Annotated in this window: 47 protein-coding genes (2 of these 47 running past the window's edge); 20 read left to right on the top strand and 27 right to left on the bottom strand. The window is 66.3% G+C overall.

The window, feature by feature from the left end:
• The 4 genes in view from ABNQ38_RS16675 to ABNQ38_RS16660 are tightly spaced (at most 8 nt apart) and all read right to left on the bottom strand, a layout consistent with a single transcriptional unit that may run on beyond the window.
• Window positions 1–1,436, bottom strand: partial view of a tetratricopeptide repeat protein gene (locus tag ABNQ38_RS16675; protein WP_377809368.1) — the 5' portion only. It extends 628 nt beyond the left edge of the window; 1,436 of the gene's 2,064 nt are visible here — the first part of the coding sequence; its start codon is at window positions 1,434–1,436; the stop codon falls past the left edge of the window.
• On the bottom strand, window positions 1,421–1,789 hold the full coding sequence (locus ABNQ38_RS16670) for a YdbL family protein (protein WP_377809367.1): 369 nt from the start codon (window positions 1,787–1,789) through the stop codon (window positions 1,421–1,423). Before ABNQ38_RS16670 ends, ABNQ38_RS16675 begins: the two co-directional genes overlap by 16 nt.
• Window positions 1,789–2,037: a YnbE family lipoprotein gene (locus tag ABNQ38_RS16665; RefSeq protein WP_377809366.1), complete on the bottom strand. Its 249-nt coding sequence runs from the start codon at window positions 2,035–2,037 to the stop codon at window positions 1,789–1,791. Before ABNQ38_RS16665 ends, ABNQ38_RS16670 begins: the two co-directional genes overlap by 1 nt.
• A gap of 8 nt (window positions 2,038–2,045) precedes the next feature.
• Window positions 2,046–3,755 (bottom strand): YdbH domain-containing protein, encoded by a 1,710-nt coding sequence (locus ABNQ38_RS16660; protein ID WP_377809365.1) that lies wholly within the window; start codon window positions 3,753–3,755, stop codon window positions 2,046–2,048.
• A 196-nt stretch (window positions 3,756–3,951) separates the two neighbouring features.
• Here ABNQ38_RS16660 and ABNQ38_RS16655 point away from each other — a divergent pair, with 196 nt between their 5' ends.
• Window positions 3,952–4,521, top strand: a complete 570-nt coding sequence (locus ABNQ38_RS16655; RefSeq protein WP_377809364.1) for a peptidylprolyl isomerase — start codon at window positions 3,952–3,954, stop codon at window positions 4,519–4,521.
• An 87-nt stretch (window positions 4,522–4,608) separates the two neighbouring features.
• Here the strand turns inward: ABNQ38_RS16655 and ABNQ38_RS16650 are convergent, their stop codons facing one another.
• Window positions 4,609–7,293: a serine/threonine-protein kinase gene (locus ABNQ38_RS16650; RefSeq protein WP_377809363.1), complete on the bottom strand. Its 2,685-nt coding sequence runs from the start codon at window positions 7,291–7,293 to the stop codon at window positions 4,609–4,611.
• 346 nt (window positions 7,294–7,639) lie between these two features.
• Here ABNQ38_RS16650 and ABNQ38_RS16645 point away from each other — a divergent pair, with 346 nt between their 5' ends.
• Entirely contained in the window at window positions 7,640–8,536 is an 897-nt protein-coding gene (locus ABNQ38_RS16645; protein ID WP_377809362.1) for an aldose 1-epimerase, read from the top strand.
• A gap of 98 nt (window positions 8,537–8,634) precedes the next feature.
• Here the strand turns inward: ABNQ38_RS16645 and ABNQ38_RS16640 are convergent, their stop codons facing one another.
• On the bottom strand, window positions 8,635–9,492 hold the full coding sequence (locus tag ABNQ38_RS16640) for a lysozyme inhibitor LprI family protein (RefSeq protein WP_377809361.1): 858 nt from the start codon (window positions 9,490–9,492) through the stop codon (window positions 8,635–8,637).
• Between the two features lie 31 nt (window positions 9,493–9,523).
• Window positions 9,524–10,411, bottom strand: a complete 888-nt coding sequence (locus tag ABNQ38_RS16635; protein ID WP_377809360.1) for a hypothetical protein — start codon at window positions 10,409–10,411, stop codon at window positions 9,524–9,526.
• A 291-nt stretch (window positions 10,412–10,702) separates the two neighbouring features.
• Between ABNQ38_RS16635 and ABNQ38_RS16630 the strand changes: the two genes are divergently transcribed.
• From ABNQ38_RS16630 to ABNQ38_RS16620, 3 genes are all read left to right on the top strand, one after another.
• On the top strand, window positions 10,703–14,056 hold the full coding sequence (locus ABNQ38_RS16630) for a DUF2126 domain-containing protein (RefSeq protein WP_377809359.1): 3,354 nt from the start codon (window positions 10,703–10,705) through the stop codon (window positions 14,054–14,056).
• 292 nt (window positions 14,057–14,348) lie between these two features.
• Window positions 14,349–16,907, top strand: coding sequence for a circularly permuted type 2 ATP-grasp protein (locus ABNQ38_RS16625; RefSeq protein ID WP_377809358.1), 2,559 nt, complete (start codon window positions 14,349–14,351; stop codon window positions 16,905–16,907).
• 4 nt (window positions 16,908–16,911) lie between these two features.
• A complete protein-coding gene (locus ABNQ38_RS16620; RefSeq protein WP_377809357.1) occupies window positions 16,912–17,838 on the top strand; it encodes a transglutaminase N-terminal domain-containing protein in 927 nt (308 codons plus the stop codon).
• A gap of 10 nt (window positions 17,839–17,848) precedes the next feature.
• Here the strand turns inward: ABNQ38_RS16620 and ABNQ38_RS16615 are convergent, their stop codons facing one another.
• The 5 genes from ABNQ38_RS16615 to ABNQ38_RS16595 all read right to left on the bottom strand — a co-directional run bounded on the left by ABNQ38_RS16615 (window position 17,849) and on the right by ABNQ38_RS16595 (window position 25,582).
• Window positions 17,849–18,229, bottom strand: coding sequence for a response regulator (locus ABNQ38_RS16615; protein ID WP_377809356.1), 381 nt, complete (start codon window positions 18,227–18,229; stop codon window positions 17,849–17,851).
• Window positions 18,222–19,793: an ATP-binding protein gene (locus tag ABNQ38_RS16610; RefSeq protein ID WP_377809355.1), complete on the bottom strand. Its 1,572-nt coding sequence runs from the start codon at window positions 19,791–19,793 to the stop codon at window positions 18,222–18,224. Before ABNQ38_RS16610 ends, ABNQ38_RS16615 begins: the two co-directional genes overlap by 8 nt.
• Before the next feature lie 194 nt (window positions 19,794–19,987).
• Complete coding sequence (locus ABNQ38_RS16605) at window positions 19,988–21,595, bottom strand: peptide chain release factor 3 (protein WP_377809354.1); 1,608 nt, start codon at window positions 21,593–21,595, stop codon at window positions 19,988–19,990.
• A gap of 159 nt (window positions 21,596–21,754) precedes the next feature.
• Entirely contained in the window at window positions 21,755–22,795 is a 1,041-nt protein-coding gene (locus tag ABNQ38_RS16600; RefSeq protein WP_377809353.1) for an aspartate-semialdehyde dehydrogenase, read from the bottom strand.
• A gap of 288 nt (window positions 22,796–23,083) precedes the next feature.
• On the bottom strand, window positions 23,084–25,582 hold the full coding sequence (locus tag ABNQ38_RS16595) for a glycogen/starch/alpha-glucan phosphorylase (protein ID WP_377809352.1): 2,499 nt from the start codon (window positions 25,580–25,582) through the stop codon (window positions 23,084–23,086).
• A 179-nt stretch (window positions 25,583–25,761) separates the two neighbouring features.
• Between ABNQ38_RS16595 and ABNQ38_RS16590 the strand changes: the two genes are divergently transcribed.
• Window positions 25,762–26,286 carry a GNAT family N-acetyltransferase gene (locus ABNQ38_RS16590; protein ID WP_377809351.1) on the top strand — a complete coding sequence of 175 codons (525 nt, stop codon included), beginning with the start codon at window positions 25,762–25,764 and terminating at the stop codon, window positions 26,284–26,286.
• Window positions 26,287–26,764: 478 nt separating this feature from the next.
• The gene (locus tag ABNQ38_RS16585; protein ID WP_042695558.1) at window positions 26,765–27,238 is read left to right on the top strand and encodes a sigma-70 family RNA polymerase sigma factor; all 474 of its coding nucleotides are present in this window, start codon (window positions 26,765–26,767) and stop codon (window positions 27,236–27,238) included.
• Between the two features lie 191 nt (window positions 27,239–27,429).
• Here ABNQ38_RS16585 and ABNQ38_RS16580 read toward each other — a convergent pair whose 3' ends face one another.
• Window positions 27,430–28,296 (bottom strand): SDR family oxidoreductase, encoded by an 867-nt coding sequence (locus tag ABNQ38_RS16580; protein ID WP_377809350.1) that lies wholly within the window; start codon window positions 28,294–28,296, stop codon window positions 27,430–27,432.
• A 359-nt stretch (window positions 28,297–28,655) separates the two neighbouring features.
• Here ABNQ38_RS16580 and ABNQ38_RS16575 point away from each other — a divergent pair, with 359 nt between their 5' ends.
• Both ABNQ38_RS16575 and ABNQ38_RS16570 read left to right on the top strand, forming a co-directional pair.
• A complete protein-coding gene (locus tag ABNQ38_RS16575; protein ID WP_377809349.1) occupies window positions 28,656–28,865 on the top strand; it encodes an anti-sigma factor family protein in 210 nt (69 codons plus the stop codon).
• Window positions 28,866–28,972: 107 nt separating this feature from the next.
• A complete protein-coding gene (locus tag ABNQ38_RS16570; RefSeq protein ID WP_377809348.1) occupies window positions 28,973–30,472 on the top strand; it encodes a hypothetical protein in 1,500 nt (499 codons plus the stop codon).
• A gap of 45 nt (window positions 30,473–30,517) precedes the next feature.
• Here the strand turns inward: ABNQ38_RS16570 and ABNQ38_RS16565 are convergent, their stop codons facing one another.
• Complete coding sequence (locus ABNQ38_RS16565) at window positions 30,518–31,810, bottom strand: tetratricopeptide repeat protein (RefSeq protein WP_377810136.1); 1,293 nt, start codon at window positions 31,808–31,810, stop codon at window positions 30,518–30,520.
• A gap of 720 nt (window positions 31,811–32,530) precedes the next feature.
• Here ABNQ38_RS16565 and ABNQ38_RS16560 point away from each other — a divergent pair.
• Both ABNQ38_RS16560 and ABNQ38_RS16555 read left to right on the top strand, forming a co-directional pair.
• Window positions 32,531–33,142, top strand: coding sequence for a transglycosylase SLT domain-containing protein (locus tag ABNQ38_RS16560; RefSeq protein WP_246307317.1), 612 nt, complete (start codon window positions 32,531–32,533; stop codon window positions 33,140–33,142).
• Window positions 33,143–33,242: 100 nt separating this feature from the next.
• A complete protein-coding gene (locus ABNQ38_RS16555; protein ID WP_377809347.1) occupies window positions 33,243–34,085 on the top strand; it encodes a 23S rRNA (adenine(2030)-N(6))-methyltransferase RlmJ in 843 nt (280 codons plus the stop codon).
• 108 nt (window positions 34,086–34,193) lie between these two features.
• On the opposite strand, the gene ABNQ38_RS16550 is transcribed toward ABNQ38_RS16555, so the two are convergent.
• The 7 genes from ABNQ38_RS16550 to ABNQ38_RS16520 form a co-directional block, all read right to left on the bottom strand.
• Complete coding sequence (locus ABNQ38_RS16550) at window positions 34,194–34,856, bottom strand: phasin family protein (protein ID WP_377809346.1); 663 nt, start codon at window positions 34,854–34,856, stop codon at window positions 34,194–34,196.
• Between the two features lie 237 nt (window positions 34,857–35,093).
• Window positions 35,094–36,089: a branched-chain amino acid ABC transporter permease gene (locus ABNQ38_RS16545; protein ID WP_377809345.1), complete on the bottom strand. Its 996-nt coding sequence runs from the start codon at window positions 36,087–36,089 to the stop codon at window positions 35,094–35,096.
• A gap of 4 nt (window positions 36,090–36,093) precedes the next feature.
• A complete protein-coding gene (locus ABNQ38_RS16540; protein WP_109452701.1) occupies window positions 36,094–36,981 on the bottom strand; it encodes a branched-chain amino acid ABC transporter permease in 888 nt (295 codons plus the stop codon).
• A gap of 119 nt (window positions 36,982–37,100) precedes the next feature.
• Window positions 37,101–38,330: an ABC transporter substrate-binding protein gene (locus ABNQ38_RS16535; RefSeq protein WP_377809344.1), complete on the bottom strand. Its 1,230-nt coding sequence runs from the start codon at window positions 38,328–38,330 to the stop codon at window positions 37,101–37,103.
• A 224-nt stretch (window positions 38,331–38,554) separates the two neighbouring features.
• Window positions 38,555–39,847 carry a cation:proton antiporter gene (locus ABNQ38_RS16530; RefSeq protein WP_377809343.1) on the bottom strand — a complete coding sequence of 431 codons (1,293 nt, stop codon included), beginning with the start codon at window positions 39,845–39,847 and terminating at the stop codon, window positions 38,555–38,557.
• 243 nt (window positions 39,848–40,090) lie between these two features.
• Window positions 40,091–40,564 (bottom strand): MarR family winged helix-turn-helix transcriptional regulator, encoded by a 474-nt coding sequence (locus tag ABNQ38_RS16525; protein WP_045580172.1) that lies wholly within the window; start codon window positions 40,562–40,564, stop codon window positions 40,091–40,093.
• Window positions 40,565–40,821: 257 nt separating this feature from the next.
• Window positions 40,822–41,883, bottom strand: coding sequence for an enoyl-CoA hydratase/isomerase family protein (locus ABNQ38_RS16520; protein WP_377809342.1), 1,062 nt, complete (start codon window positions 41,881–41,883; stop codon window positions 40,822–40,824).
• A 307-nt stretch (window positions 41,884–42,190) separates the two neighbouring features.
• On the opposite strand from ABNQ38_RS16520, the gene ABNQ38_RS16515 reads away from it, so the two are divergent.
• The 5 genes from ABNQ38_RS16515 (at window position 42,191) to ABNQ38_RS16495 (ending at window position 46,711) form a co-directional block, all read left to right on the top strand.
• Entirely contained in the window at window positions 42,191–43,084 is an 894-nt protein-coding gene (locus ABNQ38_RS16515) for a diacylglycerol/lipid kinase family protein (RefSeq protein ID WP_377809341.1), read from the top strand.
• Window positions 43,085–43,103: 19 nt separating this feature from the next.
• Window positions 43,104–44,030, top strand: coding sequence for a metallophosphoesterase family protein (locus ABNQ38_RS16510; RefSeq protein ID WP_377809340.1), 927 nt, complete (start codon window positions 43,104–43,106; stop codon window positions 44,028–44,030).
• 116 nt (window positions 44,031–44,146) lie between these two features.
• Window positions 44,147–45,151, top strand: coding sequence for a porphobilinogen synthase (gene hemB, locus ABNQ38_RS16505; protein ID WP_244592812.1), 1,005 nt, complete (start codon window positions 44,147–44,149; stop codon window positions 45,149–45,151).
• A 114-nt stretch (window positions 45,152–45,265) separates the two neighbouring features.
• Window positions 45,266–45,799 carry a YbhB/YbcL family Raf kinase inhibitor-like protein gene (locus tag ABNQ38_RS16500; RefSeq protein ID WP_377810135.1) on the top strand — a complete coding sequence of 178 codons (534 nt, stop codon included), beginning with the start codon at window positions 45,266–45,268 and terminating at the stop codon, window positions 45,797–45,799.
• Window positions 45,800–45,850: 51 nt separating this feature from the next.
• A complete protein-coding gene (locus ABNQ38_RS16495; RefSeq protein ID WP_377809339.1) occupies window positions 45,851–46,711 on the top strand; it encodes a helix-turn-helix domain-containing protein in 861 nt (286 codons plus the stop codon).
• Here ABNQ38_RS16495 and ABNQ38_RS16490 read toward each other — a convergent pair.
• Complete coding sequence (locus ABNQ38_RS16490) at window positions 46,683–47,333, bottom strand: TetR/AcrR family transcriptional regulator (RefSeq protein WP_377809338.1); 651 nt, start codon at window positions 47,331–47,333, stop codon at window positions 46,683–46,685. The genes ABNQ38_RS16495 and ABNQ38_RS16490 overlap by 29 nt on opposite strands.
• A 95-nt stretch (window positions 47,334–47,428) precedes the next feature.
• On the opposite strand from ABNQ38_RS16490, the gene ABNQ38_RS16485 reads away from it, so the two are divergent.
• Window positions 47,429–48,412, top strand: a complete 984-nt coding sequence (locus ABNQ38_RS16485) for an aldo/keto reductase (RefSeq protein ID WP_377809337.1) — start codon at window positions 47,429–47,431, stop codon at window positions 48,410–48,412.
• A gap of 59 nt (window positions 48,413–48,471) precedes the next feature.
• On the opposite strand, the gene ABNQ38_RS16480 is transcribed toward ABNQ38_RS16485, so the two are convergent.
• From ABNQ38_RS16480 to dapA, 3 genes are read right to left on the bottom strand one after another with little or no spacing between them, the layout of a single operon-like run.
• The gene (locus ABNQ38_RS16480) at window positions 48,472–49,494 is read right to left on the bottom strand and encodes a methyltransferase (RefSeq protein WP_377809336.1); all 1,023 of its coding nucleotides are present in this window, start codon (window positions 49,492–49,494) and stop codon (window positions 48,472–48,474) included.
• 4 nt (window positions 49,495–49,498) lie between these two features.
• Window positions 49,499–49,972: an SsrA-binding protein SmpB gene (gene smpB / locus ABNQ38_RS16475; RefSeq protein WP_109050037.1), complete on the bottom strand. Its 474-nt coding sequence runs from the start codon at window positions 49,970–49,972 to the stop codon at window positions 49,499–49,501.
• Window positions 49,973–50,002: 30 nt separating this feature from the next.
• The gene (gene dapA, locus ABNQ38_RS16470) at window positions 50,003–50,878 is read right to left on the bottom strand and encodes a 4-hydroxy-tetrahydrodipicolinate synthase (protein ID WP_377809335.1); all 876 of its coding nucleotides are present in this window, start codon (window positions 50,876–50,878) and stop codon (window positions 50,003–50,005) included.
• Window positions 50,879–50,914: 36 nt separating this feature from the next.
• Here dapA and ABNQ38_RS16465 point away from each other — a divergent pair, with 36 nt between their 5' ends.
• Complete coding sequence (locus ABNQ38_RS16465) at window positions 50,915–52,900, top strand: lytic transglycosylase domain-containing protein (protein WP_377809334.1); 1,986 nt, start codon at window positions 50,915–50,917, stop codon at window positions 52,898–52,900.
• 69 nt (window positions 52,901–52,969) lie between these two features.
• Here the strand turns inward: ABNQ38_RS16465 and ABNQ38_RS16460 are convergent, their stop codons facing one another.
• Both ABNQ38_RS16460 and ABNQ38_RS16455 read right to left on the bottom strand, forming a co-directional pair.
• Window positions 52,970–53,158: a hypothetical protein gene (locus ABNQ38_RS16460; protein ID WP_014247578.1), complete on the bottom strand. Its 189-nt coding sequence runs from the start codon at window positions 53,156–53,158 to the stop codon at window positions 52,970–52,972.
• Between the two features lie 51 nt (window positions 53,159–53,209).
• Window positions 53,210–53,395, bottom strand: a complete 186-nt coding sequence (locus ABNQ38_RS16455; RefSeq protein WP_098739779.1) for an entericidin A/B family lipoprotein — start codon at window positions 53,393–53,395, stop codon at window positions 53,210–53,212.
• A 295-nt stretch (window positions 53,396–53,690) separates the two neighbouring features.
• On the opposite strand from ABNQ38_RS16455, the gene ABNQ38_RS16450 reads away from it, so the two are divergent.
• Window positions 53,691–55,049, top strand: a complete 1,359-nt coding sequence (locus ABNQ38_RS16450) for an MATE family efflux transporter (RefSeq protein ID WP_377809333.1) — start codon at window positions 53,691–53,693, stop codon at window positions 55,047–55,049.
• A 137-nt stretch (window positions 55,050–55,186) separates the two neighbouring features.
• Window positions 55,187–57,671: the 5' portion of a DNA gyrase subunit A gene (gene gyrA, locus ABNQ38_RS16445; RefSeq protein WP_377809332.1), read on the top strand. 317 nt of this gene lie beyond the right edge of the window; 2,485 of the gene's 2,802 nt are visible here — the first part of the coding sequence; the start codon lies at window positions 55,187–55,189; the stop codon falls past the right edge of the window.

The raw sequence follows: 57,671 nt of genomic DNA, 5'->3' as shown, positions 1-57,671 counted from the left end.
TCGGCGCGATCCGGTATCGGCCCGATGATGCGTTTCCGGTCATTCGGTTGGTAGCTGTCGGGCAGATGGACGATGCGCTCGCTGTAGAAACGCTGGTGATCGGCCGGCGCCACCACCGCGTCGGCGATGACGTAGTCGATAGCGCTGCTACCCAGCGTGCCCGGATAGCCGAGCCATTGCGCCTGAACCGGCGCCGGCCGGTATGCGGCGATGCCCGGACGGGCGCTTTGGGTGTGGCCTTTCAGATCGACCAGAATGTCGATGCCGGCCTCATGGATCAACCGGGCTGCGGCCTCGTCGGTCAGGGCCGACAGGTCGAGAAGGCGGTCGAATCCGGCGACCAGCCGCTTGCGCAACGGCTCGCCGTCATCGGGGCCGTAGGAGCAGCCGACAATCTCGAAGCGGTCGCGGTCGTGCCGTTCGATCAGTTCGGCGATCAGCACCGCGGTGGCGTGTTCGTGGAAATCGGCGGAGAGATAACCGATCCGCAGCTTGGCGCCGCGGTCGGTGCGCTTCGGGAAGCCGGGCCGGATGCCTCGCGTCTTCCAGCCGGCATAGCGCTCGGCACAGGCACGCTCCAGCGCCGGCCCCGCCCCTTCCCCCAGGACGATCCAGGGGTGAGCCTGCTGCGTCCGCCCCTCCCGTACCAGATCGACCAGCCGGGCGGACAATGCGCCCAGCCCAGCCCAGCGGCAGAGATGCCGGCGCTGCTGCACCAGCTGAGCCAGCACGCCACCGGCATCGGGCAGGCCGATGCGCAAAGCGCGGTCAAAGCCGACAAGGCTTGCTGCCGCATCCTCCGCCGGGCCGCCGCGCTGGCCGCGCTCCTTCAACGCAAGGGCAAGGTTGGCCTGCCCTTCCGCCAGATCGGGCAGCAGACACAAGCAGGCACGGAAACCGGCGGCGGCGCGGTCCAGATCGCCGCGGTCACGGTGCAGGGCGGCCAGGGCCAGCCGAGCCGGCACCAGCGCACGGTCAAGCTTCAACGCCCGGCGTAGCGCTGCTTCCGCCTCGTCCAACCGGCCAAGCTCGCGCAGGAGAACGCCCTGGTTGCACGGCGCCGGTGCAAAGCCGGGCATCAGCCGGGCGGCTTCGCCATAGGCCGCGGCAGCCTCCGCCGGACGGCCGAGCGCCTGCAGCGTCACGCCCCAATTGTAGTGGTTGCCGCCGAAATCGGGGAGCCAATCCAGCGCCTTGCGGTGATGCGCCTCCGCCTCCGCAAGGCGGCCCTGACGCCGTAGCGCCTCACCGAGGTTGGAGCGGGCGACCGCCTCCTCCGGCGTGCCGGCCTGCCCCAGCGTGTCGAGTGCCGCGAACAGGGCCGACAGCAACGCCGCGTCGCCCGCTTTGCCGGCGAGACGGCGGCGCAGGTCGGCGATGGCGCCCTTGCCACTCTCCTTAGAGGTCGGCGGCGGCGAGGTCACTTGCGCTGCCATTCGCCCGTGGCGGTCATCACGAATTGTCCGGCCGGGGTGCGCTCGATCAACTGCTGGCCGGCAACCGCCTGGACCTTGTCCAGCGCCGTGCCGTTGCCCTTGGCGATCTCCTGATAGCGGGCCAGGCGCTGGGCATTCACCTGCTGCGCCAAAGCCTGGGCGGAGGCGGGCGCGCCCGGAACCACGCCGACCATCCCGTCCGGACGCTCGCCCAGCTGCCCGGCGGCCTTGGCGGCGGCCAGCGCATCCTGGGCCAGCGCCAGTTGCGGCATCGCGACCGCCAGCAGTCCGGCAGCCAGGGTGGAGAGTGCGAGCCGGTCGAAATGCCGGCGGTTGATGGGGCTTCTCGTCATCACTTCTTCCCCTTCGTCGAAGAAGGCGCGGTGTCGGTGGGAAGACCGAACAGGGCGGGGTCGTTGCGGATCGCGTCGTCGACGTCGCGCTCCAGCTTGACCCGCACCTCCTGCTCGATCCGGACATTCAGGTTGATCTCGATGGGCTTGTCGGGCGCCTCGATCTTCACCGTCGGGGCGCAGGCGGCAACGGAGGCGGAGATCAGCAGGGCAGCCGTCAGGCCTGTGTGGGAAAGTCTGGTAACCATGGTGGCGATCAGTGGTCCTTCTGGTCGGAGCCGGTCATCCGCTCCCGCAATGTGTCGGGAATCCGGTAGACGTCGAGGTTCTGGCGCAGAATCCGGTCGAGCGCGCCGGACAGCTTAAGGTTAAGCGCAACCGGATAGCCATCGTAGAATGACGGGTTGGCCCCGCGCAGGGAGAAGCCGGCGTTGAGTTCGCCGCCGGCCTGCCCGTCGATGGTGATCCGCAGGGTTTCGTAATGGAAGTCGGTCAGGGCGCCCATCAGCATGGCGGTTGGGCTGCCGTCCTCCCCCTTCAGGCCGGATGGCGGCTGGGCGGGGTCGTAACGCAGCGTTCCGGGCCCCGCCGATTCGAGGACACCGCCGTTCAACGTGACCGTATCGCCGGCAAGGACCACGGGGAGGGTGCCAGCCAGCTTGCCGCTTGCCTCCAGCCCATCCACGGCAATCAACTCCAGCAGCTTTGCGGCATCGATGCCGTCGGCATGCAGGGTGACCGTCCCCTTCGGCTTGTCGGGTGACAGTTCGAACGGGTCGGCATGGAGCGTGCCGCCGGCCCAGCGCCACTCCGCCCGGTCGACATCGAGACGCCCGTCGCGGCCATAACCGAACAGCAGCGTCCCGTCGGTCAGCGGAATGCCGACATCCAGCAGGCCGATGGACAGCTTCTGCCCGACCGGGATCACCGGTGGCGACAGGCTGGACAGGGCGACCGTACCGCTGACACCGGCAACCGTCACCGGACCGGCGGCGCCGGCCAATCCCTTGACCACCGCTTGGCCGGCCGTGGTCAGGCCCTTTGGGGTCAGGGAGAGCGTCGCCTTGCCCGACAGCGTGCCGGATGCTTTCTCCAAGAAGGTGGCGCCCAACGGCGAGACCGCGGCGAGACCGGGTCCGTTCTCGGCGAGGCGGATCGGCTTCGCTACCGCCTCCAGCCGTCCGGTACCGGCGGTCTGGTCATAGGTGCCGGTCAGACCGACCGTAAGAAGACCGTTTGCGCCCTTGGCTGTGCCATCGATGGTCCACGGTCCCTCCCCCGCCTGAACCGCCTGCATTGTCACGGCCAGCGGTACGATGGGTGCCGGCTTGGCTGTGTTGGTCAACCGCGCGACGGCGGCATCCGCCCGCCGTCCGGTGCCGTCCTGCCCCAGCCGCAACACGACCTGCTCGGCCCGCAGACTGCTCGTCGGCATGTCGAGCCGCGGCGCTTGCAGCTCTGCCGCGACGGCCATGGAACCGCGCGCCCAGCGCAGAAGCTCACCCTTCTGGACGGCGCACAGCGTCGCTCCCTGCGGCAGGTCGAGACGCTGGCCGGAAACCGTCAGACCTTCCGCCTCGGCCGGCAGGCAACCGTCGGGGGTGACGGTCACGGCGCCGCCATCCGTCCCGACCACCAGCGCGCCGGACAGGATCAGCCGGCCCGACATCGGCAGATCCAGCGCCTTGGCCGCTGCTTCGAGCGGGCCGCTGTCGCCGGTGATTTCCAGCCGCAGCCCCTGCCATCCGTCGGCGATGCGCAGTCCTGTGACGGTCACCGCGGCACCGGTGAATCCGGTCCCGCGCAACGCTTCGGTCGCTGTGGCGCCGATCAGCGCCGGTCCGGCCAGGATCACCCCGCCCAGCCCGACGACGCCAAGCGTGACCGCCACCGCCGTTGTCCCCGCTATCGCCCGCCCCAGCCTCAATGCCCCCACCCCTTCCCGTTCGATCGTCAGAACCGGCATGCCACGTCCACGCCCGGATGAACACCCGGACGAGCGGCCGTCATCCGTGACCTTTGGCGGATCTTTCGGGTGGCAGACCGGCCGGCCCGCCTATCGATTGGCCGGCCGGTCGAACTTCCCGCGAGCGCGGCTTTGCATTCCGCCGCTTTTCCCCTATGGTCCGGGGCGCGGATTTCGGCTCATCGGAGTGTTTCGCATGAAGCGGTGGACCCGCGTATTGCTGGCGGCTCTGTTCGCCACAATCTTCACTGTCTCGTTCTTTACAGTTTCTCAAGGGGAGGCGAAGGCCTTGGATCCGGAAAACACCATTTACCTCGACCTGAAGGACGGTCGCGTGGTGATCGAACTGCGGCCCGACCTGGCGCCGAACCACGTCGCCCGCATCAAGGAACTGACCCGCCAGGGCTTCTACAACGGCGTCGTCTTCCACCGCGTCATCGACGGCTTCATGGCCCAGACCGGCGACCCGACCGGCACCGGCATGGGCGGCTCCGGCCAGAAGCTGAAGGCGGAGTTCTCCAGCACCCCGCACATCCGCGGCACCCTGTCGATGGCCCGCGCACAGGATCCGAACAGCGCCGACAGCCAGTTCTTCATCTGCTTCGCCCCGTCCCAGTTCCTGGACCGCCAGTACACCGTCTGGGGCCGCGTGGTCGAGGGCATGGAGTTCGTCGACATGATCAAGAAGGGCGATCAGGCCCGCAACGGTCAGGTCTCGAACCCGGACAAGATCATCAAGATGCAGGTCGCTGCCGACGTGAAGTAACGTCGCCGCATCAGCCGACCGAAAAAAAGGGACCGGTTCGCCGGTCCCTTTTTTCTTGTGCACCGATTCCGAACTCAGATGCCGGCTTCAGCCGCCGGACAGCGCGTTGGTCATGGCCCGCAGCAGGTCCTTCATCGATTGCGGCCGGTCCTGCCAGCGCATCGACAGCCCCGACAGAAGCACCTTCTCGAATCCGGGGACCAGCGCCACCCCCAGCTCCGAGGGCTTCGGCACCTTGTCGTTCATGAAGCGGGCGGTGGCGTCGGGCGGCGTACGGCCGGTCAGCGCCAGATAGATGGTGGCGCAAAGCGCATAGACGTCGGACCAGGGGCCTTGCCGCCCCTCATTGGAATATTGCTCCGGCGGGGCATAGCCCGGCTTGAGGATCACGGTCATGCCGGCCCCCGGACGGGCGGTCTGCCGCGCGGCACCGAAGTCCAGCAGCTTGCGGTCGCCGCCATTGGTCAGGAAGATGTTGTCCGGGCTGATATCGCGATGGATCAGCCCCTGGTCGTGGATGGCCTGCAGGGCCTTGGCGATCGGCATCACCACGGCCAGGGTCCGCTTCACGTCGATGCGTCCGCCGCTGTCGACCAGATACTTCTTCATGGTGCGGCCCTCCAGCAGTTCCATGACCAGATAGGCGGTGCCGTTCTCCTCGAAGAAATCCTGGACGCCGACGATCTCGCGCACGTCGCGCAGGCGGGCGAGCGTCCGCGCCTCCTCCAGGAATTTCTCCAGGCCGGCGGCGAAGGTTTCCGCATGCTCGTCCGAGAAGGGGGAAACGGCAGCGGTGTTGGGAATCCGGGCGATCAGGTTTGCCGGGTAATATTCCTTGATCGCCACCTTCACCTGCAACCGGTCGTCCCAGCCCAGATAGGTGGCGCCGAATCCCCCCTGCCCCAGCACCCTGCCGGCCCTGTAGCGGCCATGCAGCAGCGTGCCGGGCACAAGATGCACGCCCGGCCGGTTGTCTGACTTTTCGGGGAAACCACAGGCGGCACAGGTGCCAGCGCTGCCCTGGGCGCTTCTTTGAGCGCTCCCTTGGGTGGTATAGCAGCTTGGACACAGGCCGGGTTTCACTCCGGAAGCCGGCTTCGACGATGCCGTTCCGGCCGGCTGGCGGCTGACCGGGTGAAGGATGGTCTCGGCACCGCGCATGCCTTTCGGCGGAGGTCTCTGCGGCGAAGGACCCTGGGGCGAGAGCTGCGCCACATCCACGGTGGGCTGCACGGCTGCCGGGGAAACGGGGGCAGCGGAAACGAGGGCCGGGAAAACAGGCGGCAGAACGGGCGGAGGGGCTGATGCCGTCGCCAACTGGCGCAGCCGGTCCAGCAGTTCCAACAGACGCCGGACCTCGGCCTGGGCGACCTCGCTCTCCGGCTGGGCAAGCTCGGCCTGGAACTGCGGTTGGCGGACGATCTCAAGGATGTGCTGGCGCATCAGCGGCAGCGCTCCGTCCTCGCGGATCAGACCGGAGCAGGCGACCTCCGCCAGCCGGACGGTGCGGCGGCGCAGGACCGGCTCCACCTGCCGCAGGCGGACGGCGAGCTGGCCGGTCTTCACATAATCGTCCACCGCCCGTTCGGCTTTTGCGGCAATCCGCTCGCAGGTGTCGGCCGGCAGCGGAGCGGAGCGGAGCGCCGCCAGTGCGCGGACGAAATCCCGCTCCAGCAGAGCCGTGTCGGGCGTCTGCACCAGCATGTTCTCGATCAGCAGCTCGTTGCAGACGGCGGCCTCCAGCGAGGCGAGGATCTCGTCGGCATGCCGTTCGGCGGCGGGGGCCGCAGCGACGCGGGTCAGGTAATGGATGCGGCAGATCAGGTCCGATTGCCCTTCGCCAAGCCCGACGATCGACCGGCGATAGGCGCTGGCTCCTCCCTGCTCCAGCCGGCGCGAATAGCGCACGGTCAATGCATCGGCCATCGCCGCACCGCCGATTAGCCCGTCGCGGGTCAACAGATGGCCGACCAGCGTCTTCAACATCTCCGCCTCCTGGTCGAAGGCGCCACGGCCCAGCGGCTGGGGCGCCTTCAACTGACGGCGGATGCGGTCGAGCACCGCGGCCTTCGCCTGGGGAAGCTTGTTCTGGCGGAACAGGGCGTTCAGCACGCCAACGCGGTTCGGTCCGATGGCCTCCATGCCGATCCGGCCGAACAGCAGGTCGCACAGGGTTCCCAGCAGCGTGCCGGGCAGCAGGTTGGCGCCGAACAGCTCCGCACCTGCCGCGGACGAGGCCAGGATGTCGCCGATCACCCCATCGACGGCCGCGGCCAGCCGTTCGTCCCGATCCCACTGGTGCAGTTCCAGCAGGCGGTCCAGCTTACTGTTCCAGCTCTTGAGGTCGACAAGCTCCAGGCCGATGGCGACGCGCAGGTCGTAATCCGCATCGCCGGTCGGTGTCTTGCTCCCCTGCGACAGCAGCCAGTCGACGGAGGTGTGGCCGCGCGGCATGGCGGCGAAGGCAACCTGGGCGACCCTGGCTTTTGCCCAGCTCTCGTCCACCGCTGCGCGGATGGCGCGGCGGCGAACCTGAAGATCCTGCCCTGGCGCGCGCGCCTGGATTGTCGCGATCCTGGTGATGGCCGCCTCGACCAGAGAGCCTTGCTCCAGACAGGATTTCAGCGGCTTGGCGAGATGGATCAGTTCCGTCGGCGTCAGAAGCAGCGGGTCCAGATACGACCGCATCGCCACTCCGATCACCAGACGCGCCGGCAGCGCATGGTAATCCGCCAGCGCGCCGCACAGCTCCGCCTCATCGAGCATAGCCATGGCCGGCTGGGGTGTCGGGGTTGCGCGGCTGAGCTGGGGACTGGACACTCAGGGCCTTTCCATCAGGTGGCGGATGGTGCAGCCGGGGCGCAACAACGGCGCCGCGCCTGTGTTGTCGATCGAGCCGGCGTGCCGCACCGGCCAGGGCACACCGCCGGAACATACCACCGGAGAAGCATGGTTGCGCAGCGAGGGTAAATGACGGGTGTACGATACCCGCATTTTTCATCAAAAACACAAGAGTTGTGTCAGCATTGCGCCATGCGGCCTGTTGACTGCGGGGCGCGTTCCCTTCGCTCTTCGCATGTGCGATAAAAAATAGGAACGCTGACGATGGGAGAAACGCATGATCCGGAACGGCACCATCATTGCGTTGCGACACGGGCCGATGACTCTCACGGCGGCCCCCCACTGCGGTGGCTCGCTGGCGAGTTGGAGCCTGTCCACCCCCGATGGTCCGGTGGAGCTGTTCCGGCGGGCGTCCGACCGAGCGCTGACCGGCGATTTCGCCCCCGACATGGCCTGTTTTCCCCTGGTCCCCTTTTCCAACCGCATCGGCGGCGGCCGGTTCGTCTTCCAAGGGCGCGAGGTAAGACTGGCGACCGATCCCGGATCGCCGCACCGCATCCACGGCCATGGCTGGTCAATCCCGTGGAACGTCGAGGCTGTGACCGACGATGCCTTGCGGATGGGCTTCACCCACCAGGCGGACGATTGGCCCTGGTGCTATCGCGCGGCGCAGACCGTGGCGCTGGACGGCGAGGGCCTGACCGTCACCCTGGATCTCATCAACGAGGCCGACAGCGACATGCCGGCCGGATTGGGCCTGCACCCCTATTTCGTCAAGACGCCGGGCAGCCGGGTGACCGCCGATGTCGGCAGCGTGTGGGAGAATGACGAGACCATCCTGCCCTGCCGCAAGCGCCCGCTGCCCCCGGCCTGGGATTTCCGCCACGGCGTGACGATGGACCGTGTGGCGCTGGACAATGGCTTCACCGGTTGGAGCGGTTCGGCGACGCTCGACCGCCCGCAGGAGCGGCTGCGCCTGACCATGCTCGCCGACGGGCCGGCCGCTCACCTGATCGTCTATGCTCCGGCGGACGAGCCTTACCTGTGCCTGGAGCCGGTCACCCACATGACCGATGCGCTGAACCGCCAGCAGGAGCCCGATGCCGGCGTGATCGCCCTGCCGCCGGGCGAACGGCTATCCTTGACCGTCCGCTTCCTGCTGTCGCGGCTTTAGAGTGTGATCGCTTCAAGCGGAATCGCTTGAAGCGTGAATCACACGGAAAACCAAGAGGTTAGAGTCTGTCTGATGCTTCAATAAGCATCAGACAGACTCTAGCGGCAGCGCACGAATTCGGCGGCGAAGGTCGCCGGCGGCTGCATGCGCAGGACCAGCCGGTCGAGGCGCGGCGAATCGGCCGGCAACAGCCACAGGGTCGCCAGGGGTGCCGGTGTGCCTTCTGCCGGACCGGCGGGCAGGAGCGCCACGCCCCGGAGCGGATCGCCGTCGGCCGCCAGCGTGCCGTTCAGCGGAAACTGCGGCAGCCGCGCATCCACCGCGTGCAGGCCGCGGTCTGCCCCGATCTCCAGATAGGAGCTGCGGCAATCGTCGATGGCGGCGCGGTCGGTCGGATCGGCCTTGGCCCAGCGGCCGGCGAATGTCGACAGCGCCACCTTGCGGCTGAACGGCGGAATATGCGGCTCGGGTGCGTCGAACCGGCGGGCGGCGGCACCGGTGACGGACAGCGGCAGGTCGCCGACCGGATGCGAGCGCGCCTGACGCTCCGTCTCCAGCGCGGCCGTGCGCTGGCGAAGAACGCGCAACAGGCAATCGCTGCGGGTCTTGCTGGCCTTCGAGTCGGCAAGATCGGCCGCGGTCACCTGACAGGCCTCGTCCCGGCGTGCCCGCCAGACGGTCTGGGCATCCGCAATCGCCGCACGCCCGGTGTCGTCGGTGGTGGTCCCCAGCGCCGCCAGCGCGGCATCCATCGCCGCACTGGCTTCCGCAAGCTTCGGATCGCGGCACATCAGCTGCGCCACCGGGGTCTCCGCCGCTTCGCAGGCGGGCGCAGCCGGAGCCGCCGCTTCGGGCGACGGGGTATCCGCCGAAGCCGAAAGGGCGGGGACCGCGGTCATGACCGCGAGCAGGGAGCCGGCAGCCAGAAAACCGCCAACCAGGGACAGGGCGCGCATCGCAGGAAACCTTGGATGGGGAAACGGGACGTCACGAAGCGGGGAAAGCCTCCAGCACGGCCTTGACCTGACGCTGGAAATCTTGGTCGGTGCGATAGCGCGTCACGACCGACTTGTCACGCTCCACGAAAAACAGCATGTCGTCGCGGCTGGGCAGCATGCGCGAGTTGGGCTTGTCCAGCAGTTCGCCATTCCAGTCGACACGGGCCATGAAATAGACGGCTCGGGCGAACAGCATGAACAGCTTGTTGTCGGGCGCCAGCTTTTCCCGCCGGAGCAGAGCGAAATAGTAATAATTGCGGCCGTGGAAATAGCTGGTGTGGATGGCTTGCAACGCGGCGAAGCGCTCGTCGGGACTGTTGACCTTCTTGATCTGCTTTTCCAACCGGAAGCCGGCGAAAAAATACTCCCGCGCCTCATGCTCGAAGGAGAAGGGACTGCCTTTGATCAGCGCCATCTGCTCGCCGTAGCGCTTCAGCGCACGGGTCATCAGCAACTCAAGAAAACGCCGTTCCGCCGCATGTGTGTCGGGGATGTTCGGCAGCATCTCGAACACGTGGCGCAGGTGATAGGGATGGCGCACGACGACGATGGGAACCGACAGCTTCTTGCTCTTTGCCGGCGCCCGTTTCTCCGCAACCAGCGTGACGGCCGGCGACAGCGACGCCATCGTCGCCTGGATGGTGTCGTGCAGCTTCCAGCGCAGGCGGGTCTCCGCCGACTGGCTTCCCAGATTCATCCGGGCAAGAAACCGCTTCACCCGGCTGCCGAAGGTCTCTTTCGGCAGCTTGTGCGTCGGCAGGTTGGGCACGACCAGCGGGTTGCCGAGGATGTCGGCCGGAGGCGGCAGCGGCTTGAAATTGAAATATTTTCCGGTGACGACTCCCCGCCCGGCGCCGCCCGGACCCGCGTCGCCCATACCGCCGGAACCCCGGTTGCCGCCCGCTGATGAAAAAGCCGCCACCGACACCATCCAGACGCGAATCCCCGCCACAACGCCAGCCCGTTCGCTTAGGATATAAAGGGTAACGCGAACGGAAGAAAGCCGCAGCGCGCGTCACAGGCAACTTCGTGACTTTTTCGCAACTGCGGTAGGATCGGCGCCGGGGCACCCTGTCGGGGCGGATTTATCGGTGTTACCGTTGCGATGGCGACCCTGGGCCAAACCATGGCGCGAACATCATCGAACAGGCATGAGGCGGGGTTTTCAATGGCGATCCACGTCGCGCTGAACCACAAGACGATCTATCGCTACGACCGGCCGGTCTCCCTCGGCCCCCAGATCATCCGGCTGCGCCCGGCGCCCCATTGCCGGACACCGATCCTCAGCTATTCCCTGAAGGTCACGCCCAAGCAGCATTTCCTGAACTGGCAGCAGGACCCGCAATCGAATTTTCAGGCCCGATTCGTTTTCCCGGAAAAGACCCGCGAGTTCGTTGTCGAAGTCGATCTGGTCGCCGAGATCGCCGCGATCAACCCGTTCGACTTCTTCCTAGAGGAGAAGGCGAGCCACATCCCCTTCGCCTACGAGGACTGGCTGCAACGCGAGTTGCGCCCCTATCTGGAGACGGAGGAGCCGGGTCCGGAACTGGCCGCCTACCTGACCGACATCCCGCGGGACAAGACGCCGACCATCGACTTCCTGGTGGCGGTGAACCAGCGGCTTCAGCAGGACATCGGCTACGTCATCCGGCTGGAACCCGGCATCCAGAGCTGTGAGGAGACGCTGACCAAGCGCACCGGATCCTGCCGCGATTCGGCATGGCTGCTGGTGCAGATCCTGCGTCACCTGGGGCTCGCCACCCGCTTCGTCTCCGGCTATCTGATCCAGCTGACCGCCGACCAGAAGGCGCTGGACGGCCCGTCCGGTCCGGAAAGCGACTTCACCGACCTGCATGCCTGGGTGGAGGTGTTCCTTCCCGGTGCCGGCTGGGTCGGGCTGGATCCGACCTCCGGCCTGCTGGCGGGCGAAGGGCACATCCCGCTGGCCTGTACCCCCGATGCGTCTTCTGCCGCCCCCATCTCCGGCCTCGTCGATGAGGCGGAGGTCGAATTCGGCCACGAGATGTCGGTCACCCGCATCTACGAGGCGCCGCGCGTCACCAAGCCCTACAACCCGCAGCAATGGGCGGCCATCGAGGCGCTGGGCCACCGCGTCGACGAGGATCTGAAGGCCGAGGATGTCCGCCTGACCATGGGTGGCGAGCCGACCTTCGTATCCATTGACGACATGGACGGCGCCGAGTGGAACACGACGGCGCTCGGTCCGCAAAAGCGCAGGATGGCCGCCGACCTGATCCATCGGCTGATGGCGCGCTTCGCCCCCGGCGGGCTGCTGCATTTCGGCCAGGGCAAATGGTATCCCGGCGAATCGCTGCCGCGCTGGGCGATGACCGTCTATTGGCGCCGCGATGGCGGGGCGCTGTGGGCGAACAGCGACCTGCTGGCACGTGAGGACACCGATTACGGCCACACGGCGCAGGATGCCGGCGTCTTCCTGATGGCGCTGGCAAAGCGGCTGGGCCTCGACCCGAACCTCGTGCTCGGCGCCTATGAGGATCCCTGGCACTACCTGCGCAAGGAATCGCAGCTTCCCATCAATGTCGATCCGCTGAACAGCAAGCTGGAGGACAAGGAGGAGCGGGAGCGGCTGACCCGCGTTTTCACCCGCGGCCTGGCGGAGCCTGTGGGCTTCGTCATGCCGATCAACCGCCGCATGACCCAGCAGGGTCCGGTCTGGCTCTCCAGCACATGGCCGCTGCGCCAGGAAAAGCTGCTGCTGATCCCCGGTGACAGCCCGGTCGGCTACCGCCTGCCGCTGGGGTCGCTGCCCTGGGTGTCGAAGTCCGACTATCCCTATGCCTGGGAAACCGACCCGTTCGAGGATCGCGGCCCCTTGCCCCCGCATCCGGTGCAGCGCCGGCAGGAGATCCGCGGCGTCGTTCAGGAATCCGACCGTGGCGTCCACACGGACAAGCGGATCGCCCAACGCCAGCGCATCATGGCGGAAATCCGCGACGAACTGCCGGAGGACGGCAAGTCGGCTTGGTGGGTGGTGCGCACCGCCCTGAGCTGCGAGGCGCGCAACGGGCGCCTGCACCTGTTCATGCCGCCGATGAGCACGCTGGAAGACTATCTGGCGATGCTGGCGGAGATCGAGGCGACGGCGGTCGAGCTGGAGATGCCGGTGGTCATCGAAGGCTACCAGCCGCCAAAGGACCCGCGGCTGAACTCGCTGGCCGTCACCCCGGACCCCGGCGTGATCGAGGTGAATATCCACCCGGCCCACAGCTGGGACGATCTGGTGCGCAACACCATCACCCTCTACGAGGATGCGCGCCAGTCCCGCCTGGGGGCGGAGAAGTTCATGATCGACGGGCGCCATTGCGGCACCGGCGGCGGCAACCACGTTGTGATGGGCGGCGCCACCGCGGCCGACAGCCCCTTCCTGCGCCGCCCCGACCTGCTGCGCAGCCTGATCACCTACTGGCAGAACCACCCTGCCCTGTCCTACGTCTTCTCCGGCCTGTTCATCGGCCCGACCAGCCAGGCGCCGCGGGTGGACGAGGCGCGCGACGACCAGCTCTATGAGCTGGAGATCGCCTTCAACCAGATCGATCAGGCGGCGGCGAGCGGCAATTGCCCGCCCTGGCTGGTCGACCGGGTGCTGCGCAACCTGCTGGTCGACGTGCAGGGCAACACCCACCGGGCGGAGTTCTGCATCGACAAGCTCTATTCGCCGGACAGCTCCACCGGCCGCCTCGGGCTTGTCGAGTTCCGCGCCTTCGAGATGCCGCCGCATGCGGAGATGAGCCTGACCCAGCAGCTTCTGATGCGGGCGCTGGTCGCGCGCTTCTGGAAGCATCCCTACAAAGGCCGTCTGGTGCGCTGGGGCACCGAGCTTCACGACCGCTTCATGCTGCCGCACTTCCTCCAGCAGGACATGGCCGACGTGTTGCAGGATCTGCGCGACCATGGCTATCCGCTGGAGGACAGCTGGTTCGCGCCGCACTTCAACTTCCGCTTCCCGGTCTACGGCCATGTCAACCAGCGCGGCATCACCATGGAACTGCGCATGGCGCTGGAACCCTGGCACGTCCTGGGCGAGGAACCGGGCGGCGGCGGCACGGTGCGCTATGTCGACAGCTCGGTGGAGCGGGTGCAGGTCCGCGTCAGCGGCCTGATCGACGCCCGCCATGTCATCACCTGCAACGGCCGGCGCGTGCCGCTGATCCCGACCGGGGTGGAAGGCGAGTTCGTTGGCGGCGTGCGCTACCGCGCGTGGCAACCCCCCTCCTGCCTGCATCCGACGATCCCGGTCCACACCCCGCTGATCTTCGACATACTGGACAGCTGGGCCGGCCGGTCCATCGGCGGCTGCACCTATCACGTCATGCATCCGGGCGGGCGAAACTACGAGACCTTCCCGGTCAATGCCAACGAGGCGGAAGGGCGCCGTCTGGCCCGCTTCTTCCCCTTCGGCCACACCCCCGGCCCGATGGACAGCCCGGCGGAGGAACGCAACCCGCAATTCCCGATGACGCTGGATCTGCGGCGGGGCTGAGTCTCACCGATTCGACGGCGTCGGATCGGTCCGCAATTTCCGGCAAGCCGGAGCGTCGCCTTGCGCGGCGCTCCGGTTTTTTCGTTTCAGGACATCGGTCTGCGATCATCCATCAATGACAGGATCGCCACGGAATCTTTCCTCTTTCGGATGGATCCCAGGGCCACCAGCCTTGCATCGACGGGCGGGGACGTTCAGACTGTTGCTTCCTTCATAGGCAATACGCACCAGTCAGACCTTGTCCCAGCCCGATCAGCCATTCCGCGCGCCGGCATCCGTGGTCCCGTCCGGGATGCCGCCGGTCCCTTTCACCCAGGGATCGCTGTTCGGCGAGGCCGACGCCATCGGCTATGGCTCCGGACCGGTTTATGACGAGATGGTGAACGGCCAGGGCCGGCTGCGGCCGCACTGGCAGACCTTCATGAGTTCGCTGGGGCCGCTCGACTCCGAACAGATGGCGCAACGCTGGGAGGAGGCGCGGCGGCTTCTGCACCAGAACGGCGTCACCTACAACATCTACGGCGATCCCAACGGGATGGAGCGACCCTGGCCGCTCGACATGATGCCGCTGCTGCTGCCGGCCCATGAATGGAAGGCCATCGAATCGGGGCTGATCCAGCGGGCGTCGCTGCTGAACGCCATCCTGACCGACATCTATGGACCGCAGACGCTGACCCGCTATGGCCGATTGCCGCCGTCGGTGATCCATGCCGACCCGGGATTCCGCCGCGCGGTCCACGGCATCCGGGTTCCGAACGACGTCCATCTGCATTTCTACGCCGTCGATCTCGCCCGTGCGCCCGACGGTCGCTGGTGGGTGCTGTCCGACCGGACCCAGGCGCCGAGCGGCAGCGGCTATGCGCTGGAAAACCGCGCGGTGATCGCCAAGGTCCTACCCGACAGCTTCCGCCATTGCCAGGTGGAGCGGCTGAGCGGCTTCTTCGACACCTTTAAAGAAACGCTTTTCTCCATCGCACCGCGGACGAGCGCCGCCGGGCGATTGCCGCGCGTGGTGCTGCTGACCCCCGGCCCCTACAACGAAACCTATTTCGAGCATGTCTATCTCGCCCGCTATCTCGGTCTGACCCTGGTGGAAGGGGCGGATCTGACGGTGCGCGACCGGACGGTCTATCTGAAGACGCTGTCCGGGCTGGAGCAGGTGGACGTCATCCTGCGCCGGCTCGACGCCGATTTCGCCGACCCGCTGGAGATGCGCGCCGACAGTTCGCTCGGCGTTGCCGGGCTGATCGAGGCGGTTCGGGCCGGCACCGTCGTGATGGCCAACGCGCTCGGCTCCGGCCTGATGGAATCGATGGCGATGAAGTCGTCGCTGCCGACGCTGTGCCGCCACCTGCTGGGCGAAGAGCTGCGGCTGCCCGGCGTCGCCAGCTGGTGGTGCGGCAACGATGCGGAACGCGCCTACGTCATCGACCATCTCGACGGTCTGGTGATCAAGCCGGCCTTCCCGTCGCTGTCCTTCGAGCCGATCTTCGGCGCCCAGCTGTCGGCTGCCGAACGCTCTGCCCTGACCGAACGGATCAAGCGCCGCCCCTGGTATTTCGTGGCGCAGGAGCAGATGGCCCTCTCCACCGCTCCGGTCTGGCAGGACGGCCGGCTCCAACCGCGCCCGTTGGTGCTGCGCGTCTTCCTCTGCGCCACCCCCAGCGGCGGCTATGCGGTGATGCCCGGCGGCCTGACCCGCGTGTCCAGCGAATCGGGGCGGCTGGTCGTGTCGATGCAGAGCGGCGGCGGCAGCAAGGATACCTGGATCCTGGCGCCGCGGCGTGCCGACGTGGCATCCTGCCAGCCGCGCCCGTCGGCGCTGGCAATGGAGCCGACGGCCAGCGGTGCGCGTCCATCCGCCAACGACCTGCCCAGCCGCGTCGCCGACGGCCTCTATTGGCTCGGCCGCTATGCCGAACGGGCGGAAGGCGCGCTGCGTCTGCTGCGCGCGACGCAAAGCCGCCTGATCGACAGCAACATGCCGGGCGCCACCTTGCAGCAGCGCCCGCTGCTCGACCTGCTCGGTTCGCTCGGCATGATCCCGGCGGAACTGGCGCGGGTGACGGAAAGCGGAACCAGCCGCGGCCTGCGCGATGCGCTGCATGCGGCGGTGACGGACCCGGACCATCCCAACAGCCTGCGTGCCCAGGTGCTGAGGCTGCACCGCACCGCCTATTCGGTGCGCGACCGCCTGTCGATGGACATGTGGCGGGTGGTATCGGCAATCGACCGCCAGACCCAGCAGCCGAAGGGACGCATGGACGCGGCCTCGCTGCTGCTGCGGCTGGACGATGCGATGATCATGCTGGCCGCCTTCTCCGGCCTTGAACAGGACAGCATGACGCGGGGGGCCGGCTGGCGCTTCCTCGACATCGGCCGGCGGATCGAGCGGTCGCTGCATATGGTGGCGCTGATGCGCGGGGTCCATGTCGCCGACCTCGACCGCCAGGACGAACCGATGCAGGCCGCCACCCTGTCGGTGCTGCTGGAGCTGGGCGAGAGCGTGATGACCTATCGCGCCCGCCACCTGACCAGCGTGCTGCGCACGCCCGTGCTGGACCTGCTGCTGGGCGAGGAAGCCAACCCCCGCGCGCTGGCTTTCCAGTTGGCGGCACTCGATCGGCACATGCGGGCGCTGCCCAGCCAGGGCGTCGGCACCGGGACAGACCCGACCGGCGGCGCGCTGGCCATCGTCGCCGCCGCGCGCAACAGCCTGGAACGCACCGACGCCATGGCCTCCAGCGAAGCGCTGCGTACGCTGCTGGACACGCTGGCGATGACGCTGCCGGACGTGTCGAATTTCCTGGCTCACGCCTATTTCAGCCATGCCTTCGCAAGATCGGCCTGACGCGATGACGCCTCCGCCCTCCGCTCCCGCCAGCGGCGATCTTTCCGCCCGCTATCGCCTGCGCCACGCCACTGAGTACGACTACGGCGAGGATGTGCCGATCTCCCATCATCTGCTGCACCTGACCGCCCGGCCGCATCCGCGCCAGCGCATCCGGCGCAGCCTGCTGACCATCGACCCGGTCCCGGCTGTGCGGACGGAGCGGGTGGATTATTTCGGCAACACCGTCACCTACGTCGCCGTGCAGGAGCCGCACCGGACTTTCTCCGTCATCGCCGAAAGCGAGGTAGAAGTGTTCGATCCGCCAGCACTGGTGCCCGACGATTCGTCAGCGTGGGAGCATGTGCGCGACAGCCTGCGCGGCCTGACCGGGCCGGACGACGGTGCGGAGATCACGCAATACTGCTTCGACAGCGCGCTGGTCGCCTCCAGTCCAGAACTGCTGGACTATGTCCGGGTAAGCTTCACGCCGGGCCGTCCGGCGGTCGCGGCGGCCATCGACCTGATGAACCGCATCAACCACGAGTTCGCCTTCGATCCCACGGCCACCACGGTCGCGACTCCGCTGGCGTCGGTGATGCGCAACCGCCGAGGCGTCTGCCAGGACTTTGCCCATATCGCCGTCGGCTGCGCCCGCGCCATCGGACTGCCGGCACGCTATGTCTCGGGCTATCTGCGCACCCTGCCCCCGCCCGGTCAGCCGCGGCTGGTGGGTGCTGACGTCAGTCATGCCTGGGCCTCGGTCTGGTGCGGGGCGACCGCCGGCTGGCTCGACATCTGCCCGACCAACGCCTGCATCGCCAACCGAGACTTCATCACGATGGCCTGGGGACGCGATTACGACGACGTCAGCCCGGCCCGCGGCGTCCTGCTGGGCGGAGCCGGGCATGGCCTGACCGTCAGCGTGGACGTCGAGCCGCTGGAGGATTGAGGGGGAAACCTCAGGCTTCCGGCGGTATGCCCAGCATACGGTGCAGCGTGTTGCAGATGGTGCGCGGGTTTACCGGCTTGCTGAAGATCTCCAGCGGCTTCCAGCGCTCCTGCTTCAGGTCGCTGTCCTCCGTCAGGTAACCGGTCATCACCACCACCGGCAGGAAGGCGTCGCGTTCACGGATTTCCCGGATCAGCGTCTCGCCATCCATGCGCGGCATGCGCAGGTCGGTCACCAGCGCGTGAATTTGCTCGGTGGCATAGCGCTCCAGCGCTTCCACCCCATTGGCGGCGACGGTCACCCGGAAGCCTTTGAAGGACAGGAAGTCCTCCAGCGCCATGGCCGCCAGCACCTCGTCCTCCGCGATCAGGATATGAAACCGATCAGGCATGCGAGAACTCCCTGTCGACTGAGGAGACCGGCTGGCTCGGCAGCGTGATGGTGAAGCGGACGCCGCGGCCTCCACCCTCCAGATCGACGTTGCGCGCTTCGATCCGTCCACCCATGCCGTCGATGATTCCATAGCCGATCGACAGCCCAAGGCCGGATCCCTTGCCGACCTCCTTGGTGGTGAAGAAGGGATCGAATATCTGTGGCAGCACCGAGGGATCGATCCCGCCACCATCATCGGTCACCTGGATGACCACGCTATACCCGTCGGGATCGTCGCCGACCGCCACCATGATGCGTCCCGCCGCCCCACCCGTTGCACGAAGCGCGATGATCGCATCGCGCGCGTTCGAAAAGAGGTTGAGGATCACCTGCTCCAATTCAAGTGGCCGTCCGAATACCGCCAGTTGCGCCGACCAGCCTTTCTCGACGATCTCGATGTCTTCCTGTCGATATTGATGGCGGACAAGCTCGACCGCGCTCTGAACGCAATCGGCGGGATGGAAGGTCCGCATGCCGCCGCCATCCCGCCGCCCGAACATCCGGACATGGTCGATCAGCTTGCCCATGCGCTCGGTCTGCTCGATCACCAGCTTCAACGCCTTCTCCGCACGGGCGGGTTCGAGCAGATTGTCTTGGAGGCGAGTGAGGGTGTTTTCCGTCCACAGCCGGATGACGTTCAGCGGCTGGCTCATCTCGTGCGCCATGCCCGCAGCCAGCGTGCCGAGCGTCGCCAGTTTGGAGGTTTGGATCACCTCCTCCTGCAAGCGCTTGCGTTCGGTCACGTCGCGGCCGCTGCCGAGGATTTGGACAACCCGGCCGGCGGCATCCTTGACCGGCACCAACATGGTGTGGAAGACACGTTGGCCGGCCGGCATGTCCAGCGTCTCTTCGTAATCGATGGTTTTGCCGCTATCGCGGCAGGCGGTGTAGCGGGGGATGACCAGATCGGCCAGTTCCGGATTTACTGCATCGCGGACACGGCGGTCACGCAACTGATCGGGGTCCAGGCCGCCGATCCGTGCCAGTGCCGGGTTGATCGCCCCATAGGCGAAGTCACCGTCGGGAAGAACCTGGACGATGAACAGCGCCTCGCCGAGGTTGTTGAAGAAGCTAGAATAGCGGGTTTCCATCTCACGCCGGGTCGCCACCTCCAGCTCCAGGGCGCGGTTGCTCGCCTCGAGTTCCCGCGGGCTGGGCAGGGCCAGCAGGCGCGGCATCAACCACCAGAGCGCCGCCGCCGTCGCCAGCGAGGTGAAGGCGGTGATCAGCTTCACCAAGCCTTCGAGCACATAGTCGGGAGTCCACAAGGTCCAGACCGACAGGAAATGGGTGGTGCCGCAGGCGATGATGAAAAGCGCGAACAGCAGCGCCATCCAGCCGAAGGCCACGTCGCGGCGGCGGATCACGAAATAGATCAGGGCCACCGGGATCGAGAAATAGGACAGGCCGATCAGCACGTCCGACGCGACATGCAGCATCAGGATGTCGGGGCGCCAGAGCAGGCAGACCCCATGGGGCACGAAACCGCCGGTGTCCAGAAGCTCTTCCAATCCCACCGCCATGTCCGCCTCTTTTCCAACCGTGCCCGTCCGACGGAGGACGTTGATTATGTGTCGAAACCATCTGACACATCGGCACACGTTCCGCCACCGGACCGACTCCGTCAAGCCGTCAATCCGTTAGAGCAGGTCCGTGAGGTTTCTCTACTGAAAGGACGCCCGCTCCATGGCAACGGCCACGTGAGCGGGCGTTTGCGTCACGCGGCGGTGTGGACCTTGCGGTTCTGCTCGCGTGTCTTCAGGAAGCGCAGCGCCGGGAAATCCTCCTGCGCGCGGTTCAGGTGCCAGGCGTTGCGGGCGAGGAACACCAGCGCGCCGTCATGGTCCTCGGCCAGCGCCGAGCGGTTCAGCTCGATGAACTTTTCCAGCTGAACCTTGTCGTCGGTCTCGACCCAGCGGGCGGCGTCCAGCCCGGCTCCCTCGAATCGGGCGGCGATGCCGTATTCCGCCTCGATGCGCGAGGCCAGAACCTCGAACTGCAGCTGGCCGACGACACCGACGACCCAGTCGGCGCCGGTCAACGGCTTGAACACCTGCGAAGCGCCCTCTTCGGCGAAATGCTCCAGCGCCTTGCGCAGATGCTTGACCCGCATCGGGTCGTCGGGGCGCACGCGCTGCAGCAGCTCCGGCGCGAAGCTCGGCACGCCGGTGAAGCGCAGATCCTCGCCCTCCGTCAGCGTGTCGCCGATGCGCAGACTGCCATGGTTGGGGATGCCCATGATGTCGCCCGGCCACGCCTCTTCCGCCACCTCACGGTCGCGGGCGAGGAACAGCACGGCGTTGTTCACCGCCATCAACTTGCCGGAGCGGATGTGCTTCAGCTTGGCGCCGCGCTTGTACCGGCCGGAGCAGAGACGGACGAAGGCGATGCGGTCGCGGTGGTTCGGGTCCATGTTGGCCTGGACCTTGAACACGAAGCCGGTGACCTTCTCCTCGTCCGGTTCGACGGTGCGCGGATCGGCCGGCTGCGGGCGCGGCGGCGGGGCGTTCTCCGCCAGACCGGACAGCAGCTCGCGCACGCCGAAATTGTTGATGGCGGAGCCAAAATAGATCGGGGTCAGATGGCCGGCGCGATAGGCCTCCAGATCGAAGGCCGGCATCAGGCCGCGCGCCATCTCCACCTCTTCGCGCAGCTTGGCGACGGCGTGGGCGGGAAGCAGCTCGTCCAGACGGGGATCGTCCAGGCCGTTGCATTCGATGCCGTCGTCGATCTCGTCGCCCTTGCTGCGGTCCATTAGGATCAGCCGGTCGCGGATTAGGTCGTAGCAGCCCAGGAAGTCGCGACCCATGCCGATGGGCCAGCTGGCCGGCGTGACCTCCAGCGCCAGTGCGCTCTCGATCTCCGAGATCAGGTCGAAGGGATCGCGCGCCTCGCGGTCCATTTTGTTGCAGAAGGTGATGATCGGCACGTCGCGCAGACGGCAGACCTCGAACAGCTTCAGCGTCTGTGCCTCGATGCCCTTCGCGCCGTCGATCACCATCACCGCGCTGTCGACCGCGGTCAGCGTGCGGTAGGTGTCCTCCGAGAAATCCTCGTGGCCCGGCGTGTCGAGCAGGTTGAAGGTACGCCCGTCGAAATCGAATGTCATGACGGAGGCGGTCACCGAGATGCCGCGCTCGCGCTCCACCTTCATCCAGTCCGACTTGGCGCGCCGCTGCTCGCCGCGCGCCTTGACGGCACCGGCCATCTGGATGGCACCGCCGAACAGCAGCAGCTTTTCCGTGAGCGTGGTCTTACCGGCGTCGGGGTGCGCGATGATGGCGAAGGTCCGACGGCGGGAGACGGCGTCCTGAAGTTCGGACATGCGCAGAATCCCGTGACTTGAAGGCGTTATACGGTACGAACGGCGAAAGGGCCGACAGGCGAAACACGCCCGTCGGCCCCCGTCGCATTACATAGCAGTGCCGGCCCTGGGATTCCAGAGCCTTGGGATCGGCCCTGGGATCGGCCTTGGCCGTACGCCTTACAGCGCCAGCTCGGCGATCTGCACGGCGTTCAGGGCAGCCCCCTTCAGCAACTGGTCGCCGCAGACGAACAGGTCGAGGCCATGGTCGCCGAAGACGATGTTGTTGCGGATGCGGCCAACCTCGACGTCATACTGGCCGGTGGCGTTCAGCGGCATCGGGTAGGCGCCGTTGGCCGGATCGTCCACCACCTTCACGCCGGCGGCATCGGCCAGGACGGCACGGGCGGCGTCGGGCGTGACCGGCTGGATGGTCTCCAGCGTGATGGCCTCGGAATGGGCGCGGTAGGTCGGGATGCGGACGGCGGTGCAGCTGACCGGCAGATCCGGAACCTCCATGATCTTCCGCGTCTCCCACGTCACCTTCATCTCCTCCTTCGTGTAGCCGTTCTCCTGGAAGGCGTCGATCTGGGGGATCAGGTTGAAGGGGATCGGGTGGCGGAACACGCTGTTGGTGACCGGCTTGCCGTCCAGCTGGTTGCGCGTCTGCTCTTCCAGCTCGGCCATGCCCTCGGCGCCGGCGCCGCTGGTCGCCTGATAGGTGGAAACGATGGCGCGCTTTATGCCGAAGGCCTTGTGCAGCGGACCGAGCGCCACGACGGCGATGGCCGTGGTGCAGTTCGGGTTGGCGATCAGGCGCGACCCGGCGGCGTACGCCTCGCGGAAGACGTGGGCGTTGATTTCCGGAACGATCAGCGGGATGTCGGCGTCGTAGCGGAAGGCGGAGCTGTTGTCGATCACCAGCGCGCCGGCCGACGCCAGTTCCTTGGCATGCGCCTTGGCGAAATCGCCCGACACCGCCAGCAGGACAACGTCGTACCCCTTCACCACCGCGGCGTCGAAGGCCTTCAGGGTCAGGGTGCCATAGGGGGTCTCCTGAACCTTGCCGGCGGACCGCTCGGAGGCGAACAGGCCGAGTTCGGCGACCGGGAAGTTGCGGTCGTGAAGGACCTTGACCATCTCGCGGCCGACGGCGCCGGTGGCGCCGACCACGGCGACGCGGAGGGACTTGGAAGAAGCGGAGGCGTTGCTGCTGCTCATGGCGAGGTTCCGTCCTGTCTATCGCACTGTTGATCGGACCGGCCTATCGGTCGTTCGGACAGCGGACCCCGGATACGACGAGGCCCCGTCCGTTGTCCGGCGGGGCCTGCCTCGTGGAAGAAACGCTGGTCGATCCGATCAGCACGCACCACGACGCTGCCCGCCGAAGCGAGTCGCTTTTTTGGTCGTAGTGATGGTGATGGCCTTGCGGTTCATGACGCCTTTCTTATCCGAACGCGCAGGCATTGTAAAGCGCCTGCGCGTTCGCCCTTTCAGAAATTACCGGCTTTACCGGAACCCCTCGCCGTCATGGCTCGGCTTGACCGGGTGTACGTCCCAGATCTCGCCGGCATACTCGTTGACCGTACGGTCGGACGAGAACCAGCCCATGTTGGCGGTGTTCAGGATGGCCTTGCGGGTCCATTCCTCCGGGTCGCGGTACAGCTGCATCGCGGCGTCCTGCGCCCGGCAGTAATCGGCGAAGTCCGCCGTCACCAGGAAATGGTCGCCACCGTCGGTCAGCGCCTGGACGATGGGGTGGTAGCGGTTGCGGTCGTCCGGCGAGAAGGCGCCGGTCGAGATCATGTCGAGCGCCCGCTTCAGGCTGGGATTCGACGCGATCACCTCGCGCGGGTTGAAACCGCCGCTGGCGCGCAGGTCGTTCACCTCATCCGCGGTCATGCCGAAGATGAAGATGTTGTCCGCACCCACATGCTCGCGGATCTCGACGTTGGCGCCGTCCAGCGTGCCGATGGTCAGCGCGCCGTTCAGGGCCAGCTTCATGTTGCCGGTGCCCGACGCCTCCATGCCGGCGGTGGAGATCTGCTCCGACAGATCGGCGGCCGGAATGATGATCTCCGCCGCGGTCACATTGTAGTTCGGCAGCAGCACGACCTTCAGGTTGTCGTGCACCGACGGGTCGTGGTTCACCACCTTGGCGACGTCGTTGATCAGTTTGATGATCAGCTTGGCCATGTGATAGGAGGGCGCCGCCTTGCCGGCGAACACCTTGGTCACCGGGACCCAGCTGACCGTCGGGTTGTCGCGCATCTCGTTGTAGAGCGCGATGGTGTGCAGCACGTTCAGCAGCTGGCGCTTGTATTCGTGCATGCGCTTGACCTGCACGTCGAAAATGCTGTCGACCAGCACCTCCTCGCCGGTCTGGCGGGCGATGTAGGCGGCCAGACGCTTCTTGTTCTTGCGCTTGGCCCGGCGGAACTCCTCGCGGAACACCACATCGTCGGCCTTCTCGCGCAGCGCCGCGATCTGCGACAGGTCGGAGATCCAGCCCTCGCCGATGCGGGTGGTGATCAGCTCCGACAGGGCCGGGTTGGCCTGCTTCAGCCAGCGGCGCGGGGTGATGCCGTTGGTCTTGTTGTTGATGCGGTCCGGGAATTCCTCGTGGAAGTCGGCGAACACCGTCTGCTTCATTAGGTCGGTGTGCAGGGCCGACACGCCGTTGACCCTGTGCGAACCGAGGAAAGCGAGGTTGCCCATGCGCACGCGGCGCTCGCCGCGCTCGTCGATCAGCGACAGCCGCGACAGCTTGGCATTGTCCCCTGCCGCCTTCGCCTTGGTGCGGTTCAGGAACTTGGCATTGATCTCGTAGATGATCTGCATGTGGCGCGGCAGCACCCGCTCGATCATCCGCACCGGCCAAGCTTCCAGCGCCTCGGGCAGCAGGGTGTGGTTGGTGTAGGCGAAGGTGGCGCGGGTGATCTCCCACGCGTCGTCCCAACGCAGCGCATGCTGATCGACCAGCAGGCGCATCAGTTCGGCGATGCCGATGGCCGGGTGGGTGTCGTTCAGCTGGATCGCCGCCTTGTTGGGCAGGTTCTCGAAGGTGGAGTGATGCTGAAGGTAGCGGCGCAGGATGTCCTGCAAGGAGGCGGAGGTGAAGAAATACTCCTGCTTCAGCCGCAGCTCCTTGCCGGTCTCCGTCGCGTCGTTGGGATAGAGGACGCGGCTGAGATTTTCGGACAGGATCTTCTGCTCGACCGCCTTCATATAGGCGCCGTCGTTAAAGTGGCCGAAGTTGAAGTCGCGGGTGGCGCGGGCCGACCACAGGCGCAGCGTGTTGATCGTCTCGCCGCCGAATCCGACGACCGGCGTGTCATAGGCCATCGCCAGCACGCGGTCGGCATCGACCCAGCGGTAGGCGCGCTCGCCCACGCTGTCGCGGAACTCTTCGACGCGCCCGTAGAACTGGACCGGATACAGCACCTCCGGACGGGCGAATTCCCACGGGTTGCCGAATTGCAGCCACTGTTCGGGATACTCGACCTGCCAGCCGTTCTCGAAGCGCTGCTCGAACAGGCCAAACTCGTAGCGGATGCCATAGCCGTAGCCGGGCAGATTCTGGGAGGCCATGCTGTCGAGGAAACAGGCGGCCAGACGGCCGAGGCCGCCGTTGCCGAGCGCCGCGTCCGGCTCGGCGTCGACCACATCCTCCATCGACAGGCCGAGGCGGTCGAGCGCCTGACGGCACTCGTCCACGATGCCCAGGTTCGACAGGCTATTGGTCAGCAGGCGCCCGATCAGGAACTCCAGGGAAAGGTAATAAACGCGCTTGGCGTCTTCATGATAATAGCTGCGGGTCGTGTCCATCCAACGGTCGACGACGCGGTCGCGGACGGCCAGCGCCACGGTGTGGAACCAGTCGCGGCGCGTGGCGGCGCGTGCATCCTTGCCGACCGAATAAACCAGCCATTCCAGGAACGACCGTTTGAGGCCATCGACATCGAGGCTGCGGCGTTCGATGTCGCGAGATTTGAACCGAGCGTCCATGTCCTGACTTTCTGCGTGAAAGGCCAATAGGAGCGGGCGGCTGGAAGGACGGCGCTCCGTATATTGGGGAAGTGTCTGCCCTGTTGGTTAAGCAAAGCTTTCCCCAGATGGAACCTACCGTCGTTTCGCTGTGGTAAAAGGGAGTAGGTTGTCATCCCCTTCCCTATTTCCCATCAACGATGCGTCACGAATCCAATCCTGTCCACTGCGATGCAGCATGCATCGGCATCCGCCACGCCGAATCGGCCGATATTCCTGCGCTGCTGGCGATCGAGGAGCAGAGCTTCGCGACCGACCGGATGACGCAACGCAACTTCCGTTATGCGATCCGGCAAGCAAAAGGTGTGGTGCTTGTGGCATACCGCCAAGTACCGAAGGTGCAAGAAAGGCCGCCTTGCCATCAGCCCGGCGCCTATGGGGTCGTCGGATTCCATGCCGGGACGCCCTTCGCCCGGCTGACCTCCTTCGCCGTGGCCCCGGACAAACGTGGGCAGGGACTCGGCCGCAGCCTGCTTGCCGCCCTGGAGAAAGCCGCCGCCGACCATGGCTGCCGCGGCATGAGACTGGAGGTGCGGGCCGACAATGCAGCGGCAATCGCCCTCTACACCGCCGCCGGCTATCGCTGTTTCTCCACCTATCCAGATTATTACGAGGACGGAATGGCGGCGCTGCGCCTGGAAAAACTGCTGAGGCCCGGCCACTGACTGTTGCAGGTACGCACCGGCAGCCGCATTCGATGGTGGTAAGCCCGGCAAGCTGAGCCTGGACCGGAATCGCCGGATTCTGCCACTGATGTCACTCTTTCCGAATCCTGCGGTGGAACATCCCCGGCGCACGGCGCGTTTAGCTCCCGACACGATCAACGACGGGCAACAACGGGACCGCCTCAATGACGCCACCGCCGACCGGGTCGTTCCACAACACCCCGCAGACGCAGCCGACCCGCGTCAGATGACGGGCCGGCCCATGGGCACCCGGGAGACTATCCCCAGGATGCCCTCCAGGACGCCCTGAACGCTCAAGACCGAAAATGCACTGTCAGCCCTTCGAACCGGTGGCGCCGCCTTTGCGCACCGGAAAGCCCAACGCCGTCCCCGCTCCGCGCCCCGCCTGACCGCGACGGGCGCCGCCACCGACCAGGCCGGCGGGAGACGTGCACAGACCGTGGAGGAAGGAAAGACCATGGCGTACTCGTTCGAAAACGAACTGATCCGCTGCATGCCGAACCTGCAGCGCTATGCCTGCAAGCTGACCCGTGACGCCAACGCCGCAGAGGACCTGCTGCAGGACTGCCTGGCCCGCGCCTTGTCGCGCCAGCATCGTTTCGAACCCGGCACCAACATGCAGGCATGGCTGACCACCATGCTGAAGAACCTGCACTTCAACAACCTGCAGCGCGACCGCCATGTGACGAAGGTGGAACTGTGGGACGGCGCCATGTCGGTCGATGCGGCGCAGATGTCGCGACTGGTTTTCCGCGATGTCGACCGGGCCTTTTCCTCCCTCACTCCCAGCCAGCGCAAGGTCGTCAAGCTGGTCGCCATCGAAGGCCGACCCTATCAGGAAGCGGCAGAAACGCTGAACGTGTCGATCGGCACCATCCGCTCGCGCCTGTGCCGGGCGCGGGAACGGCTGAACAACCTGATGGCTGCCTGATCGACCGGAATTCCTCCACGTCAACGCTTCGTCCACGCCAAATCGGCCATGAGCGCCCTCCGCAGTCCGCTGCGGGGGGCGTTCGCGCTATGTGGGGCCTTTCCACGCCGGGTCCGGAAGACGCCCAGCGCAAGAGATAACCGGGGACGGCTCCGGTGCCGCTGGCATCGGAGCCGTCCGCCTGTCGTCCGTCAGCCATTCACCACGGTGCCGCCATTCGGGTGCAGCACCTGACCGGACATATAAGAAGAGTCATCGGATGCCAGGAACACATAAGCCGGCGCCACCTCGTCGGGTTGGCCGGCACGTTTCATCGGCACGTTGCTGCCGAACTTCTCCACCTTCTCCTCGTCGAAGGTGGAGGGGATCAGTGGAGTCCAGATCGGACCGGGCGCCACCGCATTGACGCGGATGCCGCGGTCGGCCAGCGACATCGACAGCGACCGGGTGAAAGCGACGATGGCCCCCTTGGTCGCGGAGTAGTCCAGCAATTCCGGACTGCCCTTATAGGCGGTGACCGATGTGGTGTTGATGATGCAAGCCCCCTCGTGCATGTGGGGCAGCGCGGCCTTCACCATATGGAATTGGCCGAAGATGTTGGTGCGGAAGGTGCGCTCCAACTGTTCGGCGGTAATGTCCTCAATCGATTTCTGTGGATGCTGTTCAGCCGCGTTGTTGATGACGATGTCGATGCGGCCATGCTCGCCGATGAGCTGCTCCACGGCCTTGCGGCAAATCTCCTCGTCGCCGACATCGCCGCTCAGGATGGTGCAGGGTTGACCTTCGGCTTCGACCAGCCGGCGGGTCTCGCGGGCGTCGTCATCCTCGTTCAGGTACAGGATACCGACCTTCGCACCCTCTCGCGCATACAGCACGGCGATGGCCCGGCCGATGCCGCTGTCGCCGCCAGTGATCAGCGCAACCTTGTCGTGCAGCTTGCCACTGCCGCGATAGCCGGGCCGGGTTTCCGACGGCTGCGGTACCATGGGACCCTGATGGCCGGGCCGGGTGTCCTGATGCTGAGGCGGCTGCCTGCTTTCCTGTTGAGCCATGGGCATTCTCCTTGGTTGGCAAGCCATTCGTGCGCGAATGAAATGAGTTGCACATTCACAACAACCCCCAATGCACGGCGTTCCTCACAGAAGAGCGCCGGAACAATCGGCGACATTGCCTTGTTACTTGGCCGGGCGACGCGAAAGAGGATGGCAGTGCCGGATTGCTCGTCTCGAAAGTGAGCAATGATCGCGCCGTTTGTCGGACTGGTATGGCCGAGGATCATGCCCATAAGATGGGCCAGGTGTCCTTTCGGCCGAGCCGTCCGCCAGCGGTAGAGCCACCGGACGTGTCACGGTTGATCGTGTCCCAGGGGAGACCCCCGGCGACCCATCCGGGAACGACAGAGATGAAGCGTGTAACGATGACCGATATAAACGCCTATCTGGACGGCGCCCTGGACGAGCGGGAGCGTGCCGAATTCGAGAGCGTGGTCGAGAGCGATCCCGACGCAAAGGCGCTGCTCGCTCAGCATCGCCAGCATGTCGAGGAGCTTCATCGCCTTTACGACCCGGTCCTGAGCGAAGAGGTGCCTCTCCGAATGCTGGAGCTGCTGCGCAAGCGGAACGGCTGACGGTCCTCCGGGCGCCCGCGTTATTTTCTCTCCGTCCGGCCGCACATTGCGTTATTGCATGCGGCAGGCCCATCTTTGGGGGAAGGGCCGGTTCGGACGGATGAAGCATGGCACCCAGACGAGCGGAGCCGAGCATCCTGCTCGGCCCGATCCTGTACTTCCGCGGGGAGCAGCGCGACCGCTGGTGGCTATCGGCGCTGTTCGTTCTGGATGGGGACGTCGAGCCCGACGATCTGCGGGTGGACGGCGTCACCCTGCCCGTCCCGCCGCGTCACCTGATGGTCTGGCGCCGCCGCCAAGTCTGGCGCTTCGACTTCGCCGTTCCCCGCGGCATGCGCGACACCGATGTCACATACGGCTTTCCTGACGGTCCCCGCTGGAACGTGATCGTTCCGGGCCGTCATTCATTTCCCCGCCTCGCTATTCTTTACGGAAGCGGAATGAGTGGAGAAGCCGGTCCCGACGCCGCTGCGCCGACCGCTCTCTGGCCCGACCTGATCTCCCGGCATGCCGCCGACCGCTATCACCTGTTGGTTCAGGCGGGCGGGCAGATCAATGGCGACGCGGTGATGTCAGCCTCCGCCCAGGCCCGCGGCTTGCTGACGGATGCCTCGCGGCGGCTCGGCCCCGCCCTGCCCGGCGTGGCGGAGGAACTGATGACCGCCGGCTTCGACCGGATGCTGCGGGTTTGGAGCGGTGCCGCCGTGGCCTCGGCGCTGGCTTCCATCCCGTCGGTGATGATGTGGGACGGCGCCGATCTCGGCCGTTTGCTGGCCGGCGCCTGGAGCAGCCGGGAGGAGGGTGACGCCACGTCGCGCAGCCTGCGTCCGCTGCTGATGGCGGTGAGGCGTCAGGTCCAGCTGTTCCAGACCGGGTCGGTGGCGGACACCCCGCCGGATTGCCTGTGGGGGTCCGCCTGCGGAACGCTGGCGCAGGGCTTCGTCCTGGGCGAAGCCGGACTTCTTGCGCTCGATCTCTGGACCGACCGCAACAGCCGGCGCCTGCTGTCCGAACGGGACTGGAGCCTGCTGTCCGATTGGCTCGACCGCTTTGCCGGATGCCGGCATCTGATCCTGGTCAGCGGTGGGCCGCTCCTGTCCCCGGCCGCCGCCTTGCTCGACCGCCTGGGAAGCGCAATTCCGGCCCGGATGCGCAACCGACTGGACGGCCGGCTGCGGGGCCGGCTGGGGGACCGTTTGTCGTCGGCCGGACGCCATGCCGATTGGGAGAGGATGCTGCGCACCCTGGGCGATTTTTCCCGGCGCAGCGGCTGCCGGATCACCATCGCGTCCCGAGGCTTGGCAGACGGAGCGGGAGCGCGGGGAGTGCTGCGCGGCGGTGGGCTGGAGATGTGGCAGCTCTATACCCCCACTTTCACCGCGACCGGCCGGCCGGCCGGCTGGTTGTCGCGGCTGGCGGAGCCGCTGGCAATCCGCCCCGATCATCCCCTGCCCGCCCACCGGTTCGAGATGCCGCCCTTTGCGGGAAACGGGCGACGCCTGCTGCGGGGGGCCGGATGGATCGCGTGCAGCTTCGATGCAAAGGGTCAACTGCATGCCCGCTGGTGCCTGCCCGGCGATGGCGGTCGTTACACCCAGGCCATCTGAAAGGGCAATCCGCCAAAGAGAGCGTCGAGGTCTGCGGCGCCTCTCTTATGGCGCCGCCCGTTCCACCACGAACAGCAGGCCGGGGACCGGCACGCCCTTCTCCCAGCGCGGCGTACAGGGCTCCATCAGGCGGATCGTGAATCCGGCCATGCCCGCGGTTTCCCGGACATAGCCTTCGGCATGGGCATATCGCCGGGTGGCACCGAGGACAAAGGGATCGACTGCCGCTTCGTCCGCCAGACGCTCCACGGTCGCGGCGAAATGGCCTCCTGGCACCAGAGCACGGGCCGCCGCGGCGAAGACGGCTACGAGATCACCGATATAGACAAGGACATCGGCGGCGACCAACAGGTCCCAGCCGCCGGGTGTCCGCTCCATCGCCTCCACCACGTCGCCGACACTCAACTCTTCATAGAGCATGCGTTGACGCGCCTTCTCGACCATCCTCGGCGACAGATCGACCCCGGCCAGATGTGCGGCAAGCGGTTTGAAGGTCACCCCCGCCAGCCCGGTGCCACAGCCAAGATCGAGAATCCGCAGAGCCACGGCAGCGGGCATCACCCGGTCGACCGCAGAGCGCAGCAGGTCCGGCGCCGCATAGCCGAGCTTGCCGACCAGATCCTGATCGAAGCGGTCGGCATAACGGTCGAACAGGGCACGGATATAGGCGGCCGACAGGTCGGCCCCCTCCCCGGCTTCCAGGGCGGCGATCAACCGTTCGATGGCCGCCGCCTCATCCCCCTCCGCGAGGTCCCGGGCGTGACGGAGCACAGCCAGAGCCTTCACCGGTTCGCGAAGGGCAAGCCAACTGCGTCCCAGCGCATGATGGACAGCCGAATCGTCCTCGTACCGGCGGGCAAGCGGCTGAAGCAGTTCGACCGCCGCCAGCGCATCGCCCGACGCGGTCAGTGTTTCGGCCAATGCCAGCACGGCATCGCGGTCGTTGGGGCGCAGAGCCACTGCCTCCCGGAATTCCTCCAACGCCTCATCGGACCGGCCAAGTGCAGCGAGACAGCGGGCAAGCCCGAGTCGAACCTGCGCCGAATCGCTCCGCTCCGCCGCCAGAGCGTGGAAAAGCGCATGTGCAGCATCGATTTCGCCGCACTGCCGCAGGGCATCGGCAAGCATCGACCGCCATGCCCAGTGTCCCGGCTCGAGCGCGACGGCGTGCCGGAGACAGGCGGCGGCCTGCCCCGCCGGACCCTGTGCGCCTTCGGCTTCGGCCAGCGTGGACCATGCTTCGCCGTTGGCGGGATCGACAATGACGGCGGCACGGAATGCGAGCCCGGCCCCGGCGTGATCCCCGGCATAGAGCCGGTCGTATCCAACCCGGAACATTTGATCGAGATTGTAGATTTGCGGCTCGTCGCCGAAGGAGGGCTCCGCTGACACGGATGAATGTCCTCTGGTGTCGGGCTTCGGCCAGGGAGATGCCGCCGGCCCGGAGAACCCGCCTCCGCCCGCCATCGGGCCGTCCCGGGCGACGTTGCGGCTCCGCCAACCCCCAGGCATCCGAGTCCCGGGAAATAAGGCGGCGGAGTTTACTGCCCCAACATGCTGCGCTGCGCAAGGGGGGAGCGAAAACCCTTCCGAAGTGTGATTCCGGCGACACGCGGTCGCAGTAGCCCTGTTTGCGGACCCTGTTCAAAAGGATAGTGCAGCCGGCTTGGCTAACCCTATCGTTATCGCCGGCAAATGTGGCGATTCAATGGCTTATGGCCCATGTCGAAGGGCCTAAGCCGTCCGTTTCCTGGCCCGGCGTGACATCCGCCGGACGAAAGCTGTGGTATTACCAGGGTGCAAGCGGGTTGACGATGGATCAAATTTTTGGAAGTGTGGCCCCGGCGCCCGATTGGGAGGCGCTGAACATCTGGGTAGGAGGCGGTCGCCGTAAGCGACTCGGTGACCGGAACAACGGCCCCGCGCGGGGGGTCAAACAGCCGCCGTAGAACACGGGGCGACAGCAGAAGGAGGTTTGGGATGCGGGGACGAAATCAGCGCGTAGGCGCCACAGGGTGTGGACGCTTCGCACTGGCTGCGGGACTGCTGACGGCTTCCATGGCTGTCCTGACCGTTTCCGGCACGGCCCAGGCCCAGACCGCGCCTCAGTCGAAGGAAAGCTGCGTCACCCACGCAGTGGAAGCCGAGCAGAAGTTGGGCATCCCATCCGGCATGCTGGTCGCCATCGCCCTTGTGGAAAGCGGCCAGGACGGCGCCCCCCACCCGTTCGCGATGAGCGTCCAGGGTCGCCCCTATTACGCCCGCAACGTCAGCGACGCTGCCCGCCATCTGCGCGACCATCGCGGCCAACTTCGCAGCAACACCTATGTCGGCTGCATGCAGCTTTCGGTCGCGACTCACCGGGGCGAGTTCCAGCCGCTGGAGAAGATTGTCGAGCCGCGCGACAACGTGTTTTACGCCGGTCAGCTTCTCGTCCGCTTCCACGGCGAGGAAGGCAACTGGAAGACCGCGCTGACCCGCTACAATGGCAGCTCGGGCCGCCGCGCCCAGGCCTATGTCTGCAAGATCTGGCAGAGCCTGTCCGAACTGGACACGCAGAGCGCCAAGCTGCTGGCCTCCTCCCGTTGTGAAGACAGCGATCCCGTCAGTGTCGCCCCGCGCACCCGCCGCAGCTTCCGCAACGCCCAGCAGGTCGCGGCCATCAACTGACAGCCGACCACCTGATAGCCGGCCACCCGATAGCCGTGCTGCGTAACGGCAGCTGTGACAGCGCTGGCGCGGCGCTGTCGGATCGGGTAAACCCCGACGCATGAACTACCGCCATATCTTCCACGCCGGCAACCCGGCCGACGTGATGAAGCACGCCGTACTGGCGCTGATTCTGGATCATCTGCGCGCCAAGCCGGCGCCGTTCTGCGTGCTCGACACCCATGCCGGAATCGGCCGCTACGACCTGACATCCGAAGCGGCCCGCAAGACGGCGGAGAGCGACGAGGGCATCGGCCGGCTGTTCGGCCATCCCCTGGCGCACCCTGCCCTGGCACCCTATCTCGACGCCGTACAGGCATTGAACCCGGATGGGTCCCTGCGCTGGTACCCGGGTTCCCCCCGCGTCGCCCGCGCGGCCCTGCGCCCGCAGGACCGCATGGTGCTGGTGGAACTGCATCCTGACGACGCCCACACCCTGAAAGCGGAGTTCGCCGGCGACCGCGCCATCGCCGTCCATCAGTCGGACGCCTATACAGCACTGAAGGCCCATCTTCCGCCCAAGGAGAAGCGCGGGCTTGTCCTGATCGATCCGCCCTTCGAGCAGCCGGACGAGTTCGCCCGCATGGCGGAGGGGCTGGCGCTGGCGCACCGCCGCTGGTCCACCGGCATCTTCGCCCTGTGGTATCCGATTAAGGAACGTGCGGCTGTCTGGCGGTTCCAGGAGGCGGTGGAAAAGACCGGTATCCCGAAAGTGCTGATCGCCGAACTGACTTGGCACCCCGAAGACACCCATCTTCGGCTGAACGGCTCCGGTCTGCTGATCGTCAATCCGCCCTGGCAGCTGGACGTAACGCTCAAGGCAATGCTTCCTGCCCTGCACGATGCACTGCCCTCGACCGGCGGCGGCACGGCGGTCAGCTGGCTGACGCCCGAGGCGTCATAAGGAAAGCCAGTTCAGGCGCAGAAAAAACCCCGGTCCTGTCGGGCCGGGGTTGAGTCAGGATGGAGACCGTTCGTTATCGATGACGTGCCGTCATCGGCGGCGCGGTGGTCAGAACCGGCGCTCCGCCTGCTGGGCCGCGCCTTCCAGGCGGGCGTTCAGCTTGCCGATGGCGGTGTTGGCAGTGCTTGCCGACAGCTCAGAGATTTTGACGCTGCGGCTGAGAACCAGCTGCATGTTGTCCTTCAGCATGCGGCTCTGCGCCGCGTAGAAGTCGGGAACGCTCCGGCTGCGCATCAAGGCGTTCACGCCCTCCGCGTTGCGGGAGGCGACCTCCTGGGCCAGCCCCATCCATTCACGCCAGGCATTCTGAAGACCGTCGGCCAGCACGCTGCTGCACTGGACCATAACGTCCATGGTCTGGCGGGTCTGGCTGGCGACTTCGCCCTGGGCTTCCTTGGACAGGCCCAGAACGCGCTGAAACTGCTCCGTCGTGCGGCCGGCGACATCGGTGGCGGAACCCATAGCGGACTTGGCGGCTTCCGCGCCGCGGCGGGTCATGTCGGCACCGGCATCCATCGCCTTCTGTCCGGCCCCCAGACCGGCATCGGCAGCGTGGGCTCCCGTTTCCGCCGCGGTTCCACCGATCGAGCGCGCGGCGTCGGCGGCGCGGCGGGTGGTGGTCTCGCCGGCGCGCGTCAGATCGTCAAGTGTGCCCTTCGCCAGATTGGCCGTCTCGCGCAGACCGTTCGTGGTGTCGTTGTCCGTAGCCATGCGGGATGCTCCTCGAATATTTTCGTCCGTGAGGACGCTTCTTCCCAAACTTCCCGTCGGCCATTTATGCTGCACCGCCGAACGAGTTCACTCCTATAACATCCGGCAAACAGAACGTTCCAGGACGCAAAATAATAGCGTCGCATACTTTCTTTCGAGGTATGCGGTATTTTGAAATCGAACTGCCTTATGTGTGAAACAGTTCTTCCTTGATTTGATCAGTCTTAATCATGGCCGTTATACCGAACGGCTCCGCTTTCCAAAGCGTGCCTGAAACTCCCCGGCAATGCCGCGGCGGAAGACCAGAACGCAGGCGACGAAGATACAGCCGATCACCACCGGCACCGGCAGGCTGGTCGCCGCCAGATAATTCTCCAGGGTCACCACCAGAGCGGCTCCGATCACCGGCCCGGTCAGCGTGCCCATGCCGCCCAGCAGCGTCATCAGCACCACCTCGCCCGACATCTGCCACGTCACGTCGGTCAGCGTCGCCAATTGAAACACGATCGCCTTGGTGCCGCCGGCCAGCCCGGCCAGCGCCGCCGACAGGACAAATGCCATCAGCTTGTAACGCTCGGTGCGGTAGCCCAGCGAAATGGCACGCGGTTCATTCTCACGAATCGCCTTCAGCACCTGCCCGAAAGGCGAATGCACGGTCCGCCAGATGATGGCAAAACCGATCAGGAAAACACCCAGCACCGTATAGTACATCGCCAGCGGGTTGTTCAGGTCGAAGACGCCGAACAGGACGCCGCGCGGAACCGCCTGGATGCCATCCTCACCGTGGGTGAAAGGCAATTGCAGGGCCAGGAAGAACACCATCTGGCTCAGCGCCAGCGTGATCATGGCGAAGTAGATGCCCTGGCGACGGATCGCGATGCTGCCGAACAGGATGCCAAGGAATGCCGAGGCCGCGGTGCCAAGCAGAATCCCCAGTTCCGGCGACAGTCCCCACACCTTCACCGTATGGGCCGTGACATAGGCGGCGCTGCCGAAGAAGGCGGCGTGGCCAAAGCTGAGCAGACCGCCGAAGCCGATCAGCAGGTTAAAGGCACAGGCGAACAGCGCGAAACACAGCACCTTCATCAGGAAGACGGGATAGAGCAGAAAGGGAACCGCCAGCAGCGCTACCAGCACCGCAAGGGCGCCGACCCGCGCCAGCGTCGACCCTGCCGTCGGCGCCCGGACGGCCTTCCCGGATGCCCGGCCGCTGCTTTGCGAATGAAGGCTCATGCGCTCACCTCTCCCGTCCGAACAGGCCGGCTGGCTTGATCATCAGCACCACCGCCATGATGACGAAGACCACGATGTTGGAGGCCTCCGGGTAGAACACCTTGGTCAGCCCCTCCAGCAGGCCTAGCCCATAGCCGGTCAGTACGGCGCCCAGGATCGACCCCATGCCGCCGATCACCACCACCGCGAACACCACGATGATCAGGTTCGATCCCATCAGCGGCGACACTTGGTAGATCGGTGCCGCCAGCACGCCGGCAAGCCCGGCCAACGCCACGCCGAAGGCGTAGGTCAGCGTGATCATCCGCGGGACGTTGATGCCGAAGGCCTGGACCAGCACCGGATTTTCCGTCGCCGCGCGCAGATAGGCGCCCAGCTTCGTCTTCTCGATGGCGATCCAGGTGCTGATGCAGACAATCAGGGAAGCGACGACCACCCAGCCGCGATAGTTGGGCAGGAACATGAAGCCGAGATTCTGCCCGCCCTTCAGCGCGTCGGGGATGGGGTAAGGCTGCCCCGAGACGCCATACTGGTGGCGGAACGCGCCCTCCACGATCAACGCCAGCCCGAATGTCAGCAGCAGGCCATAGAGATGGTCCAGCTTGTAGAGCCGCGACAGCAGCGTCTTTTCCAGCACCACCCCGAACAGCCCGACGACCAGCGGCGCCAACAGCAGCGCCCACCAGTAACCGATGCCCAACTGGGTCAGCAGCAGCCAGGCGACGAAGGCCCCCATCATGTAGAGCGCGCCATGGGCGAAGTTGATGACGTTCAGCATGCCGAAGATCACCGCGAGCCCAAGGCTGAGCAGCGCGTAAAACGATCCGTTGATCAACCCCAGCAAAAGCTGGCCGAACAGCGCCTGGGGCGGAATGCCGAAAATCGTTCCCATCATGAGCGTCACCCTCTCCAACGGCATCCCCGCCGAACCGGCCCTCTAAGGACCGCCAGGGCGGGGATGCCGCTCCGTCACGTCATGTCTTGTGCCGGCCGGCCATCATTTCGGCACCGTCATTTCGGCAGCTTGCAGCCGCTCTCCTCGAAGCTTGCGAAGGCTTCCTTGCCGGGGATGGTGCGCAGGATCTGGTAATAGTCCCAGGCGCCCTTCGATTCGGACGGCTTCTTCACGCGGGCCAGATACATGTCGTGGACCATGCGGCCGTTCGGCAGGATGGTGCCGTTCTTGGCGAACATGTCGTTGACCGGCATCTCCTTCATCTTGGCGGCGACGGTCGGGCCATCGTCGGTCCCGGCAGCCTCGATGGCCTTCAGATAATGGCGGACGGCGGAATAGCTGCCAGCCTGCACCATCGTCGGCATCTTGCCGTAGCGGTCGAAGAACTTCTTGGACCAGGCACGCGATTCGTCGTCGCGGTCCCAATAGAAGCCGGTGGTCAGCACCAGATCCTGGGCGACCTGAAGCCCCAGCGCATGCACGTCGGACAGGAAGATCAGCAGACCGGCGAGCTTCTGCTGGCCACCCTGCGTCAGACCGAATTCCGATGCCTGCTTGATCGAGGTGATGGTGTCGCCGCCGGCGTTGGCGAGGCCGACGATCTTGGCGCCCGACGCCTGCGCCTGGAGCAGGAAGGAGGAGAAGTCGGCGGAGTTCAGCGGCGCCTTCACCGAACCGACGACCTTGCCGCCCGCCTTCTTCACCTCGACCGAGGTGTCGGCCTCCAGCTGATGGCCGAAGGCGTAGTCGGCGGTGATGAAGAACCAGCTGTCGCCGCCCTCCTTCACCATCGCCTGACCGGTGCCGACGGCCAGCGCGTGGGTGTCGTAGGGCCAGTGGAAGCCGGTGGGGGAACAGGCGTCGCCGGTCAGACGCGAGGTGGCCGGACCTTCCATCAGGAAGATCTTCTTCTTCTCCTTGGTCACTTCCTGTACTGCCAGCGCCACGCCGGAGTTGGGCACATCGACGATCACATCGACGCCATCCTGGTCGATCCATTGGCGCGCGAGGTTGGCGCCGATGTCCGGCTTGTTCTGGTGGTCGGCGGAGATGATCTCGATGGGCTTGCCCAGAATCTTGTTGCCGAACTCCTCCGCCGCCATGCGGGAGGCGATGACCGATCCCTCGCCGCCGAGGTCGGCATAGAGGCCCGAACGGTCATTCAGCACACCGATCTTGACCATGTCGCCGGACAGCTTGCCCTGCTGGGCCCTGGCAGGCCCGGTGGACATGACACCGATCGTCAGGGCAGCAAGGGCGGCACCGGCCAGAAGACGTGCGATCATGCGTGAATTCCTCCCCCTCAGCGTTGCGTTGCGCATAGTGCGGGCGCCCGTCCGGATTGGATCGTTCTGATCGGCTCGTCCGGCGGGTCCCGGACGGTCGTACCGGCCTGCTCATTTGGTTTCATCGGAAACCGTCAGGCCGTGCACGCCGTCCCTTCCCGTCCACTATGCAGGGGCATCGCCTTGTACGGAAAGCGGAATTTCAGCTTCACAAACAATTTTCATCAAGGGTCTGCCGAAACGCCTGCTTTTTCCATTCGGCGGTGTATGGAGCTGTCCGGCGGCGGGTCAACGGCCTGCCGGCGCCGGTCGATCCGCCGCATGATCGGCGTCACCGTGGTGCCGTGAACGAGAATCGAGAGCAGCACGATCAACCCGGTGATCGCCCACAGCGCATTCGGCACGTCGAACTCCGCGGCGTTCAGCGCATAGGCGATGTAATAGATGCTGCCCATGCCGCGGATGCCGAAGAAGCCGATGGCCAGCTTCTCGCCGACCGGCATCGCCACGCCGGTCAGCCCGACCACCCCCGCCACCGGACGCACCAGAAGCAGGATGACCACCGCGGCACCCACGGCGCTCCAGGACAGGGCGTCGATCAGGCCATGCGCAATCGTCCCACCGAACAGCACGAGCATCATCATCATCATCAGCCGCTCGGTCTGCTCGACGAAGTCGTGCAGGCGCTCGTGGTATTCGCTGTTACGCTCCGCGTCGCGCAGGGCGAGCGCGGCGACGAAGACGGCGACGAATCCATATCCACTGGCAAGTTCAGTCAGCCCATAGGCGATCAGCGTGATGCCGAGCGACACGAACCCGTCGCCGGTCCGCGACAGGTTGGCGCGGTTCGGCACACGGAACGTGACATAGCCGAGGAAACGCCCCACCAGCCAGCCGACCCCGACCCCGGCAATCAGCTTCCAGACCACGTCCAGCAGCACCCAATGTTCCAGCAGGTCCCAGGGCGGGTTGCCGTTGAGCAGCGCCACCCCGATGGCGAGATGGACGAAGGGAAAGGCCAGCCCGTCATTCAGCCCGGCCTCGGAAGTCAGGCTGAACCGGATCTCGTCCTCCTCCCCCGATTTCGGCGGGCCGACCTGGATGTCGGAGGCGAGGACCGGATCGGTGGGCGCCAGAGCCGCCCCCAGCAGGATCGAGGCCGGGAGAGGGAAATCGAGCCAGTACCAGCCGATCAGGGCGATCATGAGGATCGACAACGGCATGGTGATGCCCAGCAGGCGCCACGTGATGATCCAGCGCCGCCAGCCGATGCGGCGGTCCAGCTTCAGACCCGCCCCCATCAGGGAAATGATGACGATCAGTTCGGTCAGCCGCTCGGTCGCTTCCGGAAAGGCAAGCGGCTCCGGGTTTTCCAGTTCCAGCGTTCCGAACACCGCGAAGCCCAGGCCGACACAGATGATCGGCAGGGACAGCGGCAGTTCCTTCAGCACCATCGGCAGCCACGCCACCAGCAGGATAAGGAACCCCAGCCCCACAATCATGACTGTATAAGACATGCGCCGCCCATTGCCCTGATTGCTTAGGCACGGCAATGCAGCCGCGCGAAGGCCAATCCACGACAACGCACGAAGTCGCGAATGGGTTCAGGTCAGGTGCAAGAAGACTTGCGGAATAAAGGGCGAAGGTGCCGGCTCAATCGGTCGTGCTTCCCCGCCCATAAAAGGTGCAAGAATGGGAAGCGTGAACCCGATGCCGCCCGCGGGAGCCGGAACCGCGGGGGCCGTCGCAAAATCGGCCGGTCAGGCCGCCGAAGTCATCGGAAAACCGCTGTAGTCGAGGGAGGCCGACCAGAAACGTTCCAGCTTGCGCAGAGTCTCGTTGGCCTTGGTCAGTTCCTCGTCGCTGAAGCCGGCCTTTTCCAGGGCGGTCAGATGACGTTCGAACATGACGCTGATCTTCTCGCGCAGATCCAGGCCCTTCTCCGACAGGCGGACACGAACCGAACGGCGGTCGTGCGGGGAGCGTTCCTGGCCAAGATAGCCGTTCTCGACCATCTTCTTGACGTTATAGGAGACGTTGGAGCCCAGATAGTAACCGCGCGCGGTCAGTTCGCCGACCGTCATCTCGTCTTCGCCGATGTTGTACAGGATCAGGCTCTGGACGTTGTTGATGTCCTGGATGCCAAGCCGGTCCAACTCAGTCTTGAGCACTTCAAGAAAGTGGCGGTGAAGCCGCTCGATCAACAGAATGCTCTCATAATAGGGTTTGCGCACCGCGGTCTCCTTTGGCTCTAACCGGCCGTTCCCCGCGCAAGGACGATACCGGGACCTTAAAGCGAGATTAACCGATCATTCGTCGGCAATCATCTTAATAATTCCAGAAAAAGTCTGGCACAACCCGTCTGTACAGGCCCCTTTCGCACGGTGCCCCCGGCGAAAGGCTTTCGGCCGGGCGGCAGGTCCCGCATAAGCAAAAAGGGGAAGGTCGCGCAATCGATGCGTGACCTTCATCCCCTCGGCATCGCCTATGGTCAGTCCCGGAATACGAGATCGCCGCCGGCCGGTTCGGCGAAGTGCCGCTCGACATCCGACGGACCGACGTCGGTCAACTCGGCCGGCTTCCATTTCGGGTTCTTGTCCTTGTCGACCAGGACGGCGCGGATACCCTCGTAGAAATCGTCGCCGGCCAGACAGGCGAGGCTGAGGCGCAGCTCCTGCACCATGCAGCCTTCGAAATCCAGCTTGGCGCCACGGCGCAAGGCGGCCAGCGTCACCTTCAGGCTGGTCGGCGACACCCGGCGCAGGATGGCGATCTGACCGGCCGCCCACTCGGTTCCCTCTGCCTCCAGCGCCTTGACGATGGCTTCGACACTGTCGAAGGCGTAGCAGCGGTCGACCGCCGCGCGGATGCTGCTCACCGCCGCTTCGCCCGCCTCGCCTCGGTGGGCGGCGACGGCGTCGTCGGCCGGGACGCCGGCAGCCAGATCGTCGATCAGCGCGTCGATCCTGGCGCTCGGTACGAACGCGTCGGCGGCACCGATGGCAAGCAAATCGGCCGCCTTCAGCCGGTCACCGGTCAGCCCCAGCCAGATGCCGACCTGCCCCGGCAGGCGCGGCAGAAAATAGGTGCCGCCGACGTCGGGATAGAGGCCGATACCGGTTTCCGGCATGGCGAACAGGGTGCGCTCGGTGACGATGCGGTGGGTGCCATGCACCGACAGTCCGACGCCGCCGCCCATGGAGATGCCATCGATCAGCGCGACATAGGGCTTGGACAGGCGCTTGATCAGCCGGTTCAGCACATATTCCTCGCTGAAGAAGGCACGGACCGGTCCGGTGTCGCCACGCCCCTCCTTGGCGGCCTTGCCAGCCTCATACAGGCTGACGACGTCGCCGCCGGCGCAGAATGCTTTTTCGCCGGCACCGCGAATCACGACGGCCTTGACCTCCGGATCGGCGTTCCAGGCCCGCAGCTGCGGATCGAACAGCCTGATCATGCCCAGCGTCAGCGCGTTCAGCGCCTTGGGCCGGTTGAGCGTGACGAGGCCGATTGCGCCCCGACGTTCGAACAGAATCTCAGCAGCGTCGCTCATCGTCTTGTATTTTCTCAATTATCGTTGCGAATCGGGCGGTGACGGGCCACCTGCGCCATCCCCGCCGCGCATCCCTTTGCGCGTCAGGACGGCAGCATCGGCCGGTAGCGATGATACGGGAGCGGGCGGCGCTGTCAAACCCACCATACGGATCCGGATGTTCGCCCGTGACGGTCCGGTACGGCCAATCAGGAACATCGCCCCTCTTGGACCGTTGCGCTCACGCTCTCATCTGAAGACGAGACTCCATTCGACTTCTCAGGGAAGGTCAGATGCCAATGCCGCTCAACAGCCTGCCGGGTGCGCCATGAAGATCGGAATCGTCCTGAACCGGCAGGCGGGTTCGCTGGTCGATCGGCCCATCGACCGCGCCGAGACGGCGATCCGCACAGCATTCGAACGGCACGGCGCGACCGTGGACCTCCACACCGTCGACGGCGCGCAATGCACCGACACGATCCAACGGGTGCTGGACTCCGATGCCGAGGCCATTGTGGTCGGCGGCGGCGACGGCACGCTGCACAGCGCGGTGAAGCTGGCGCTCCCGAAAGGCAAGACGCTGGGCGTGATTCCGTTAGGGACTCTCAATCTGTTAGCCCGTGATCTTCATGTTCCACTGGAACTGGAAAATGCCGCGGAGGCACTGGCAGCGGGCCGGATCCGCGCCATAGACATCGCTGAGGTGAACGGGGAGCCTTATACCAACAGTTCGGTTCTGGGCTTCTATCCGCAGGTGGTTCAGGAACGTGAACGCCAGCGCAAGCAGCACCGGTTGCTGAAATGGCCCGGTGCCGCCGTGGCCTTGGCGAAAACGCTGTATCGGCTGCCGATGCTGGATGTCCGGCTGGACTGGGGCGAGGGTCCGCGGCGGATGCGCACACCGATTCTGGTGGTCTCCAACAACGTTTATGACGACGGGTTCGGACTCGTCCTCTCCCGCCAGGCACTCGATGCCGGGAAACTCGGGGTTTATGTGGCCCGCGAACGGAACGCCTTTGCGATGTTGCGGTTGATGGGACGTCTGGTTGCCGGTTCTTGGAAGCAGGACGAGGGGCTGGAGACCTATGCGGTGACCAACCTGACGGTCCACAGCCGCAGGCACCACCTGAAGATGGTCAACGATGGCGAGATCCGGAAACTGCACGCCCCGCTGCATTATCGGATTCTTCCCGGTGCCCTGAAGGTTCTGGCGCCCGGCTGAGAGAAAGGATGAGGATGGCGTGAAACGGCTCGCTCACATCTCCGACCTGCATTTCGGGCGGATCGACCCGCGCGTGGTCGATGGCCTGCTGGCCGACCTGACCGCACAGGCTCCCGACCTGATCGTCATTTCAGGCGATTTCGTTCAGCGGGCCAAGGCGCGCCATTTCGAGGAGGCGCGGGCCTTCCTGCAAAAATTGCCGTTTCCTTACATGGCCGTACCGGGGAATCATGACATCCCGGTTTACAATGTGTTCAAGCGCTTCACCGACCCGTTCGGCCATTATCGGCGCTACATCACCAGCGACTTCAGTCCGCTGCACATCGACGAAGAGATCGCGGTGCTGGGCATCAACACCGCCCGTCCCATGATCATGGATTTTTCCGAAGGGCGGATGAACAAGCAGCAGATCGCGCGGGTCCGCGAAGTTTTCTGCGGAATGCCGGACAGGGTGTTCAAGGTGCTGTTCACCCACCATCCCTTCCTGCCGCCGCCCGACCTGCCCAAGACGCAACTTGTCGGCCGCCACAAGCTGGCGCTGCCGGCGTTGGAAAGCTGCGGCGTCGACCTGCTGCTGGCCGGGCATCTGCACAAGGCCTATTCCGGCGACATCATGAGCTTCCACACCCAGGTCGCCCGGTCCATCCTGGTTGCCCAGGCCTCCACCGCCACATCCACCCGCCTGCGGAACGAGGCGAACGCCTATAACCTCATCACCGTCGCCCACCCCAATGTGACGTTCGAGGTACGGTCCTGGGAGGGCGCGGCCTTTACCGGCGGACTGGTGTCTAGTTACCGCAAGGAAGGCAGCCGCTGGGCCCTGCAGGCACAGGACACCGGCTTCCGGCCGGTCGGCTCCGACGATTCCACCGCCGCCGATCCGGTGGCTGCGCGATGGGAGTCGGTTGTCCGACATGCAAGCGGGGAAGCCCATGGCGGGGCATGAGACCTGCGCAAGGCTCATGCCCGGTCCCTAAGGCCTGGAACGGCCCCCGCGGCTTGAGTTCACGATGAGGGAAGGCGTAGGATCGCCGCACTCGTTCTAAGTGCATGGTTCTCCCGATGCCGATCACCCTGCCCGCCGCCTTCCCGCGCACCCGTCTGCGCCGCAACCGCGCCGATGCCTGGACCCGCCGTCTGGTCGCCGAGAACACGCTGACCGCCGACGATCTGATCTGGCCGGTCTTCGTGATCGAAGGCGAGAACCGGCGGGAGCCCGTCGCCTCGATGCCCGGCGTGGAGCGCATGACCATCGACCTGCTGTGCGAGGCGGTGGTGGAAGCCGGCGCGCTGGGCATTCCCTGCATCGCGCTGTTTCCGGTCGTCGGCTCCGAAGGCAAGTCGGAGGATGCGGCGGAAGCCTACAATCCAGAGAATCTGATGAACCGCGCCATCCGCGCGGTGAAGGCCGCCGCTCCCGATGTCGGCATCCTGGGCGACGTGGCCCTCGACCCCTACACCACGCATGGGCATGACGGCCTCCTGCGCGACGGCTACATCCAGAATGACGAGACGGTCGAGGTCCTGATCCGTCAGGCCCTGTCGCAGGCGGAGGCCGGTGTCGACATCGTCGCCCCGTCCGACATGATGGACGGCCGCATCGGCGCCATCCGCGACACGCTGGATGCCGAGGGGTATCAGCTGACCCGTGTCTGTTCCTACGCTGCCAAATACGCCTCCGCCTTCTATGGCCCGTTCCGCGACGCGGTGAATTCCGGCGGCTTCCTGAAGGGCGACAAGACCACCTACCAGATGGACCCCGCCAACACCGACGAGGCCCTGCGCGAGGTCGCCTGCGACCTGCAGGAGGGTGCGGACATGGTGATGGTGAAGCCGGGCCTGCCTTATCTAGACGTCATCCGGCGGGTGAAGGACCAGTTCGCGGTCCCGACCTTCGCCTACCACGTGTCGGGCGAATACGCGATGCTGCGCGCCGCGTCGGGCAATGGCTGGCTGAACTACGACAAGGCACTGCTGGAAACGCTGATGGGTTTCAAGCGGGCCGGCTGCGATGCCATCCTGACCTATGGCGCGGTGGATGCGGCGAGGCTGCTCAAGCAGGGTTAAGCAGTTCGGGACCGTCTTTGAGCCGTTCGGGGCCGCGGAGCGATCCGCGGCCCTTTATCGTCAGGGCATCCCGAACGACGGAGACGCCCGATGACCGCTGTATTTCCTGTCCGCATGGCTCTGCTGACCGGCCTGCTGTTGGCCGCCTCGCCCGTTGCGGCGTTCGAACTGCGGAGCCCCGATTTCACCGACACATCGCCGATCCCCGAGCGCAATGTCTTCGCCGGCTTCGGCTGTGCCGGCGGCAACCAATCGCCGGCCCTGAGCTGGACGGCACCGCCGGCCGGCACGCGCAGCCTCGCCGTCACCGTTTACGATCCGGATGCGCCGACCGGCAGCGGCTGGTGGCATTGGGTGGTGTTCAACCTGCCGCCCGAAAGCCGCAGCTTGCCCGCCGGTGCCGGCGATGCTGCCAAACCGACCCTGCCCGCCGGGGCTGTACAGAGCCGCACCGACTTCGGCCCCCCCGGCTATGGCGGTCCCTGCCCGCCGCAGGGCGACAAGCCGCACCGCTATGTCGTCACCGTCCATGCTCTGAAGGTCGACGGCCTGCCCCTGTCCGCCGACGCATCGGGCGCCATGGTCGGCTTCAACCTGAATGCCGCCAGCTTGGGCAAGGCGTCGCTGACGGCCCGCTACGGCCGTTGATCGCCTGAGCCGACCAGCCCTAGGATCGGCCTAAGCCGAAGGATGAATGCCATGGGTCCCGATCTGCTCGCCCGCCTGTCCCGCTTCGCCGCCCGCGACCTGCGTCCCGCCGGCGGCGACCGGCCACACCAGCCGGAGCTGTGGGCCTTCGTCGCCCATGACCGCGAGCGTCTGGCCGAAGTGCAGATCGAGCGCACCGCCCTGATCGCGGTGCTGGAAGGCACCAAGGAACTGACCGACCAATCCGGCACAACCCGCCGTTTCCCGGCCGGCAGCGCCATGCTGCTGCCGCCGGGCTGGTCCGGGGCGGTGGTGAACGATCCCAGCACCGGCGGACGTTACCGTGCGCTGGTGCTGGAGTTCCCGGCGGAGATGGTACGGCGGCTTCTACGCGCCCACGGCGCGGTTGGGCTGACGCAGCGCACCCGGCCCGGCGACTGGCATGTCACCCTGACGCCATCCCTGACCGACGCCATCCACCATGCCGCCGCCGGTCTCACCGCCGACCCTCCGCTCCCGCCCAAGCTGGCGGAGCATCGCTGCATGGAGGTGTTGCTGGCCTTGCTGGAGGATGGTGTCTGGTGGCTGGGACCGGTGGCGCCGACCGGGACCGCCGACGCGGTGCGCCAGTTGCTGCGCACCCAGCCCGACATTCCCTGGACCGCGGAGCGCGTGGCCGGGGCGCTCAACCTCAGCACCGGCACGCTGCGCCGCCGCTTGAGCGATGAGGGGTGCTCGGTCCGCAGCATTCTGACGGAAGAACGGGTTGCCCACGCCCGCGACCTGCTGGAAAGCGAGGGGCTGAGCGTGCAGGAGGCGGCGGAGGCCTGCGGTTATGCCAACCGCTCCCACTTCGCCCGCCGAATCAGGGAAGCGATGGGCGTCAACCCGTCGAACCTGCGGGGACGCTGACCGGCGCAGCACCGTAGGCGCGGATCAGGGCCGCGACCGAATCGGCGATCACCTTCTCCGGGTCGGCGGTGACCGGCAGGCCCAACATGGTCGGCCAGAACAGAACCTCCTTCATACCGCCCAGCAGCTGGGTCGCCACCACATGCGGATCCGGCGCGTTCAGCAGGCCGCGGGCATGCTGGGCGGCGATGTAGTCGTCCAGCAGCGCATAGGCCTGGCTCTTGCCGCCCTCCAGGTAGTCCTGCGACAATTCGGGAAAGCGCTGGTGCTCGGCGATCACCAGACGCAGGAGGCCGCGCACCTCCGGCCGGCCGGTATGGACCAGCAGAGACCGCAGAAAAGCCGGCAGAGCCCGCTCCGGCGGCTGGTCGTGGCGCAGCAGGCTTTGTCCGTCCTCGCTGCGGAACCCCTCATAGAGTTCCGACACGACGGCCTGGAACAGCTCCCGCTTGCCGGGGAAATGGTTGTAGACGGTGCGCTTCGACACGTTGGCGTCGGCGGCGATGGCGTCCATCGACGACGCCTCGTAGCCATGTGTCAGGAAGGCACGCGTCGCCGCCTCCACCACCGCATCCCGTTTGACCGAACCGCGCGCGGCCCCCCCCGCCTGAGACGTTGACATTCCCCACCCTCAAAGTACACTGCACAGTGTAGTGTAGTTGTTGCCGCAGGCTCCCAGGGTAATCCGCCCGGCCGCGGCACGGGAGGGGTAAAGCGATGAGACAGCGCAACATCGGTGGCATTCTCTCGGTATCCGAAATCGGACTCGGCTGCATGGGCATGTCGGAGTTCTATGGCCCGACCGACGATGCCCAGTCGCTCACCACGCTGGAGCGGGCGTTGGAGCTTGGCGTCACCCACTACGACACTGCCGACATGTATGGCAGTGGACACAATGAAACGCTGCTCGCCCGTTTCCTGGCCGGTAAGCGCGACCGGGTGACGATTGCCACCAAGTTCGGCATCGTCCGCCACCCCGGCGAATATGCCCGCCGGGTCGATACCAGCCCGGCCTACGTGGCCCAGGCGTGCGATGCGTCGTTGAAGCGGTTGGGGGTGGAGACCATCGACCTCTATTACGCCCACCGCATCAACCCGGACATCCCCGTTGAAGAGACGGTCGGCGCGATGGCCGATCTGGTCAAGGCGGGCAAGGTCCGTGCGCTCGGCTTGTCGGAGGTGTCCGCGGCCACCCTGCGCCGTGCCCACGCCGTCCATCCCATCGCCGCGGTGCAGAGCGAATATTCGCTGTGGACGCGCGATGTCGAGGCTGCGGTGCTGCCGACCTGCCGCGACCTGGGCATCTCGCTGGTCGCCTACGCACCGCTCGGCCGCGGCATGCTGACCGGGACGGTCAGCAGCCCCGACCAGTTCGCCGAGAACGACTTCCGCCGCGTGGCACCGCGCTTTGCCGGCGACAATTTCGACCGCAATCTGGCCTTGGTCGAACAGGTTAAGGCACTTGCGGCGCAGAAAGGCTGTACGCCGGGGCAAGTGGCACTGGCTTGGCTGCTGGCCCAGGGCCCGGACATTCTGCCGATCCCTGGCACCAAGCGGATCAAGTATCTGGAGGAGAATGTCGGCGCCGCAGCGGTGATGCTGACCGATGCGGAGGTTAAGGCGCTGAGCGACGCGCTGCCACCGGGCGCGGCGGCGGGGGACCGCTACACTGCCGAGGGGATGCGCGGGGTGAATGTGTAAGGTACGATGACGGACGATAGGAGGCGGCATGATCTGCCGCCTTCCATGTCCTGCATGTCCTACTTCGGCGTTCCCGACCAGACCTGGAATTGGGTGGTTTCCATCAGCATGTCGCTGTGGCCGAACGCTGCCTTGAACAGCTTGCCGACACCGGCAGTCCGTTGCGTTACCGCCACCAGCGTGCCGCGCAGCTTCAGATACTGCTTCGTCCCCGCCACCAGCGCGTCGAGCATGCCGAAATCTTCGTCCTTGCCGCGGTGGAGCGGCGGGTTTGACAGGATCAGGCCGAAACGCTCGCGGGTGCCCAGGCCGGCCAAGCCGTCGCTCAGCACCAGTTCGGCGTCCGGCACATTCTGACGGGCGGCGTGCAGGGCCACCGCGTCGATGTCCAGCAGGGTCAGCGGCGCGTCGGGCTGACGCTCACGCACGGCCCGTGCGATCACCCCGGCGCCGCAGCCGAAATCCAGCACGCGGGTGCCGGCCGCCACCTCCGGCAGCACCTTCAGCAGGCATTCGGTGCCGGCATCCAGATGGCCGTGGGCGAACAGGCCCGGATAGGACACCAGTTCCAGCGTCCGGTCGGGCAGTGTGAGGGTGACGGTCTGCCGCCAATCCTCCAACTCCCCCTTGGCCGGCGCATCGGTGCGCCGGGTCAGCAGAAGCCGCGCACGCCGTTTGATGATCAGCGTTTCCGGTTCTTCCGTCAGCCCGTCCAGATGCTTCTCGGCACTGGTCACGCCTTCGTCGTTGCCTCCGGCGATCCACAGCGGGGCACCGGGGGCAAGGCGGGAGGCGAGAGCGTGCAAGGCCATCTCGAACCCGGCCCAGCCGCGCGGCAGGCGCAGCACGGCACCGTCGAACGGTCCCTCCGCCGGCCAGGGGGTGGCGGCCTGCCCGCCTGTTGCGAGCCGGTTCCACACCACCACGTCCGCCCCGCCGTCGCGGAGCGCGTCGGCAATGGCACCGTCGCTGTCGAAGGCGACGAGAATTCGGCCCTGCGGCCGGATTTCGGACAGGGCTTCGGCGGCCACGGCGGCGACGGTGGAGTCGCGGTCCGTGGCCCGATTGTCGAGACGTGCCACCGGGTTAGCCCTTGTCCCGCATCAGCCGCGCCTTGTCGCGCTGCCAGCTGCGGTCCTTCTCACTCTGGCGCTTGTCGTGCTTCTTCTTGCCGGTGGCGAGGCCGATCTCGACCTTGGCATAGCCGCGGTCGTTGAAATAGACCGACATCGGTACCAGCGTGACGCCCTTCTGCTTGATCCCGGCCGCAAGCTTGTCCAGCTCGCGGCGACGGACCAGCAGCTTGCGCGGCCGCTTCGGCTCATGCTGATCGATGCGGCCGGCCTGGAGATATTCGGGGATGTACGCATTGAACAGGTACAGTTCCCCGCCCTTCAGGCCGGCATAGGCCTCGTTCACACTGGCGCGACCGCCGCGCAACGACTTCACCTCCGACCCGGTAAGCATGATCCCGGCTTCGAGGACATCATCGATGAAGAAGTCGAACCGCGCGCGGCGGTTCTGCGCCGCATATTTTTTTGCTTCCTCGCGCGTCGCCAAATCTCTCTCCTATACGGCCCGTTCCGTCACTCAGGACAACAGGCCGGCCTTGGTCATGGCTCCACGCACGGCGGTACGGGCGGCTTCGGTCGCCGGAACCAGCGGCAGGCGCACCTCGTCGCTGCCGAGGCCGAGCAGGCTGGCGGCGAACTTGACCGGCGCCGGGCTGGTTTCGACGAACATCGAGTCGTGGACCGGCGACAGCACGTCGCGCAGGCGGAAGGCCTCCTTCAGGTCACCCTTCGCCCAGGCGGTCTGCATGGCGGAGCACAGGGCCGGCGCGATGTTCGCGGTGACGGAGATGCAGCCCACCCCACCCTGCGCATTGAAGGCCAGCGCCGTGGCATCCTCGCCCGACAGCTGGATGAAGTCGGGGCCGACCTCCTGCAGCAGGCGGGACGGGCGGGACAGATCGGCGGTCGCGTCCTTCACGCCGACGATGTTGGGCAGCTTTGCAAGCCGCGCCATCGTCGCCACAGACATATCCACGACACTGCGGCCCGGAATGTTGTAAATGAAGATCGGCAAATCCGCCGCGTCATGGATCGCCTTGAAATGCTGGTACAGACCCTCTTGAGACGGCTTGTTGTAGTAGGGCGTGACCACGAGCGCCGCCTGCGCGCCAGCCTGCTTGGCATGGCGGGTCAGGGCGATGGCTTCGTCGGTCGAGTTGGAACCGGCTCCGGCCATCACCGGAACCTTGCCGCCGGCCGCCTCGATGCACAGCTCCACGACGCGGTTGTGTTCTTCATGGGACAGGGTCGGCGACTCGCCGGTGGTGCCGCAGGGCACAAGACCGTGGGTGCCCTGCGCGACCTGCCACTCCACGAAGGACTGGAAGGCCTTCTCGTCCACTTTCCCGCCCTTGAACGGAGTCAGAAGGGCGACGATGGAACCGTGGAACATGGCTGCCTCCTCAGTCGGCTTAGCTGGAAAAAAGAGTTGCGCACATTATCCCTCCCCGCCGCCCTCGGCAAGAGCGCCCGGACCTCTGTTTTTGCGGGTCTCCTCACCCTTTTCGCGGCGCTTCCCGGCGCCCTTCCCGCCGCGGCGCTGAGCCCGCAGGACATCGCCCTCTACCGCGAGGCCTTCAGGCTCGCCAATGACGAGCGTCTTTCGGAAGCGCTGGCCTCGGCGTCGAACGCGCAAGACCCGTTACCGGCGAAGGTTCTGCGCTGGATCGCGCTCGCCAACCCGGGCGGCGGCAGCTTCACCGACATCGCCGCCTTCATCCGCGAGAATCCGGACTGGCCGAACATGGCGGCGCTGCGCCGTCAGGCGGAAATGGCGATGCCGGACATCCCGCCGGCCGACGTGGTGGAGTGGTTCCGCCAGAGCCCGCCGCAGACCAACGACGGCTTCGTCCGCTACGCCGACGCGCTGATCGCGACCGGCAGCGCGGAGCGTGCGACCACCCTGATCCGCAAGCAGTGGGCCGACGCTACCTTCACGGCGGACGAGGAGGCCACCTTCCTTTCCCATTACACGCCCTATCTGCGTCAGCAGGACCACAAGGCGCGCATCGACCGGCTGCTCTGGGCCAAGCAGGAGGCTCCGGTCCGCCGGATGCTGCCCTTCTTCGACGAAGCCTATGACGCGCTGATCGAGGCACGCATCGCACTGGACGGCGACAGTGCGGGCGCCGAGGCGATCCTGTCGCGCGTGCCGCCCAGCCTGCTCAACGATCCGGGCCTGATGTTCGACCGCGCCCGCTATTTGCGGCGCAAAGGGGACGATGCCGGCGCGCTGGAAATCATCGCCCAGGCCGGCACCGACATGGGCCGTCCGCAATCCTGGTGGTCGGAACGGCATCTGCTGGCCCGCCGGGCCATGGAGCGCGGCGACTACAACCTCGCCTACCGGCTGGTCAGCGCCAACGGGATGAGCGAGGGCAGTTCCTTCGCCGATGCGGAGTTCCTGTCGGGATTCCTGGCGCTCCGCTTCCTCGACAAGCCGTCGGAAGCCTTCACCCACTTCCACAAGCTGTACCGCTCCGTCACCGCGCCGATCAGCAAGGCGCGCGGCGCATACTGGTGCGGCCGTGCCGCAGAGGCCTTGGGCCAGACGGGACCGGCGCGCGACTGGTACGCCAAGGCGGCGACCTATCCCACCACCTTCTACGGCCAACTGGCTTTCCGCCATGTCTCCGGGGGTGCGGTGACCCTGCCGACGCCGCCGACCGTGTCGAGCGCCGAGACGGCCGCCTTCAACAGGCGCGAGGTCGTGCGCGTCGCCCGCCTGCTGGCGGAGATCGGCGGCAGTGCGTCCGATCAGGTGACCGGTTTCGTCCGCCGCCTGAGCCTGGATGCCAAGACGCCTGCCGACTATGTGCTCACCGCCCGGCTGGCCAGCGACGTCGGCCGCCGCGATCTGGCCGTCGCCGCCGCCAAGGACGCCGCCCAGAACGAGGTGTTCCTGGTCGAGGCCGGCTATCCGATGATCGATGCCCGCCCGGCCGCACCGGAACTGGCGCTGATCCACGGCATCATCCGGCAGGAAAGCACCTTCAATCCCACCATCGTTTCGTCCGCCGGTGCGCGCGGGCTGATGCAGCTGATGCCGACGACGGCGCAGCTGGTGGCGGGAAAGCTGGGGCTGAAGCACACGAATGCGCGGCTGACGTCCGACCCCGGCTACAACGTCACGCTGGGATCGGCCTATCTGGCCGAGCTGATCGACCGCTTCAACGGATCCTGGGTGCTGGCGATCGCCGGCTATAACGCCGGTCCGAACCGGGTGCGCCAGTGGCTGCAGACCTATGGCGATCCCCGCACGGAGACCATCGACGTGGTCGATTGGATCGAACTGATCCCGATCTCCGAAACCCGCAACTATGTCCAGCGCGTGCTGGAGGCGGTGCAGGTCTATCGCGCCCGTCTGAATGGCGACCGGGCTGAACCGAACCTGGACAAGGACTTGCGTCGTTAGGCAGTTTGGGTCGGGGAGGGGAACCTCAGCAAAGCCCCCTCCCTCGGTCCTTATATTTCACCGATGCCGTCATGCAGTGGTCGGGTTGGGCATACCCGGCATCGGCTCGTCGGCCGGCGGAGGGACTTCCGGCAGGATGCCGGGGTTGTCGGGCACCGGATAGGGATCGGGGGTCGTCGGCCGGTCGGGCTGCGGCGGATTCGGATTGGACGGCGGCGGGATCTCGCCGGGGGTGGACGGCTTCTGCGGCTCGCTCATACGGAAACTCCTTCGCAAGGGTGACCCTGGGGGTGGCCCTGGGATAACGCGTCAGTCGACAGTCCGTTCAATCGCCCGGCCTCCGGCCTGGACATCCTGCCCGGCCCCCTCGACCGTGTTGCAGCCGGTCAGCATGGCCGCCAGTGCCATCAGAAAGGTCAGGATCACCATCTCGCGCGCGGGGAACGGGATGGCGCGGGCGGTGGCGCGCTGCCGGCGGTTCTTGGCGTGCTGCATGGCGTCTCTCCGTTCTCGGGTGAGGGGGCTGGGGTAAGAAAATTGAGCGATGGCCGGGGGCGTCGTTCGTCTCTGTTTCTGACAACGGAATGACAGCGGCTTGGTTCCGCGACCCACCTCGCCGCCATGCAGTGAATGCAACGGTCCTTTCGAGGCGCCCGAAAACCTTGACGCGGTACGCCCACCGGGCAAGATGACCAGCTTTTGCGCAGTCTGCCCGCTTTCCGGTCAAGCCTTACGGTCCGGCGGCACGGCACAGGCCGCGACACCACCCTCTTCCACCACAGGTTTCGTCATGAGCACCGCCACCCTGCCCGCCCCGGAGCCGTTGCGCGCGCGCCTTGCCGCCCACATCGGCGAACTGCTGCGGCTGGCGGCGCCGGTCATCGTCTCCCGCGCCGGCCTGATGGTGATGATGGCGGTCGACACCGCCATCGTCGGCCGTTTCTCCGCCCAGGAGCTGGCCTATTACGGGCTGGCCCATCTGCCCGGCAACATCATGGTCGGCACCGGTGTCGGTCTGCTGATGGGCACCGTGATGATCACCGCCCACGCCTTCGGCGCCGGCAACGATGCGGACTGTGGGCGGGCATGGCGGCGGTCGGTCCCCTATGCGCTGCTGCTGGGGGTGCTGTTCGCCATGGTCTCGCTGCTCGGCGTTCCGCTTTTCCAGGCCGGCGGCCAGACCGCGGAGATGTCTGTCGGCGGCGCCCATGTGCTGGCGGTTCTGGGCCTCGGTGCGCCGGGCATGATGCTCTACATCACCACCGGCTTCTTCCTGGAGGGCGTCAAGCGCCCATGGCCGGGCATGGTTGCCATGGTGATCGGCAACATCGTCAATGCCGGACTGGCCTGGGCGCTGGTGTGGGGCCATGTCGGGCTGGAGCCGCTGGGCGCGGTCGGCTCCGCCTGGGCGACCACCATCGTGCGCTGGGCCATGGGGCTGGGGCTCGTCGCCTATGTCTGGTGGATGCACGACCATGACCGTTGGCAGGTCCGCCGGCCGGTGTCCGACTGGTGGAGCGGTGCCGCACGCCAGCGTCACCTCGGCTATGCCGCCGGGCTCAGCATCGGGGTGGAGAGCGGAGCTTTCGGTGGGCTCGGCCTGTTCGCCGGCATGATTTCCCCGCTGGCGCTGGGGGCCTACACGGTCGGGCTGAACCTGACCGCCCTGCCCTTCATGGCGGCGGTTGGACTTGCCTCGGCCACCGCGGTGCGGGTCGGCGTCGCCTATGGCCGCGGCGACCGCAGCGACATGGCGTTGGCCGGCTGGACCGGCCTCGGCGTCACCAGCGCCATCCTGGCCTGCGTCGGCATTCTCTATCGCAGCGTGCCCGACGCGCTGGGCGCCATCTACTCCAACGATCCGCAGTTGCTGGAGGCGGTGGTGCCGCTGATCGCCTTCACCGCCTGGATCCTGATCGCCGACGGCGGGCAGACGGTGATGGCGAACGCGCTGCGCGGCCGGCACGACGCCTGGATCCCGACAGCACTGCACTTCTTCTCCTACGCGGTGGTGATGATTCCGGTGTCGGCCTTCCTGGTCTTCGGCCTCGGCCACGGTGCCCACGGGCTGTTCGAGGGAATCCTGATCGCCAGTCTGGTATCGGTCACCATCCTCTCGCTCCGATTCGCGTATCTGAGCCGGCGTTGAGCCGGCTTTTCAGCCCCGAATCGTTGTGTGCAATTGCGAGAGTTGCTATATTTCCTGGGCAAAACCTTCGGCCCGCAAGGCCAGTGACTGCCGCGGATTCGTCAAGCGGCGGCGCATTCGAAGAATGAGTGTCCTGCTTGAGCAATACGCCCCTTCCTCCCGCCTCCGACATCGCGCCGATCAACATCGAAGACGAGATGCGGAAATCGTATCTCGACTACGCGATGAGCGTGATCGTGAGCCGCGCCCTGCCCGACGTCCGCGACGGGCTGAAGCCGGTGCACCGGCGCATCCTCTACGCGATGAAGGAGGGCGGGTACGACTCGACCAAGCCCTATAAGAAGTCGGCGCGCATCGTCGGCGACGTGATGGGTAAATACCACCCGCACGGCGACAGCGCGATCTATGACGCCATGGTCCGCATGGCGCAGGACTTCTCGATGCGCCTGCCGCTGATCGACGGCCAGGGCAATTTCGGATCGATGGACGGCGACCCGCCCGCGGCGATGCGCTACACCGAGGCGCGTCTGGCCAAGTCGGCGGAAGCGCTGCTGGACGACATCGACAAGGACACCATCGACTTCCAGGCCAGCTACGACGATTCGGGCCGGGAGCCCACCGTCGTCCCGGCCCGCTTCCCGAACCTGCTGGTTAACGGCGCCGGCGGCATCGCCGTCGGCATGGCGACCAACATCCCGACCCACAATCTGGGCGAGGTGATCGACGCCTGCTGCGCCTACATCGACAACCCCGACGTCACGCTCGAAGAGCTGATGGAGCATGTGCCCGGCCCCGATTTCCCGACGGGCGGCCTGATCCTCGGCCGCTCGGGCAGCCGGGCGGCTTTGCAGACCGGGCGCGGCTCGATCATCCTGCGGGCCAAGACCCATTTCGAGGAGGTGCGCAAGGACCGCACCGCCATCGTCGCGACCGAGATTCCCTATCAGGTCAACAAGGCCAAGCTGATGGAGCGCATCGGCGAGGTCGTGAACGACAAGATCATCGAGGGCATCGCCGACCTGCGCGACGAATCCGACCGCGACGGCGTGCGCGTGGTGGTCGAGCTGAAGCGCGACGCGGTTCCCGACGTGGTGCTGGCCCAGCTGTTCCGCCACACCCAGCTCCAGACCTCCTTCGGCGTCAACATGCTGGCGCTGAACGGCGGCCGTCCGGAACTGATGCATCTGCTGCAGATCATCACCGCCTTCGTCCGCTTCCGCGAGCAGGTCATCACCCGCCGGACGGAGTTCCTGCTCGGCAAGGCGCGCGAGCGTGCGCACACCTTGGTCGGTCTGGCGGTCGCCGTCGCCAACCTGGATGCGATGATCGAACTGATCCGCAGCGCCCCCGACCCGGTCTGGGCGCGCGAGGAGATGATGAACCGCGAGTGGCCGGTCCATGACGTCGGCCCGCTGATTGAACTGATCGACGAGCCGGGCCGCGGCGTCAGCGAACAGGGCACCTACCGGCTGTCGGAAGTCCAGGCCCGCGCCATTCTCGACCTGCGCCTGCACCGCCTGACCGGGCTGGAGCGCGACAAGATCGGCGCCGAGCTGACCGATGTCACCGACCAGATCGCCGATTTCCTCGCCACGCTCGCCAACCGGCCGAAGCTGATGGGGATCCTGCGCGACGAGCTGGTCGAGATGAAGGAACGGTTCGGCACCCCACGCCGCACCGAGATCCAGGATCTGGAGTTCGAGGCCGACATCGAGGACCTGATCCAGCGCGAGGACATGGTCGTCACCGTCAGCCAGTCCGGCTATGTGAAGCGGGTGCCGCTGTCGACCTACCGTGCGCAGAAGCGCGGCGGCAAGGGCCGCTCCGGCATGTCGATGAAGGCGGAGGATGCGGTCAGCGACCTGTTCGTCGCCAACACCCACACGCCGCTGCTGCTGTTCTCGAACCGCGGCATGGTCTACAAGCTGAAGGTCTACCGGCTGCCGCTGGGCAACCCGCAGGCGCGCGGCAAGGCCTTCGTCAACCTGCTGCCGCTGATCGACGGGGAGACCATCACCACCGTCCTGCCGCTGCCGGAAGACGAGGCCGCCTGGTCCGATCTGCACGTCGTCTTCGCCACGTCGAAGGGCAACGTGCGCCGCAACCGCATGTCCGACTTCGCCAACATCCGCTCCAACGGCCTGATCGCCATGAAGCTGGAGGAGGAAGGCGAGCGGCTGATCGGCGTCCACACCTGCTCGGAAACCGACGACGTCCTGCTGGCGACCCGCGGCGGCAAGTGCATCCGCTTCCCGGTCGACGACGTGCGCGTCTTCGCCGGCCGCACCTCCACCGGCGTGCGCGGCATCAAGCTGGCCGACGGGGACGAGGTGGTGTCGCTGTCGATCCTGGCCCATGTCGACGCCACGCCCGAGGAACGCGCCGCCTTCTTCAAGATGAAGCGCGACGAAGGGCTGGAGATGGAGGGCGAGGCCGCTCCGGAAGCCGATGAAGTGCCGACCGACAGCGTCACCCTGTCGCAGGAGCGGTACGAAGAATTGAAACAGAAGGAACAGTATATTCTCACCGTCTCCGACCGCGGCTATGGCAAGCGCAGCTCGTCCTACGAGTATCGCACCGCCGGACGCGGGGGCCAGGGCATCTGGAACATGGAGATGGGCG

The organism is Azospirillum sp. A29 (genome assembly GCF_042604625.1).
GTDB classification, from domain to species: Bacteria; Pseudomonadota; Alphaproteobacteria; order Azospirillales; family Azospirillaceae; genus Azospirillum; species Azospirillum palustre.
The sequence above is the reverse complement of the archived record's forward strand: the minus strand, read 5'-3'. Positions and strand labels throughout refer to the sequence as shown.

Coding starts and splice junctions, on each gene's coding strand:
- ABNQ38_RS16640 (WP_377809361.1), bottom strand. CDS start 9,492: ATGCGCGCCCTGTCCCTGGTTGGCGGTTTTCTGGCTGCCGGCTCCCTG.
- ABNQ38_RS16650 (WP_377809363.1), bottom strand. CDS start 7,293: ATGGCTATGCTCGATGAGGCGGAGCTGTGCGGCGCGCTGGCGGATTAC.
- ABNQ38_RS16460 (WP_014247578.1), bottom strand. CDS start 53,158: ATGAGCGAGCCGCAGAAGCCGTCCACCCCCGGCGAGATCCCGCCGCCG.
- hemB (WP_244592812.1), top strand. CDS start 44,147: ATGCCGATCACCCTGCCCGCCGCCTTCCCGCGCACCCGTCTGCGCCGC.
- ABNQ38_RS16670 (WP_377809367.1), bottom strand. CDS start 1,789: ATGACGAGAAGCCCCATCAACCGCCGGCATTTCGACCGGCTCGCACTC.
- ABNQ38_RS16570 (WP_377809348.1), top strand. CDS start 28,973: ATGGCACCCAGACGAGCGGAGCCGAGCATCCTGCTCGGCCCGATCCTG.
- ABNQ38_RS16485 (WP_377809337.1), top strand. CDS start 47,429: ATGAGACAGCGCAACATCGGTGGCATTCTCTCGGTATCCGAAATCGGA.
- ABNQ38_RS16490 (WP_377809338.1), bottom strand. CDS start 47,333: ATGTCAACGTCTCAGGCGGGGGGGGCCGCGCGCGGTTCGGTCAAACGG.
- ABNQ38_RS16455 (WP_098739779.1), bottom strand. CDS start 53,395: ATGCAGCACGCCAAGAACCGCCGGCAGCGCGCCACCGCCCGCGCCATC.
- ABNQ38_RS16520 (WP_377809342.1), bottom strand. CDS start 41,883: ATGAGCGACGCTGCTGAGATTCTGTTCGAACGTCGGGGCGCAATCGGC.
- dapA (WP_377809335.1), bottom strand. CDS start 50,878: ATGTTCCACGGTTCCATCGTCGCCCTTCTGACTCCGTTCAAGGGCGGG.
- ABNQ38_RS16610 (WP_377809355.1), bottom strand. CDS start 19,793: ATGGCGGTGGGATTGGAAGAGCTTCTGGACACCGGCGGTTTCGTGCCC.
- ABNQ38_RS16495 (WP_377809339.1), top strand. CDS start 45,851: ATGGGTCCCGATCTGCTCGCCCGCCTGTCCCGCTTCGCCGCCCGCGAC.
- ABNQ38_RS16655 (WP_377809364.1), top strand. CDS start 3,952: ATGAAGCGGTGGACCCGCGTATTGCTGGCGGCTCTGTTCGCCACAATC.
- ABNQ38_RS16515 (WP_377809341.1), top strand. CDS start 42,191: ATGAAGATCGGAATCGTCCTGAACCGGCAGGCGGGTTCGCTGGTCGAT.
- ABNQ38_RS16665 (WP_377809366.1), bottom strand. CDS start 2,037: ATGGTTACCAGACTTTCCCACACAGGCCTGACGGCTGCCCTGCTGATC.
- ABNQ38_RS16535 (WP_377809344.1), bottom strand. CDS start 38,330: ATGATCGCACGTCTTCTGGCCGGTGCCGCCCTTGCTGCCCTGACGATC.
- ABNQ38_RS16620 (WP_377809357.1), top strand. CDS start 16,912: ATGACGCCTCCGCCCTCCGCTCCCGCCAGCGGCGATCTTTCCGCCCGC.
- ABNQ38_RS16625 (WP_377809358.1), top strand. CDS start 14,349: ATGCCGCCGGTCCCTTTCACCCAGGGATCGCTGTTCGGCGAGGCCGAC.
- ABNQ38_RS16590 (WP_377809351.1), top strand. CDS start 25,762: ATGCGTCACGAATCCAATCCTGTCCACTGCGATGCAGCATGCATCGGC.
- ABNQ38_RS16600 (WP_377809353.1), bottom strand. CDS start 22,795: ATGAGCAGCAGCAACGCCTCCGCTTCTTCCAAGTCCCTCCGCGTCGCC.
- ABNQ38_RS16635 (WP_377809360.1), bottom strand. CDS start 10,411: ATGGGCGACGCGGGTCCGGGCGGCGCCGGGCGGGGAGTCGTCACCGGA.
- ABNQ38_RS16605 (WP_377809354.1), bottom strand. CDS start 21,595: ATGTCCGAACTTCAGGACGCCGTCTCCCGCCGTCGGACCTTCGCCATC.
- ABNQ38_RS16595 (WP_377809352.1), bottom strand. CDS start 25,582: ATGGACGCTCGGTTCAAATCTCGCGACATCGAACGCCGCAGCCTCGAT.
- ABNQ38_RS16540 (WP_109452701.1), bottom strand. CDS start 36,981: ATGGGAACGATTTTCGGCATTCCGCCCCAGGCGCTGTTCGGCCAGCTT.
- ABNQ38_RS16530 (WP_377809343.1), bottom strand. CDS start 39,847: ATGTCTTATACAGTCATGATTGTGGGGCTGGGGTTCCTTATCCTGCTG.
- ABNQ38_RS16660 (WP_377809365.1), bottom strand. CDS start 3,755: ATGCCGGTTCTGACGATCGAACGGGAAGGGGTGGGGGCATTGAGGCTG.
- ABNQ38_RS16500 (WP_377810135.1), top strand. CDS start 45,266: ATGGCTCTGCTGACCGGCCTGCTGTTGGCCGCCTCGCCCGTTGCGGCG.
- ABNQ38_RS16555 (WP_377809347.1), top strand. CDS start 33,243: ATGAACTACCGCCATATCTTCCACGCCGGCAACCCGGCCGACGTGATG.
- ABNQ38_RS16575 (WP_377809349.1), top strand. CDS start 28,656: ATGACCGATATAAACGCCTATCTGGACGGCGCCCTGGACGAGCGGGAG.
- ABNQ38_RS16580 (WP_377809350.1), bottom strand. CDS start 28,296: ATGCCCATGGCTCAACAGGAAAGCAGGCAGCCGCCTCAGCATCAGGAC.
- ABNQ38_RS16450 (WP_377809333.1), top strand. CDS start 53,691: ATGAGCACCGCCACCCTGCCCGCCCCGGAGCCGTTGCGCGCGCGCCTT.
- ABNQ38_RS16630 (WP_377809359.1), top strand. CDS start 10,703: ATGGCGATCCACGTCGCGCTGAACCACAAGACGATCTATCGCTACGAC.
- ABNQ38_RS16615 (WP_377809356.1), bottom strand. CDS start 18,229: ATGCCTGATCGGTTTCATATCCTGATCGCGGAGGACGAGGTGCTGGCG.
- ABNQ38_RS16560 (WP_246307317.1), top strand. CDS start 32,531: ATGGCTGTCCTGACCGTTTCCGGCACGGCCCAGGCCCAGACCGCGCCT.
- ABNQ38_RS16550 (WP_377809346.1), bottom strand. CDS start 34,856: ATGGCTACGGACAACGACACCACGAACGGTCTGCGCGAGACGGCCAAT.
- ABNQ38_RS16545 (WP_377809345.1), bottom strand. CDS start 36,089: ATGAGCCTTCATTCGCAAAGCAGCGGCCGGGCATCCGGGAAGGCCGTC.
- ABNQ38_RS16585 (WP_042695558.1), top strand. CDS start 26,765: ATGGCGTACTCGTTCGAAAACGAACTGATCCGCTGCATGCCGAACCTG.
- ABNQ38_RS16645 (WP_377809362.1), top strand. CDS start 7,640: ATGATCCGGAACGGCACCATCATTGCGTTGCGACACGGGCCGATGACT.
- ABNQ38_RS16565 (WP_377810136.1), bottom strand. CDS start 31,810: ATGTTCCGGGTTGGATACGACCGGCTCTATGCCGGGGATCACGCCGGG.